42 protein-coding genes and 1 riboswitch (1 of these 43 running past the window's edge) are annotated in these 57,671 nt (G+C 42.4%); of the genes, 20 read left to right on the top strand and 22 right to left on the bottom strand.

The annotated features are described in order from the left end of the window. Window positions 1-429 precede the first annotated feature (429 nt). From RE317_RS15360 to RE317_RS15395, 8 genes are all read left to right on the top strand, one after another. Window positions 430-2,373, top strand: a complete 1,944-nt coding sequence (locus RE317_RS15360) for an ABC-F family ATP-binding cassette domain-containing protein (protein ID WP_008667957.1) — start codon at window positions 430-432, stop codon at window positions 2,371-2,373. Window positions 2,374-2,398: 25 nt separating this feature from the next. After that, the gene (locus RE317_RS15365; protein WP_008782371.1) at window positions 2,399-4,435 is read left to right on the top strand and encodes a M13 family metallopeptidase; all 2,037 of its coding nucleotides are present in this window, start codon (window positions 2,399-2,401) and stop codon (window positions 4,433-4,435) included. Between the two features lie 29 nt (window positions 4,436-4,464). Beyond that, on the top strand, window positions 4,465-4,968 hold the full coding sequence (locus RE317_RS15370) for a DUF6769 family protein (protein WP_005848874.1): 504 nt from the start codon (window positions 4,465-4,467) through the stop codon (window positions 4,966-4,968). A 94-nt stretch (window positions 4,969-5,062) separates the two neighbouring features. Then, window positions 5,063-6,322, top strand: a complete 1,260-nt coding sequence (locus RE317_RS15375) for an efflux RND transporter periplasmic adaptor subunit (protein ID WP_005842605.1) — start codon at window positions 5,063-5,065, stop codon at window positions 6,320-6,322. Between the two features lie 11 nt (window positions 6,323-6,333). After that, window positions 6,334-9,417, top strand: coding sequence for an efflux RND transporter permease subunit (locus RE317_RS15380; protein WP_008667961.1), 3,084 nt, complete (start codon window positions 6,334-6,336; stop codon window positions 9,415-9,417). A gap of 10 nt (window positions 9,418-9,427) precedes the next feature. After that, window positions 9,428-10,597, top strand: coding sequence for a TolC family protein (locus RE317_RS15385; RefSeq protein ID WP_005940860.1), 1,170 nt, complete (start codon window positions 9,428-9,430; stop codon window positions 10,595-10,597). Between the two features lie 140 nt (window positions 10,598-10,737). Next, window positions 10,738-11,433, top strand: coding sequence for a type 1 glutamine amidotransferase domain-containing protein (locus RE317_RS15390; RefSeq protein ID WP_008667973.1), 696 nt, complete (start codon window positions 10,738-10,740; stop codon window positions 11,431-11,433). 21 nt (window positions 11,434-11,454) lie between these two features. Next, on the top strand, window positions 11,455-12,183 hold the full coding sequence (locus RE317_RS15395; RefSeq protein ID WP_005848864.1) for a nitroreductase family protein: 729 nt from the start codon (window positions 11,455-11,457) through the stop codon (window positions 12,181-12,183). 367 nt (window positions 12,184-12,550) lie between these two features. Here RE317_RS15395 and RE317_RS15400 read toward each other — a convergent pair whose 3' ends face one another. Beyond that, window positions 12,551-14,113: a Gfo/Idh/MocA family protein gene (locus RE317_RS15400; RefSeq protein ID WP_117889625.1), complete on the bottom strand. Its 1,563-nt coding sequence runs from the start codon at window positions 14,111-14,113 to the stop codon at window positions 12,551-12,553. A 382-nt stretch (window positions 14,114-14,495) separates the two neighbouring features. Here RE317_RS15400 and metA point away from each other — a divergent pair, with 382 nt between their 5' ends. The 3 genes from metA to RE317_RS15415 are packed head-to-tail and all read left to right on the top strand — an operon-like array spanning window position 14,496 to window position 18,188. Beyond that, complete coding sequence (gene metA, locus RE317_RS15405; protein WP_005842582.1) at window positions 14,496-15,413, top strand: homoserine O-succinyltransferase; 918 nt, start codon at window positions 14,496-14,498, stop codon at window positions 15,411-15,413. Further along, the gene (locus RE317_RS15410) at window positions 15,410-17,239 is read left to right on the top strand and encodes a U32 family peptidase (protein WP_008667980.1); all 1,830 of its coding nucleotides are present in this window, start codon (window positions 15,410-15,412) and stop codon (window positions 17,237-17,239) included. Before metA ends, RE317_RS15410 begins: the two co-directional genes overlap by 4 nt. Then, window positions 17,226-18,188, top strand: coding sequence for a zinc ribbon domain-containing protein (locus tag RE317_RS15415; protein ID WP_008667982.1), 963 nt, complete (start codon window positions 17,226-17,228; stop codon window positions 18,186-18,188). The genes RE317_RS15410 and RE317_RS15415 overlap by 14 nt, the downstream gene beginning before the upstream one ends. Before the next feature lie 240 nt (window positions 18,189-18,428). On the opposite strand, the gene RE317_RS15420 is transcribed toward RE317_RS15415, so the two are convergent. The 5 genes from RE317_RS15420 to radA all read right to left on the bottom strand — a co-directional run bounded on the left by RE317_RS15420 (window position 18,429) and on the right by radA (window position 25,479). Continuing rightward, window positions 18,429-20,855, bottom strand: a complete 2,427-nt coding sequence (locus RE317_RS15420) for a TonB-dependent receptor (RefSeq protein ID WP_008667984.1) — start codon at window positions 20,853-20,855, stop codon at window positions 18,429-18,431. A gap of 169 nt (window positions 20,856-21,024) precedes the next feature. Then, window positions 21,025-21,645: a response regulator transcription factor gene (locus tag RE317_RS15425; RefSeq protein ID WP_005848856.1), complete on the bottom strand. Its 621-nt coding sequence runs from the start codon at window positions 21,643-21,645 to the stop codon at window positions 21,025-21,027. A gap of 127 nt (window positions 21,646-21,772) precedes the next feature. Continuing rightward, window positions 21,773-23,416, bottom strand: a complete 1,644-nt coding sequence (locus RE317_RS15430) for an NAD(P)/FAD-dependent oxidoreductase (protein ID WP_008667985.1) — start codon at window positions 23,414-23,416, stop codon at window positions 21,773-21,775. Window positions 23,417-23,421: 5 nt separating this feature from the next. Next, window positions 23,422-24,072, bottom strand: a complete 651-nt coding sequence (locus RE317_RS15435; protein WP_005842576.1) for a DUF1847 domain-containing protein — start codon at window positions 24,070-24,072, stop codon at window positions 23,422-23,424. A 39-nt stretch (window positions 24,073-24,111) separates the two neighbouring features. Further along, on the bottom strand, window positions 24,112-25,479 hold the full coding sequence (gene radA, locus RE317_RS15440) for a DNA repair protein RadA (RefSeq protein ID WP_005842575.1): 1,368 nt from the start codon (window positions 25,477-25,479) through the stop codon (window positions 24,112-24,114). A gap of 527 nt (window positions 25,480-26,006) precedes the next feature. Here radA and thrA point away from each other — a divergent pair. The 3 genes from thrA to thrC all read left to right on the top strand — a co-directional run bounded on the left by thrA (window position 26,007) and on the right by thrC (window position 31,047). Beyond that, complete coding sequence (gene thrA / locus RE317_RS15445) at window positions 26,007-28,439, top strand: bifunctional aspartate kinase/homoserine dehydrogenase I (RefSeq protein ID WP_005848849.1); 2,433 nt, start codon at window positions 26,007-26,009, stop codon at window positions 28,437-28,439. 4 nt (window positions 28,440-28,443) lie between these two features. Next, complete coding sequence (locus RE317_RS15450) at window positions 28,444-29,655, top strand: cofactor-independent phosphoglycerate mutase (RefSeq protein WP_117873408.1); 1,212 nt, start codon at window positions 28,444-28,446, stop codon at window positions 29,653-29,655. A gap of 90 nt (window positions 29,656-29,745) precedes the next feature. Continuing rightward, the gene (thrC, locus tag RE317_RS15455) at window positions 29,746-31,047 is read left to right on the top strand and encodes a threonine synthase (protein ID WP_117699746.1); all 1,302 of its coding nucleotides are present in this window, start codon (window positions 29,746-29,748) and stop codon (window positions 31,045-31,047) included. Between the two features lie 591 nt (window positions 31,048-31,638). Here the strand turns inward: thrC and RE317_RS15460 are convergent. From RE317_RS15460 to RE317_RS15485, 6 genes are all read right to left on the bottom strand, one after another. Further along, window positions 31,639-32,646, bottom strand: coding sequence for an ABC transporter ATP-binding protein (locus RE317_RS15460; protein ID WP_008667992.1), 1,008 nt, complete (start codon window positions 32,644-32,646; stop codon window positions 31,639-31,641). Next, on the bottom strand, window positions 32,646-33,677 hold the full coding sequence (locus RE317_RS15465) for an iron ABC transporter permease (RefSeq protein WP_008667995.1): 1,032 nt from the start codon (window positions 33,675-33,677) through the stop codon (window positions 32,646-32,648). Before RE317_RS15465 ends, RE317_RS15460 begins: the two co-directional genes overlap by 1 nt. A 115-nt stretch (window positions 33,678-33,792) precedes the next feature. Next, a complete protein-coding gene (locus RE317_RS15470) occupies window positions 33,793-34,920 on the bottom strand; it encodes an ABC transporter substrate-binding protein (RefSeq protein ID WP_008667997.1) in 1,128 nt (375 codons plus the stop codon). A 1-nt stretch (window position 34,921) separates the two neighbouring features. Beyond that, window positions 34,922-35,332 carry a hypothetical protein gene (locus tag RE317_RS15475; RefSeq protein ID WP_008782379.1) on the bottom strand — a complete coding sequence of 137 codons (411 nt, stop codon included), beginning with the start codon at window positions 35,330-35,332 and terminating at the stop codon, window positions 34,922-34,924. 151 nt (window positions 35,333-35,483) lie between these two features. Continuing rightward, window positions 35,484-36,626 carry a YncE family protein gene (locus RE317_RS15480; protein WP_008668001.1) on the bottom strand — a complete coding sequence of 381 codons (1,143 nt, stop codon included), beginning with the start codon at window positions 36,624-36,626 and terminating at the stop codon, window positions 35,484-35,486. A 13-nt stretch (window positions 36,627-36,639) separates the two neighbouring features. After that, window positions 36,640-38,661 carry a TonB-dependent siderophore receptor gene (locus RE317_RS15485; protein WP_005848834.1) on the bottom strand — a complete coding sequence of 674 codons (2,022 nt, stop codon included), beginning with the start codon at window positions 38,659-38,661 and terminating at the stop codon, window positions 36,640-36,642. A gap of 65 nt (window positions 38,662-38,726) precedes the next feature. Next, a riboswitch (cobalamin riboswitch) is annotated at window positions 38,727-38,954 on the bottom strand. A 262-nt stretch (window positions 38,955-39,216) separates the two neighbouring features. Here RE317_RS15485 and RE317_RS15490 point away from each other — a divergent pair. Next, window positions 39,217-40,188: an alpha/beta hydrolase gene (locus RE317_RS15490; RefSeq protein WP_008668004.1), complete on the top strand. Its 972-nt coding sequence runs from the start codon at window positions 39,217-39,219 to the stop codon at window positions 40,186-40,188. A gap of 1 nt (window position 40,189) precedes the next feature. Continuing rightward, window positions 40,190-40,363, top strand: coding sequence for a hypothetical protein (locus tag RE317_RS15495; protein WP_005848831.1), 174 nt, complete (start codon window positions 40,190-40,192; stop codon window positions 40,361-40,363). Between the two features lie 62 nt (window positions 40,364-40,425). Here RE317_RS15495 and RE317_RS15500 read toward each other — a convergent pair whose 3' ends face one another. After that, entirely contained in the window at window positions 40,426-41,199 is a 774-nt protein-coding gene (locus RE317_RS15500) for a prephenate dehydrogenase/arogenate dehydrogenase family protein (protein ID WP_005842565.1), read from the bottom strand. 502 nt (window positions 41,200-41,701) lie between these two features. Here RE317_RS15500 and RE317_RS15505 point away from each other — a divergent pair. Beyond that, a complete protein-coding gene (locus RE317_RS15505) occupies window positions 41,702-42,448 on the top strand; it encodes a FadR/GntR family transcriptional regulator (RefSeq protein WP_005848829.1) in 747 nt (248 codons plus the stop codon). A 5-nt stretch (window positions 42,449-42,453) separates the two neighbouring features. Continuing rightward, window positions 42,454-44,163: a sialidase family protein gene (locus RE317_RS15510; RefSeq protein WP_008668009.1), complete on the top strand. Its 1,710-nt coding sequence runs from the start codon at window positions 42,454-42,456 to the stop codon at window positions 44,161-44,163. Window positions 44,164-44,377: 214 nt separating this feature from the next. Here the strand turns inward: RE317_RS15510 and RE317_RS15515 are convergent, their stop codons facing one another. The 4 genes from RE317_RS15515 to RE317_RS15530 form a co-directional block, all read right to left on the bottom strand. Beyond that, a complete protein-coding gene (locus RE317_RS15515; RefSeq protein WP_005842564.1) occupies window positions 44,378-45,445 on the bottom strand; it encodes a bifunctional 3-deoxy-7-phosphoheptulonate synthase/chorismate mutase type II in 1,068 nt (355 codons plus the stop codon). A gap of 19 nt (window positions 45,446-45,464) precedes the next feature. Next, window positions 45,465-46,649, bottom strand: coding sequence for a pyridoxal phosphate-dependent aminotransferase (locus RE317_RS15520; protein ID WP_008668011.1), 1,185 nt, complete (start codon window positions 46,647-46,649; stop codon window positions 45,465-45,467). Continuing rightward, on the bottom strand, window positions 46,624-47,466 hold the full coding sequence (locus tag RE317_RS15525) for a prephenate dehydratase (RefSeq protein ID WP_005842562.1): 843 nt from the start codon (window positions 47,464-47,466) through the stop codon (window positions 46,624-46,626). The genes RE317_RS15520 and RE317_RS15525 overlap by 26 nt, the downstream gene beginning before the upstream one ends. A 257-nt stretch (window positions 47,467-47,723) precedes the next feature. Further along, complete coding sequence (locus tag RE317_RS15530; protein WP_005842561.1) at window positions 47,724-48,080, bottom strand: helix-turn-helix domain-containing protein; 357 nt, start codon at window positions 48,078-48,080, stop codon at window positions 47,724-47,726. 189 nt (window positions 48,081-48,269) lie between these two features. Between RE317_RS15530 and RE317_RS15535 the strand changes: the two genes are divergently transcribed. After that, on the top strand, window positions 48,270-48,800 hold the full coding sequence (locus RE317_RS15535; protein WP_005848826.1) for a DJ-1/PfpI family protein: 531 nt from the start codon (window positions 48,270-48,272) through the stop codon (window positions 48,798-48,800). Between the two features lie 68 nt (window positions 48,801-48,868). Continuing rightward, window positions 48,869-50,044 carry a MalY/PatB family protein gene (locus RE317_RS15540; RefSeq protein WP_005848825.1) on the top strand — a complete coding sequence of 392 codons (1,176 nt, stop codon included), beginning with the start codon at window positions 48,869-48,871 and terminating at the stop codon, window positions 50,042-50,044. Here the strand turns inward: RE317_RS15540 and RE317_RS15545 are convergent, their stop codons facing one another. The 5 genes from RE317_RS15545 to recJ form a co-directional block, all read right to left on the bottom strand. After that, on the bottom strand, window positions 50,045-51,046 hold the full coding sequence (locus RE317_RS15545; RefSeq protein ID WP_005848824.1) for an AI-2E family transporter: 1,002 nt from the start codon (window positions 51,044-51,046) through the stop codon (window positions 50,045-50,047). Between the two features lie 59 nt (window positions 51,047-51,105). Next, window positions 51,106-52,056: a lipopolysaccharide assembly protein LapB gene (locus tag RE317_RS15550; RefSeq protein WP_005842556.1), complete on the bottom strand. Its 951-nt coding sequence runs from the start codon at window positions 52,054-52,056 to the stop codon at window positions 51,106-51,108. A gap of 14 nt (window positions 52,057-52,070) precedes the next feature. Beyond that, on the bottom strand, window positions 52,071-54,284 hold the full coding sequence (locus RE317_RS15555; RefSeq protein WP_008782381.1) for a beta-N-acetylglucosaminidase: 2,214 nt from the start codon (window positions 54,282-54,284) through the stop codon (window positions 52,071-52,073). A 46-nt stretch (window positions 54,285-54,330) separates the two neighbouring features. After that, on the bottom strand, window positions 54,331-56,226 hold the full coding sequence (locus tag RE317_RS15560) for an ATP-dependent DNA helicase RecQ (RefSeq protein ID WP_005848822.1): 1,896 nt from the start codon (window positions 56,224-56,226) through the stop codon (window positions 54,331-54,333). A 117-nt stretch (window positions 56,227-56,343) separates the two neighbouring features. Beyond that, window positions 56,344-57,671: the 3' portion of a single-stranded-DNA-specific exonuclease RecJ gene (gene recJ, locus RE317_RS15565; RefSeq protein ID WP_011965432.1), read on the bottom strand. Its footprint extends 394 nt past the window's final position; 1,328 of the gene's 1,722 nt are visible here — the last part of the coding sequence; its start codon lies off the right edge, out of view — the gene reads right to left on this strand; it ends in the stop codon at window positions 56,344-56,346.

Below are 57,671 nucleotides of genomic sequence, written 5' to 3' on the forward strand. Positions count from 1 at the left end.
TTATGCCTAAAGATACAAAATCTTTAGGTAATAACAAAGCCCCAGCTTGTGAAAGTCGGGGCTTTGTGCGTAAAAAAAGAAGGTGTACAATTTTTGACACACCTTCATTTTTTGTATTACAGATAAATTTTGCTTGGTTGAGCTAAGTCAATATTTAAGTATGAGGAAAATGTAGACATAAAAAAAGGAGCAACGCCTTGCTCCAACCTTTGTTAACCTTAAATCTAATACTATGAAAAACACGTTGCAAAGGTACGTGTTTTAGTGGATTTTGCAAATAAAACAACTAAAAAAATATGTTTTCTAACACGTTTTAATACTTTTGTCCTATTTGTTAAGGATGAGGACTTTTTTTATTTACTTGTATTTTGTCTTTTTTACATATAAAACCGTATATTTGTTGCCACTTTTGCAAAAGGATAAAAACGAATGGTTTCAGTAGATAATTTGAAAGTAGAGTTTGGAGTAACGCCTCTGTTTGAGGATGTGTCATACGTTATCAATAAGAGAGATCGTATTGCGCTGGTCGGGAAGAATGGGGCCGGTAAGTCTACTATGCTTAAGATATTGGCAGGAATACAGGCGCCTACTTCAGGTAGTGTTTCTGTTCCGCGTGATGTGACGATAGGCTATCTGCCTCAAGTCATGATTCTGAGTGATAAACATACTGTGATGGAAGAGGCGGAGATGGCTTTTGAACATATCTTTGACTTGCAGGCTAGTATTGAGAGAATGAATCAGGAGTTGGCGGATAGAACAGATTATGATTCAGAAAACTATCATAAACTGATTGAGAAATTCACCCATGACAATGAACGCTTTTTGATGATGGGAGGTACCAATTATACAGCTGAGATAGAACGTACATTGATGGGGTTGGGATTTAGCCGGGAGGATTTTAACCGTCCTACATCTGAGTTCAGTGGTGGATGGCGTATGCGTATAGAGTTGGCCAAGTTGCTGTTGCGACGGCCCGATGTGTTGCTGTTGGACGAGCCTACCAATCATCTGGATATAGAAAGCATTCAATGGTTGGAAAACTTTTTGAAGACAAGTGCGGGAGCCGTTGTATTGGTGAGCCACGACCGTGCATTTATTAATAATGTGACCAATCGTACGATTGAAATATCTTGCGGGCATATCTATGATTATAAAGTGGCTTACGATGAGTTTGTGGTATTGCGCAAAGAACGTCGTGAGCAGCAATTGCGTGCATACGAGAACCAGCAGAAGCAAATTCAGGATACGGAAGATTTCATAGAGCGTTTCCGTTATAAGGCTACCAAGGCTGTACAGGTGCAGAGCCGTATCAAGCAATTGGAAAAAATAGTTCCTATTGAAATTGATGATGAAGATAATTCAGCCTTGCGGTTGAAGTTTCCGCCTGCCATGCGTTCCGGCAATTATCCGGTCATTTGTGACGGGGTGAAGAAAGCATATGGCAGTCATATCGTTTTTCACGATGTGACTTTGACTATTAATCGAGGTGAGAAGGTGGCTTTTGTCGGAAAGAATGGGGAAGGTAAGTCCACTTTGGTGAAATGTATAATGGACGAAATCCCATACGAAGGTAAACTGACCATCGGGCACAACGTACAGATTGGTTATTTTGCTCAGAATCAGGCTCAGATGTTGGATGAAAATCTGAGTGTCTTTGATACGATTGATTATGTGGCAAAAGGGGATATTCGTTTGAAGATTCGTGATATTCTGGGAGCATTCATGTTTGGAGGTGAGGCTTCTGATAAAAAAGTAAAGGTACTGTCGGGTGGGGAGCGGAGTCGTCTTGCCATGATAAAACTTTTGTTAGAACCGGTGAATTTCCTTATTTTGGACGAACCTACCAACCATCTGGATATGCGCTCAAAGGATGTATTGAAAGAAGCTATCAAGGAATTTGATGGAACGGTGATTGTTGTTTCTCATGACCGTGAGTTCTTGGATGGACTGGTGACCAAAGTTTATGAATTCGGAGGTGGAGTAGTAAAAGAACACATTGGCGGCATTTATGATTTTTTACAGAAAAAGAAAATAGAGAGTCTGAATGAGTTGCAGCTTTCGGCTTCTCCTACTGTGTCTGCCACTAAAAAGGAAGAACCCGAAACGGTTAGTGAGAACAAATTATCTTATGAGGCGCAAAAGGAATTGAATAAGAAAATTCGCAAATTGGAGAAACGAGTTGCGGATTGTGAACAGAAAATAGAAAAGCTGGAAACTGAGATTGGCGAGGTGGAAGCTGATATGGCTACTCCCGAAGGTGCATCGGATATGGCTTTGTATGAAAAGCATCAGAAACTGAAAAAGGACTTGGATCAGACGGTAGAAGAATGGGAGACCGTTTCTATGGAATTAGAAGAGATGCAGGGAAGTTAAAGTATGTATCATATATATAGAACAAATGAAAGCAAAACATTATTTACCAATGGCTGTATTGGCTCTGGCAGTAGCTGCCGGATGCGACAGTAAAAAGGAAGCCGTCATGACTTCGGGTATAGACTTGACAAATTTGGACACTACGGCTGTTCAAGGAGCTGATTTTTATCAGTATGCTTGTGGCGGATGGATGAAGAAACACCCTCTGACCAATGAATATTCCCGTTTTGGCTCATTCGATATGCTTGCTGAAAATAATCGGGAACAACTGAAAGGATTGATTGTGGAAATTGCTGCCGGGCAGAATGCGCAAGGTACAATAGGTCAGAAAATAGGGGATATCTATAATTTGGCTATGGATAGTGTGAAACTGAATGCGGATGGAGTAACTCCTATTCAAGCTGATTTGGAAAAGATTGCTTCAGTGAAGGATAAATCGGAAATAGTTCCTTTGATGGCGGAACTGGCTCATAGCGGTGTATTCCCTTATTTCAGTTTCTATGTGGGTGCCGATATCATGGACAGTAAGAGCAATTTGTTTCAATTGTATCAAGGGGGTATCAGTCTGGGTGAAAAAGAATATTATCTGGACAATGATGATGTGACTGTCAATATCCGTAATAAGTATAAGGAACATATTGTAAAGATGTTCCAATTGGCTGGTTTTGATGAGGCTGCCGCTAAAAAGAAAATGGAGGCTGTAATGGATATCGAAACCCGTATTGCAAAAGCTTCTTTTAGTGCGGTGGAACAGCGTAACCCTGCGGCCAATTATCATAAAATGTCTTTGGATGAATTAAAGAAAGAGATTCCGGGCATTGACTGGGATGCTTTCTTGAATGGTATAGGCGTGAAAGGGGTGACTGAACTGAGTGTTTCTCAAGTGGAGCCGATTAAAGAGGTTGAGAAAATTATCAATAGCTTGCCGGTTGAAAATCAGATCGCTTATATGCAATGGAGTCTGATAGACAGGGCTGCCGGTTACTTGAGTGATGATTTGGTGGCACAAAATTTTGATTTTTATGGAAAAACACTATCCGGCAAACAGGCTAACCAACCTCGTTGGAAGCGTGCTGTAAGTACTGTAAATGGAGTACTGGGTGAAGCGGTAGGTCAGATGTATGTGGAGAAATATTTTCCGGCAGCCGCAAAAGAACGTATGGTGCAGTTGGTAAAGAATCTGCAGACCGCATTGGGAGAACGTATTCGGAATTTGGAATGGATGGGTGACAGCACAAAGATTAAAGCTATTGAGAAGTTGAATTCTTTTTATGTAAAGGTAGGCTATCCTGATAAGTGGAGGGATTATACCGGTTTGAATATTGAAAAAGATTCTTATTGGGCCAATGTGAAGCGTGCTACAGAATTCGAACTGGATTATATGTTATCCAAGGCAGGAAAGCCGGTTGACAGAGATGAATGGGGAATGACTCCGCAGACTGTCAATGCATATTATAATCCGACCACGAATGAGATTTGTTTTCCGGCGGGTATTCTTCAATATCCGTTTTTTGATATGAATGCTGATGATGCATTTAATTATGGAGCTATTGGCGTGGTTATCGGTCATGAAATGACTCATGGATTCGATGATCAGGGACGTCAGTTTGATAAGGATGGTAATTTGAAAGATTGGTGGACAGCCGAAGATGCCAAACGTTTTGAAGAACGTGCTCAGGTAATGGTGAATTTCTTTGATAGCATCCAGGTTTTGCCGGGACTCAATGCCAACGGTTCTTTGACTTTAGGTGAGAATATAGCCGATCATGGTGGTTTGCAGGTTTCTTTCCAGGCGTTCAAGAATGCGACAAAAGATGCTCCCCTGCCGGTAAAAGACGGATTTACTCCGGAACAGCGCTTCTTCTTGTCATACGCCGGAGTGTGGGCTGGCAATATCCGCGACGAGCAGATTCGTTTGCAAACCAAGTCTGATCCACATTCATTGGGCAGATGGCGTGTGAACGGAGCACTCCCTCAAATAGGTGCATGGTATGATGCTTTTGGCATTAAAGAGGGGGATCCTATGTATTTGGCTCCTGAAAAACGTGTTTCTATTTGGTAAGCTTTGTATGTAAAAGATAATAAGAAAGCATGGTAATTGCTGAGAATTCGGCATTTACCATGCTTTCTTTTTGGAATTTACATGATAAACACCTATTTTTGTGCCCGATGAAACGGAGACGATACATAGCATGGGTATTGATGTTGGTCAGCATTATCATGTTGACAGCATCTGTTCTGCCTCATCATCATCACCGGGAAATTCTTTGTTTGCAGCATGATATGACTTTGTGCGGCTGTCAATGTTCCGTGCAGCATCAGCAGCATAATAATAGTTCTGATGAGAATCATACATGTAATGCCGGATGTGTGACCAAGTTTAAAAGTGTAACTCCGGATCGGGCCCAAGACAGTGTTTCTCCTGATTATTCGTTTTGTTTGCTGTTATATACGGTGACGGATGTATTGGCGCTTTCATTGCGGTTGACAGAACACAACACATTACCTTATAATTACTATTTAGAAAAACTGCATTCTACGTGTCTTCCCCACGTAAAGGGGTTGCGTGCTCCTCCTTGCGATGTTCTTGCTTAACAGATAGAAAGTTTATCTTTTTATCCGCAACTTTGTTGCATTTTCTTTACACTAATTTTGCATTTAATAAAAAGTAAGAACAAATAATATCATCATGAAGAAACTTATCTTTATGGGAGTCTTGGGCTTGTTCCTCTTAGGCTCTTGCAACAGTAAATCGGGTCATGATCACGAAGGACACGATCATGGAACGGAGGAAGCACATAATCACGACCACGAAGGGCATGACCATAATCACGAAGGGCATGACCATGAAAAAGAAAACCACGACCATGAGAATGAAGGTCACGAAGGGCATAATCATGAAGCGGAAGCTTCTGCAGCCGGACATTCCGATGAGATAATTCTGGCTCCAGAAAAAGCGAAAGCAGCCGGGGTAGAATCGGAAATAATCCGGCCTGAATCATTCCGTCAGGTGATAACGACCAGCGGTCAGGTGCAGGCAGCACAAGGCGATGAAAGCGTAGTAGTCGCCAATGTAGCCGGTGTGGTTTCTTTCCGCCATCCGGTAACGGACGGTATGAGTGTGAGCAAGGGGGCTCCCATTCTGAATATCTCTGCTGAGAATATGCCGGACGGAGACCCTGTAAAACGTACCCGTATCGCATATGAAACCGCCAAAAAAGAATATGAACGTGCCGCCAAGTTGGTAAAAAGTCAGATAATATCGCAGAAAGATTTCAATGCCATTAAGGAGAGTTATGAAAATGCATTATTGGCATACGAGGCTATTTCAAAGAACCAGACCAAGACAGGTGTGTCCGTCACAGCTCCTTTAGGTGGTTATATCAAGAATTGTCTGGTGCAGGAAGGTGACTATGTGTCGGTAGGCCAGCCTTTGGTGAGTATCACTCAGAACCGTCGTCTGTTCCTTCGTGCAGATGTTTCCGAGAAATATTATGGTTATCTGCATAGCATCCAGTCGGCAAACTTCAAGACTCCATACGATAATAAGGTATATGAGCTGGGTGAGTTGAAAGGGCGTCTGCTTTCTTATGGTAAAGCATCCGGTGGTACTTCTTTTTATGTGCCTGTAACTTTCGAATTTGATAATCGGGGAGATGTGATTCCCGGTTCGTATGTGGAGGTGTATCTGCTCTCGTCGGAAATGCCCGATGTGCTGGCCTTGCCTGTTACGGCACTGACCGAAGAACAAGGTTTGTACTTTGTTTATCTGCAACTGGATGAGGAAGGATATAAGAAACAGGAGGTAACTTTGGGAGCGAGCAACGGAAAGAAAGTGCAGATTCTGACCGGTTTGAAAGCCGGTGACCGTGTGGTAACAAAGGGAGCTTATCAGGTGAAATTAGCGTCGGCCAGCAATGCGATTCCGGCTCATAGTCATGAACATTAATCAGCCGTCCTATGCTAAATAAGATTATACATTTTTCCCTTCAGAACCGTATATTGGTTCTGGTGGCGTCGGTTTTGCTGCTTATCGGCGGTACTTACACGGCTTTTCATACGGAAGTCGATGTGTTCCCCGATTTGAATGCGCCGACTGTAGTGATTATGACCGAAGCGAATGGTATGGCAGCCGAAGAGGTGGAACAATTGGTAACCTTTCCTGTAGAAACTGCCGTGAACGGTGCGACCCATGTGCGCCGGGTGCGTTCATCTTCCACCAATGGCTTTTCCGTTGTGTGGGTGGAATTTGAATGGGATACCGATATCTATCTGGCCCGTCAGATTGTCAGTGAGAAATTGTCCTTGGTCAGCGAGGAGCTGCCCGAGAATGTAGGTAAACCTACCATGGGACCTCAGTCTTCTATTTTAGGTGAGTTGCTGATTATCGGTCTGACTTCGGATACTACTTCCATGCTCGATCTCCGTACACTGGCAGACTGGACTATCCGTCCGCGCCTGCTCTCTACGGGAGGTGTGGCACAGGTTGCCGTGCTGGGAGGTGATATCAAGGAATATCAGGTGTTGCTTGACCCTGCCCGCATGAAACATTACAATGTTACGTTGGCAGAGGTGATGAACGTTACCCGTAACATGAATCAGAATGCCAATGGCGGAGTGATTTATGAATATGGAAACGAATATATTGTTCGCGGGGTGCTTTCCAGCCATGATGTGGCTCAGTTGTCACGTTCCGTCATCAAGACGGTGGAAGGGGTGCCCGTTACATTGGAGGATATTGCCGATGTGAAGATTGGTTCGCAGGAACCCAAACTGGGTACTGCTTCGGAGAGAGGAAAACCTGCCGTACTGCTGACCGTTACCAAACAACCCAAGACCGGGACTATTGAACTGACAGAGCAGTTGGAAGCCGCATTGAAGGATTTGCAGAAGAATCTTCCGGCTGATGTACACGTTTCTACAGATATTTTCCGTCAGAGCCGTTTTATTGAAAGCTCTATCGGCAATGTGAAGGATTCGTTGTATGAAGGTGCTGTTTTTGTGGTGATTGTTCTCTTCCTGTTCCTTGCCAATGTACGTACCACGGTTATTTCATTGGTAACCCTTCCGTTGTCATTGATTGTTTCTATATTGACTCTTCACTATATGGGACTCACCATCAATACCATGAGTTTGGGTGGTATGGCCATTGCCATTGGTTCGTTGGTGGATGATGCCATTGTGGATGTGGAAAATGTATGGAAGCACTTGCGTGAGAATCGCTTGTTGCCCGAAGGGGAACGTAAGAGCGTGATTGAAGTCGTGTTCAATGCTTCGAAGGAAGTGCGTATGCCTATCTTGAACTCTACCTTGATTATTGTAGTCAGCTTTGTTCCTTTGTTTTTCCTGACAGGAATGGAAGGGCGTATGCTGGTTCCGTTGGGCATTGCCTTTATTGTGGCGTTGTTTGCTTCTACGGTAGTGGCTTTGACACTGACTCCGGTACTGTGCAGCTATCTGTTAGGTAATAATAAAGGCAAAGGATTGCCCAAAGAGGCATTTGTGGCCGTATGGATGAAAAAGCATTACCGCAATGCCTTGTTATGGTCCTTGAATCATAAATCCGCAGTATTGGGTTTTACGGGTGGACTGTTTGCGGTGGCATTGGTTATGTTTTTTACATTAGGACGCAGTTTCCTGCCATCTTTCAATGAAGGTTCGTTCACCATTAATATCAGTTCATTGCCGGGAATTTCTTTGGCAGAATCGGATAAAATGGGACACCGTGCAGAAGAGTTGCTGATGTCTATTCCCGAAATACAGACTGTAGCCCGTAAAACGGGACGTGCCGAACTGGATGAGCATGCATTAGGGGTTAACGTGAGTGAAATTGAGGCCCCGTTTGAATTGAAAGACCGTTCCCGCCAGGAACTGGTAGCCGATGTGCGTGCCAAGTTATCTACCATTACCGGTGCGAATATCGAAATAGGCCAACCTATCAGCCACCGTATCGATGCCATGCTTTCGGGTACCAAGGCCAACATTGCCATCAAACTGTTTGGTAATGATTTGAACAAGATGTTTGCCATCGGTAATCAGATAAAGGATGCCATCAGCAGTGTGGAGGGTATTGCCGACTTGAATGTGGAACAACAAATCGAACGTCCGCAGCTCAAGATTGTTCCCAAACGCGAGATGCTTGCCAAATTCGGTATTTCTTTACCGGAGTTTGCCGAGTTTGTATCAGTGAACATGGCGGGTGAAGTCGTTTCACAGGTATATGAAGAAGGCAAAGCGTTTAATCTTATTGTCCGTACCAAGGATGAGGTGCGTGATGAGATGGAGAAGGTGCGCAACCTGATGATTGATACCGGTGACGGTCAGAAAATCCCTGTCAACTATGTAGCCGATGTGGTTTCTGCCATGGGACCGAATACCATCAGCCGTGAGAACGTGAAGCGTAAGATTGTGATTTCGGCCAATACCAGCGGTCGTGATTTGCGCAGCGTGGTGAATGATATACAGGAACGGATTGATGCGCAAATCAAGCTTCCCGAAGGATATCATGTGGAATATGGCGGTCAGTTTGAAAGCGAGCAGGCGGCCAGCCGTACGCTGATGCTCACTTCGTTTATGAGTATCGTGGTTATCTTCCTGTTGCTTTATACCCAGTTTAAGAATGCAGCCCAAAGTGGAGTCATTTTGTTGAATTTGCCTTTGGCGTTGATTGGTGGGGTATTTGCATTGATGATAACAACGGGTGAGATAAGCATTCCGGCTATTATCGGCTTTATCTCGTTGTTTGGCATTGCTACCCGTAATGGTATGTTGTTGATAAGTCATTACAATATGTTGCGCGAAGAAGGTATGGAGTTGAAAGAAAGCATTCTCCACGGTTCGTTAGACCGTTTGAACCCTATCCTGATGACTGCGTTGTCTTCCGCGCTGGCTTTGATACCTTTGGCATTCCGTGGCGATTTGCCGGGTAATGAAATACAAAGCCCGATGGCGAAAGTTATTCTTGGAGGTCTTTTGACATCGACTTTCCTGAACGCTTTCATTATTCCGATTGTTTATGAACTGATGAACCGAAAGAAGAAATAATAGAAATAATATGAAACGAATCTTAGTTATAATAGCCCTCTGCTCTCCCTTGCTGATGCAGGCCCAGAGTATTGAGCACATTTTGAAAAGCATCGAGCAGAACAATAAAGAGCTCAAGGCACAGAAACATGCCGCCGATGCGACCAAGATGGAAAACCGGACAAACAACAACTTGCCTGATCCTACGGTGAGTTACAGCTCTTTTTACAGTAATGGTGCCGAAGGTGGTCACGGTACGGAATTCGTTGCTTCGCAAGGTTTTGATTTTCCTACTCAGTATATTGCCCGCAACCGGCAGGCTACTTTGCAGAACGAAGCGGTGGACAAGCAACAACAGGCTGCCCGCCGGGATATTCTGCTGAATGCGAAGAATCTCTGTCTGGACCTTATTCTGTTGAATCAGGAAAAGACATTGATGGATATCCGTATGAAAAATGCAGATGAATTACAGGCACTTTATGAAAAACGTCTGACTACCGGTGATGCGAATATACTGGAAGTCAACAAAATCAAGATGGAGCGTATGAACGTGCAGACGGAAGTTGCCCAAAACAGCGCAGCTCACCGCACTGCCTTGCAGTCTCTGCTTGCCATGAACGGTAACATGCCTTTGGAGTTTGCTGAAACCACGTATCCTGCCATACAGGAAATCAATGATTACAATGTTATGAGGGATGAAGTGATGGCGTCAGACCTTGACTTGCAGGCCGCCGCCGCTACTGCCCGTGCCGCCGAGAAGCAGGTTTCGGTAGACCGCCAAGGATGGTTGCCGAAGCTGGAAGCCGGCTTTCGCCGTAACACGGATGATGCGGTTTCGATGAATGGTTTTGTGGTAGGGGGCTCCTTGCCTTTGTTTCAGAATCGTAAAAAGGTAAAGATAGCCAAGGCACAGGCTATCAGCGCTCAGCTTATGCAAGAAAGTGCTAAAGACCGGGTCGAGGCTTCCCTGATGTCTCTTTTCAATGAGATGCAGCAGTTGAAGGATGCCATGAATGCGTATGATGTCCCTTTGATGTACCGTTCGCTGGATTTATTGAAACAGGCATTGACCGAAGGACAAATTTCATTGATTGAATATTTTGTGGAAACGGAAAGTATTTATAAGAATCTTCAGGCGTATATGCAGATTGAGAATCAATACCAGAAGGTGATGGCGAATATTTACAAGAATAACCTATAAAATGTTAGGACTCGGTAAAATCTGTCATTTGATTATTATAAGGATGAAGAAATAATCCAAATAATATTAATGATTTGTCTGTTTGGAATACAATAGGATAGGGGTTATGTTATATAGGCATGACCCCTAAAACTATAAATATGGATAACTTGAAATTACTGGCAATAGTAACCGGAGAAGGCGAATTTGTGAATAAGAATTTAAGAACCGGATTATGGCTGAGCGAACTCACCCATATTTATCACGGCGCCAAAAAGCAAGGAATAGAAATTACCGTTGCCAGTCCCAAAGGAGGCGATACTCCTATCGATCCGGAGAGTTTGAATCCCTTACTCATGGATGAGATAACTAAAACCTGTTGGGAAGATTCCATATTTAAGAATGTATTGCAGCATACTAAAAGTTTGGATGAAGTCTCCGAATTTCAGTTTGATTGCGTTTATTTGGCGGGAGGACATGGTTCCATGTATGATTTTCCGGATAATATTGTCCTGCAAGCCATCTTAAAAAAGCAATATGAAAATGAAAAGAAGGTGGCAGCCATTTGTCACGGTGTTTGTGGATTGTTGAATGTGACGTTGGCTTCCGGCGAATATCTGGTTAAAGATAAGAAGCTTACAGGATTCAGCCGGGCTGAAGAAATTCTGGCAAGAAAGGAAAGGGTCGTGCCTTTCGATTTGGAAACCGAACTGAAAGACAGAGGTGCCCGCTACGAGAAAGCATTGATTCCGATGACTTCAAAAGTCGTTATTGACGGTAATCTGTTCACCGGAGAGAATCCGTTCAGTTCCAAGAAAATGGCAGAAGTCATCCTGCAATGTTTCAGTAAGAAATAAAGTTATTAATTTGATTAGGAAATGAATTTAGAAGAGGTATTGAACTTCCGCCGGTCTGTGCGGAGGTATGATAAAAATAAACCGATAGACCCGGAAAAGGTGAAACATTGTCTTGAACTGGCTACGCTGGCTCCCAATAGTTCCAATATGCAATTGTGGGAATTTTATCAAATAACGAATCCCGGACTGATGGCGAAAGTTTCAGAAGCTTGTTTAGGGCAGTCGGCTGCTTCTACGGCTTCGGAAATTGTTGTTTTTGTTACTCGTCAGGATTTGTATAAAAAGCGTGCTAAATTTGTGCTTGACTTTGAAGAAGGAAATATCAGGCGCAATAGTCCGAAAGAGCGTCAGGAAAAACGTATTAGGGACAGGAAGCTGTATTATGGTAAACTGATGCCTTTCATTTATGCAAGGTTTTTCGGGCTTCTAGGGCTTTTCAGGGTGATATTGGCGAGAACCATCAGCCTGTTCCGCCCTATGATGCTGGAAGTTTCGGAATGCGATATGCGTGTGACGGTAAATAAATCCTGTGCCCTTGCTGCCCAAACCTTTATGATTGCCATGGCAAACGAAGGCTATGACACTTGTCCGCTGGAAGGTTTTGACAGCAGGCGGATGAAGAAACTATTGAAGCTGCCCCATGGGGCAGGCATCAATATGGTTATACCTTGCGGCATACGGGATGGGAACAAAGGCATTTGGGGAGAACGGGGCAGGGTTCCTTTCGATGAAATCTATCATAGGATATAAGAGAACAGGGTATTCCTGGCGGGTGATGAAGGTGTATTCCCTTAGATATTCCATCAGCATGCCGAATCGCTCTTCCTGAGTGTGCTTGGAAGAAGACGTCTTGAAACCGTATGTGGGGTCTGCGTGTTCCAGTTCCTTTTCACCCTTTCTGTATACTTCTTTGACAAAATGGCGTGTCGGATTGAATTTGACACTGTCGAAGTGCTTTGGCCGGAAATTATAAGAATGCCGGTTACATCCTTTTTTTGATTCTCGATAAAATCCGGAAACGGTTGTTGTTCGGACGGCATAAAAAATGTGCCTGAAGAATTGGGCTGCCTTTTATGACAGAGTGACTTCCGGCACATTTTTTCTTGTTTATTCCTGTTTATTTCTTTTTCTTCTTAGCTTCTTTCGCCCATTCTTTAGCTCCCTGCTCTTTCAGTTTCGCGGTGAAAGCCTTTGCTTTTTCCATGCTTGCGTTTTCGTCTTCGGGTGAAGCGTATGCATGTTTGTAACCTTTGGTCACGTTCCATTCACCTCGTGTGAAGTCCGGGAAGGCTACTGCCGCACAGCCGTTATCCATAGAGATAGCTCCCAGTTCGGCCAAACAGCACCATTCGGCCAGGTCATATACATCCATGTCCAAAGGCAGTCCGTTTTGCAGGCAATATACCAGACGGCTGTCCATGATGAAGTCCATACCGCCATGGCCGCCGACTTCTTTTGCCATTTCACCATATTTCTTTAAAATAGGATGCTGGTATTTCTCAACAAGTGCTTCCATTTCTGCCTGAGGTAAGAATCCGTGAGAGTTCAAATCGTCTACTTTGGGTTGCACACCCGATGCGGTCAGTTGTGCTGCATCCAAAGCATATCCTTCAACGGGATATTTATTGGCAAACCCTTTGCTTCCTGTCAGTTGGTACAGGCGGTTGTAAGGTTGGGGAGTCATTACATTATGTTGGATTTCAATAACTTTTCCATTTGCTGTGCGAAGCAGGGTGGTGGTATGGTCTCCGTTACGGAATTCTTTACATTCTTCGCCGGTTCTCTTCTCCACTAAATCTTTACCAACAACAGATTTGGTGTCCATAGCTACTAAAGTGGTTATACGGTCACCACGATGGATATCCAATGCTTGTGCTACAGGACCTAGGCCGTGAGTGGCATATACATCACCCCGGTGTTTCATGTTATAATCCAAACGCCATCCCAGTTTGTCTTCTTTGCCGTTTTTCCAATAATGATCCCAGAACGGGCTTAAATTGTGAATGTAGGCTCCTTGGGCACGGATTACTTCGCCAAATACACCTTGTTGTGCCATATTCAGTGTATTCATTTCAAACCAGTCATAGCAACAGTTCTCAAGAATCATGCAATGCTTGCGGGTTTTTTCACTCAGGTTGATTAAGTCCCAGCATTCTTGCAGGTTAATGGCCGAGGGAACTTCAATAGCTACATTTTTACCGTTTTCCAATGCGCATTTTGCTACCGGGAAATGATGCAACCAGTCTGCGGCGATATAAACTAAATCTATGTCTGTACGTTTACATAATTCTTCATATCCCTTTTCTCCGGAATAAATGGCAGCTTTCGGCATAGATGCTTTCTTTAGGATATCCTGACATTTTTCTGCACGGGATGCTTCATAATCACAAAGGGCTACAATTTGTGTACCGGGAATATAAGTGAAGCGCTCTACGGCTCCGGGGCCTCGCATTCCCAATCCGACAAATCCTACGCGGACTACCTCCATTTTAGGGGTGGTTAAGCCTAATACGCTTTTCTGGCCGGTCGGACGTTCAGGAGTATCAATCACAATGGTTCCTTTGTCCCATGTCCAGGAATCTCCTGAACTTACGGTTTGTGCTGTCGTGGTTTGTGGTAAGCACATGCATAGGGTTGTACCCATACATAAGCTTATCATCAATGATTTAAAGGTTCTCATACTTTTTGAATTTAAAGATTAAAATTTAAAAATATAGGTTGTTTCTTGAGTCAACCACTTGAAACTTAATTATATTTCATGTTAATAATAAGAATATTTTTTATTTTTGCGCTCAAAGATAATTAATCTTTTTTGATTATGGATATAAGTTCGTCCTCTTTTTTCTAAGAAAAAGGTGAGTTAATAAATAATATGAAAGAAGGGAAAAAGTGGAATCAAGACAGAAGTTGTGAAGGTATGAGTGAAAATCTAAAAATAATCAAGGTTTGTTGATCGAAAACGATCAGGGAAAGGAAATAATTTAGTTCAAAAGATCGTTTAATAAGGAGAATTGGCGGGATTTTTTTAATTTTGCACTTACAACTAATTAACAGATAAGAAAATGCCGTTAAATTTACCCGATAAACTACCTGCTATTGAATTGCTGAAGGAGGAAAATATCTTCGTCATAGACAATTCACGTGCCAGTGCACAGGATATTCGTCCGTTAAAAATCGTGATATTGAATTTGATGCCGTTGAAGATAACGACAGAAACGGATTTGGTACGTTTGCTTTCCAACACTCCCTTGCAGTTGGAAATATCATTTATGAAGTTGAAAAGCCATACATCGAAAAATACGCCGGTAGAACATATGAAAGCATTCTATCATGACTTTGATTTGATGCGCGACGAGAAATATGACGGGATGATTATTACGGGAGCTCCGGTAGAGCAGATGCCGTATGAGGATGTGAATTATTGGGATGAGATTACTACTATTTTTGATTGGGCGCGTACTCATGTTACCTCAACTCTTTATATTTGTTGGGCGGCTCAAGCCGGGCTTTATCATTTCTATGGAGTTCCCAAATATCCGCTGAAACAAAAAATGTTTGGTATTTTCCGTCATCATATCAATGTACAGGGATTGCCCATATTCCGTGGTTTTGATGATGAGTTTTTTGTACCACATAGCCGTCATACCGAAATACACCGTGAGGATATTCTGAAAGTAAAAGAGTTGGCTTTAATAGCTGAGTCTGATGAGTCTGGGGTTTATATGGCTATGGCTCGTAATGGGCGTGAATTCTTTATTACCGGGCATTCGGAGTATTCTCCTTATACGCTTGATACGGAATATAAGCGTGATTTGGCGAAAGGGTTGCCTATTGAAATGCCTGTAAATTATTATAAGGACGATAATCCGGACAATGCCCCGGTGGTGCGTTGGCGCGGACATGCCAATTTGTTGTTTTCTAATTGGTTGAACTATTATGTATATCAGGAAACCCCGTTTGATATAAATCAGATACGATGATCAGACAACGAAAAATAGAATTATTAGCTCCTGCTAAAAATCTGGAGTGCGGTATTGCAGCTGTTGATCACGGTGCTGATGCCATTTATATTGGTGCTCCCCGTTTCGGAGCACGTGCGGCTGCGGGGAATTCATTGGAGGATATCGCTGAGTTGGTGCGGTACGCTCATGTGTATAATGTTCGTATCTATGTGACGGTGAATACGATTCTGAAGGATGAGGAACTGAAGGATACGGAAAAAATGATTTGGGATTTATACCGTGCCGGAGTGGATGCTTTGATCGTGCAGGATATGGGATTGTTGGAATTGAATCTGCCACCTATACCGTTACATGCCAGCACACAGATGGATAATCGTACTCCTCAAAAAGTAAGATTCCTGGCTGAGGCAGGTTTCCGTCAGGTGGTATTGGCTCGTGAACTTTCTCTTGTTGAAATAGGAAATATCCATCATGCTTGTCCTGATGTGCCTTTGGAGGTATTTGTACATGGTGCTTTGTGTGTAAGCTATAGTGGACAATGTTATGTTAGTCAGGCTTGTTTCGGACGTAGTGCCAATCGGGGAGAATGTGCCCAGTTCTGTCGCCTTGCTTTTGATATGGTAGATGCGGACGGTAAATCTATAGTAAGGAATAAGCATTTATTGTCTCTGAAAGATTTGAATCAGAGCGAAGAGTTGGAGCAATTGCTGGATGCCGGAGCTTCTTCCCTGAAAATAGAGGGACGTTTGAAGGATGTATCTTACGTTAAAAATGTAACAGCTTATTATCGCCAGAAGCTGGATACTGTTTTCAAACGTCGTAAAGAGTATATCCGTGCTTCATCGGGAAAAGTGAAATTAGAGTTCAAACCTCAATTGGATAAGAGTTTCAGTCGTGGTTTTACTAATTATTTTCTTTTTGACAGGAATAAGGATATTTTTTCTTTTGATACTCCCAAGTCTTTAGGGGAGGAGATGGGGACAGTGAAGGAAATTCGTGGTAATTATCTTACCGTAGCCGGAATCAAGTCTTTTAATAATGGAGATGGCGTCTGTTTTTTGGATGAGACTGGTAAGTTGCAGGGATTTCGCATAAACCGGGTGGAGAATAATAAGTTATTTCCTCAAGAGATGCCTCGGATAAAGCCCCGTACGATACTTTATCGTAATTTTGATCAGGAATTTGAGAGGTTGATGTCGCGTAAATCAGCTGAAAGGAAAATTGCTGTCATTTTAAAATTGGCTGAAAATAATCGGGGCTTTACTCTGTCTCTGACCGATGAAGATGATCACAGTGTCAGTGTGGTGCTGGAAAGGGAGAAGGAACGTGCCCGTACTCCGCAGGAAGATAACTTGCGTACACAACTTGGAAAGTTAGGAAATACTCCATTTGAAGCGTCAGATATAGTGATTGACTGGTCGGACAATTGGTTTATTCCGGCTTCTATGCTTGCCGAACTTCGCCGTAAGGGAATAGAGAAACTGCTGGAAGTGCGCCGTATTAACTATCGGCAGGAAATTTACAAGTTGCCTCGAACGCATCATGCTTTTCCTGTGAATGAATTGACTTATTTGGGAAATGTGATGAATGCTGATGCTATTTCCTTCTATAGGAATCATGGCGTGCAGCGTATTGCTCCGGCTTATGAAAAGGCTCCGGCAGAAGAAGCGGTATTGATGTTTTGCAAGCATTGTTTGCGTTATAGTATGGGATGGTGTCCCTCTTGGCATAAAGTGCGTTCTCCTTATAGGGAACCTTATTATTTGGTTAGCTCGGATAACAGACGTTTCCGCTTAGAGTTTGATTGTAAGAATTGTCAGATGAAAGTCTATGCTGAAAAGTAAGTACATCGGATTACTGTTTTTGGTGTTGGCTATTTTAATGGCTTGCCAATATCCTTCACCTGTTACTCCGAGTGGGGATATGCCGCAAAAGAAAAGGGATTCTGTCAATTATTTGATAGAACGGCATTATACATTAAACAGTAATTTTGAGGTTACTTCAGATTCGCTTATGTTACAGCAACTGCCATTGGTTGATGTGCTTCCTGTTTTTAAAGGAGAACGGCTGGTGGTAGCGGAGTTTATGATACAAGCTGCTGATAGTGTGGATTCTGTATGGGTAAAGGTAGCACGGGACCAGGAAACAATGGGATGGATACATGAAAAGGAATTGTTGGAGAAAGTAGTTCCTGTGGATTCAGTGTCACAGTTTATTCATTTTTTCAGTAATTCTCATACCATCGCTTTCTTTGTCATATTAGGCTTTTTCGGTATTTGGTATATTCATAGGGCTATTCGTCGCCAGAAGCTGCAATTAATCTGGTTGAATGATATTGATAGCGTTTTTCCTACAGTTCTTTCTTGGTTGGTAGCTACAGCAGCTACGCTTTATGCCAGTATTCAGCATTTTGTTCCGGGAACTTGGGAGCAGTTTTATTATAATCCTTCTTTGAATCCTTTTAGCTTACCTTTTATTCTTTCTCTTTTCATGTTTAATATTTGGGGGATTATTCTTGTGGGGTTGGCTACTTTGGATGATTTGTTTCATCAGACACATATTGAAGCTGCATGTTTTTATTTGTTGGGATTGATGTCCTGCTGTATCTTTTTATATTTGTTTTTTACATTTACTACGTATTACTATTTGGGTTATCCATGTTTATTGGTATATGCTGTATGGTCATTTAATCGTATAAAGCATGCTTCCCGGTATAAATTCAGTTGTGGAAATTGTGGGGCGAAGATAAAGAATAAAGGAGTGTGTCCTCATTGCGGCGCTGTCAATGAATAATTTTATTGTTTGTTTCTTTTGACAAAGGCTCAAGCAGTTTTCTATTGTAAACAGCATTTTCTCTATGTACATACACTAAAACAAATAGGTTTGTTCTAGAAGCTATGGGTATCATTTACAGCAATAATAAAGTTCTTGCTTTTCTTGGTGTGACAGAATAAAAAATAAACTTGATTTGGTAAATGTGGAAACAGAAAGGGAGTTCGTGATGAACCCCCCTTTCTGTTTTTGCAAGAATGGTTAGAAGTGATAACGTATATCCACTCCCAGTTGTAAAGGCCTGCTTTTTTGTTCGAATCCTCTATGCATGGTTTCAAAATAGAAGGTTGTATAATCCTTGTTGGTTAAATTACGTCCCCATACATCTATCTGTAAAGCTTTTGTCTGCAAAGAAATGCGCCCGTTCAGTGTTCCGTAAAAACTTTGTGAGACATTGTTTTTTTCAGTCCAATAAATTTTTCCTGCTCCGGTATAGCTCATGCCTAAAGTCAGGCTTTGCATCCAATTGCTTTTATCGAAAAAGAAACTATAATTTGCGCCTGCATTCATGGTATGGCGGGGAACAAATGGTACATAATTGCCGCTATAATCAATTTGCTCTTCTGATGATGTAGTACCTCCGTCATATTTTTTGAATGTGGAATGAGTATATCCATAACTTACATTCATATTCAGGTTTTTGTTGATGGATGCCAGAAAGCTGGCCTCTATTCCATAACTTTCGCTACTACCGGCATTGACCATCATTCGTCCCAAGCCACTATTGACAAATTTGGCGATTTGTTGGTCGTGGGTATCCATGTAGAATGCGGCAAGGTCGGTCTTCAGTTTGCCGTTGAACAAACTGAGATGTGATCCCACTTCGTAATTCCAGCTGTACTCGGGCTTGTAGACAGTTGTTTCTTGTACGTTCAATTCTTTTCCGTAGTTGGGCATGTGTTGCTTGATCATTCCTTCTATCATACCTGCCATAGATTCTGGTGCCTTGTCTAGTATGGCTTCAATCATTTTTTGTTGCATGTCATTTTGTATCAGTTCTGAAAACATCTGTACGTTATAACCTCCGGAACGATATCCTCTGGTTATGCTTACATACATATTGTTTGCAGGGCTGAAATCGTATTTAAAAGCTAGCTTGGGAAGTAGCTGTACATAGTCGTTTTTTTCTTTTCCTTCCAATAGCGGTGCGGCATTCAAATTCCTGAATGGAATATTAAGGGGAGGCATTGCCATTTTAAGAAAGAAATCGAAATCAATATTACTATCCGAGAAATAATTCATAGACATTTTTTCATATTCCAAGCGCAAACCTGCTGTTACTGAAAGGCCTTTCACAAACAGGTCGTTGAATGTAGATTGGTGGTACAGTGCGGTGCTGAATACCGGTGTGTCAAAACTTCCACTTACGCGGATACGGTTGTTCAAAACGTCCAGACTCATTTCAGGGGTACGGCGGGGATCGTCTAAATGAATTTTCTTGAAAGTATTGTTGATGTTTCCTTCGATCATATCGGTCACTCCGTCCTCCATGAAGTTTACCGGACCGGTGGTATGTAGCCATTGATAAAAACCACTAACCCCTGTAACCCATTGCCAGCGCTTGTTGTTTTTGCTTTTAAAAGTAATTTCTTCACTGATGGTATTCAGACGCTGCTTCTGCTCAATGGTATAAATGCTGACAGGCAGGAAATCCTGGTCCATAAACATACGGTCGTTTAAATTCTGGAATCCTGTAACAGCGCTTAAGATAAACTTTTGCGCCTGGTATTCAATATTCAAACCGGTATTGAACAGTCCACGGCGATAAGTACAATCCTGATCGTATGAAATCTTCCCTATGTAGTTTTTATATTTTTCATTCTCTTTGTCGTATCCGTCTATAGCTCCTGTATAGTAATAAGGGTATCCCCCTTCGTCATTATAATCATAGCCTATGGTGAAGTCTAGTTTTAAGTTTTCTGAAGGCAGCCAGATAGCATGTATTCGTCCGCCTCCCGCTTCCATATTATCTACTTTTTTCCCATTGAGCGAATTGCGGAAGAATCCGTCTGATCCCTCATAATAACCACCGGCGGAGAAAGCGAAACAGTCACTCCAACGGTGGTAGTGGGTTAATGAAGCACTGCGGTAGTTACTTTTTGTTCCATAACTCAGTTTTACGTCTGTTCCCTGATAGGAGAATGGAGAGCGGGTATGTACCTTGATTAGTCCCCCCATGGTATTGCGTCCGTACAAGGTTCCTTGTGGACCGCGAAGAATATCAATACGTTCTATATCATAAAAATTGAAATCAAATGCAGATTTGTCAATGTAAGGGATATTGTCCACATACAAACCTACCGCAGGAGTATTGATACGCGATCCGATTCCCCGGATGTAAATGGCTGAGGTGAGTCTTGAACCATAGTCGGGCATAAAGAAATTGGGTACCAGTGAACTCACGTTCTTTAAAGTGGTGATTTGGTTTGCTTGCATATCTTTTTGGGAGAGTAAAGATACGGCTGTAGGAAGTTCCCTTAATTTTCCGGTTTCTTTAGGTGAAGCGATAACTACCACCTCTTCTATATCAATGACTTTTGTAGTGTCCTTAGGCAGCGTGTTGATATCTTCAGCAAAAGTTGTTGCAGCCAGCAGGCAGGATGTAATGAATAAAATGTTTTTTCTCATATTTATTGTTTGGTTTTATTTGATACATCACGGATAACCAGAGTTGCTACAAGTTTCTACCAGGCGGAAAATTTATATATTCCACTCTGTATAATCCATGATGGAGAATGATTCCGGCTGCAAAGTAACGGTAAACCTGATATGTGTGCAATCCTAATAAATGAGGATTTTATATTCTGTCTGCTTCAATGTAGCCATTCATCACAGCATAAACGGTAAGACCGGAAACAGACTTGATGCCCAGTTTTTCAGTAATGTTCTTGCGGTGGGAGATAACGGTGGTCAGGCTGATATTAAGTTTGTCGGCTATCTCTTTGTTGATAAGTCCTTTGGTGATAAGTATCAATACTTCTATTTCCCGGACAGACAATTCATGTTCCGTTTTTTCTATGTGCATTGCTTTATCTGCTGCTTGTTTTCTTGCCTGATGTCCATATTGGCGCAATTGATGGATGTCTTTTATCAAAGAACCTTCATCTTGGTAGATATTCAGCTTGGGAACACCGGATAATTGAGGCTGGTTGTCACCTCCTGCTAATACAATTGTTTTTGGTTTACGAAGTAAAAAGAAGGAAGTATGTTCAAAATAGATTTGGGCAGAGATAAAATAATGGGCATACATGTCCGGTGTGTCATCCGTCAGCTCACCAAAGGAATGGAATACACGGATAGTAGCCATTGGAATGATATCTTCCAAAATGTTTTTTAACCCCAGGCAAGTGAGGGTATTTGGGTCTACTATGGCTATTTCGGGATGATGCATGATGTTTTCTTTGGTGCAAAGATACATATCTTTTATAAAAAACAGATTCATAAAGACAAAGAAATCTTCTTTTAGGCAACATCACCAATCATTTATTTGTAGGGGCGCATTTGAATGCGCCCGCATATGTGCTGTAAATCATTTTCGGATAGGTTCAATCTGTCCTTACTCCTAAATAAGTGGCTGCTGCTTCAGCACATTTTTCTCCATCGATACCTGCTGAAACAATTCCTCCGGCGTAACCTGCTCCTTCTCCACAAGGAAATAACCCATTGACAGTGACATGTTGCAGTGTCTCATTATCTCGCAGGATCCGTACCGGAGCCGACGTGCGTGTTTCTACACCAATCATCACTGCTTCATTGGTCAGGAAGCCATGGCTGCTCTTTCCGAATTGTTGGAAACCTTTGCTCAAACGGTCGGTAATGAATGCAGGCATCCAAAAATGCAGGGGAGAGGAAACTAATCCCGGACTATACGAACTGTCGGGTAAATCATAGCTTAGTTTTTTGCGGGTGAAGTCCACCATTCGTTGTGAAGGTGCGGTTTGGCGCATATTGCCTTGCTGCCAGCAGGAGGCCTCCAATGCTTCTTGGAAATACATCATGGTTAATGGACAATGGTCGGTAGTCCATTGACCATGATTTTTATTAGTGGCTTTTAATTCTTCACTTTTCGTTTTTAATTCTTCTGTAAAAAGATTATTTTCCGCCAGATCTTCCGGCCTGATTTCTACCACCATGCCGGAGTTGCTCCATTTGGAGCCGCGGTTGCTGGGACTCATGCCGTTTACTACAATCTGATGCGGACCGCTTGCGGCAGGAACAACAAATCCTCCCGGACACATACAAAAACTATAGACACCACGTCCTTCTACTTGTGTCACAAAGCTATATTCAGCGGCAGGCAGATACTTTCCACGTCCGTTTTTATTATGATATTGTATTTGGTCAATCAGCATGGACGGGTGTTCCAAACGTACTCCTACTGCAATTCCTTTGGTTTCCATCTCTATACCATTGTCATACAACCACTGATACACATCCCGTGCGGAATGTCCGGTAGCCAGAATAACAGGTCCTTTGAAAGTCTTTCCGGTATTTGTTTCTATACCTGTGATTTTGTTTTTTTCTATAATAAGGGAATCCATTCGTGTTTCGAAATGCACTTCACCACCACATTCTATGATGGTATTCCGCATATTTTCAATCACACGCGGCAACTTGTCTGTACCGATGTGGGGATGGGCATCTGCCAGGATGGAGGTATTGGCGCCATGTTGGCAGAATACATTCAGAATTTTGTTCACATTCCCTCGCTTTTTGCTTCGGGTATAGAGTTTGCCGTCTGAGTAGGCTCCTGCTCCTCCTTCTCCGAAACTGTAGTTGCTTTCAGGGGCAACTTTGTGCTCACGGCTGATACGGGCGATATCTATTTTTCTATCGCGTACATTCTTACCTCGTTCCACTACGACAGGCCGGAGTCCTAACTCTATTAATCGCAAGGCAGCAAAAAGTCCGCCCGGTCCTGCTCCCACGACAATGACTTGTGGTTTCCCATCTACCTTATTATATATAGTACGGGTGAACTCCTCATCTTGTGGCATTTCATTAATATATAGGCGTACTTTCAAATTTACATAGATGGTGCGTTGACGTGCGTCTATGCTCCTTTTTAAGATGCGAAGGGCATGGATGGTACGTATATCCAATCCCTTGTCATGTCCGATGAACTGTTTCAGTGACTGTTCGTTGGCTGCTTGTTCAGGCAAGACTCTTATTTGAAATTCCTGTATCATGGTTCTTATTTGGATTGTTCGCCTTCCGGCATTAATTTTTTACGGTAATAAGAATTGGCGGTATATAGTGCGGCGGCAGGGTTGTGTCCTGTCACACGGTCTTTGGTCACTAAAGTTGTAGTATAGGCATTAGAGTACTTGTAGAATAAACTGTCATGTCCCACACATAGTCCGATAACCACGTTCAACTCTGTATGTGCTTGGTTGAGAAGGCGTGCTTGTAGGATAGGGTTACACATTGCCGCACCGATTTTTTCACATTCTTTGGGGATTCCGATAGAGGATTTGGCTATTCCGGCTACTTTGCAGATTACTGAATATACCTCAAAGCCGTTAGCACGGAGGATGCGGGCAAAAATACGGGCTTCATTCACCAGTCCGATACAATAGGCAATTCCTAGTTTTTTATATCCCATCTTGCGTGCGAAGGTCATGATTTCTTCCACACGGGTTAATCGGCAGTAACCTTCATATTCCACTTCGGCACTGGCTGCCATTATCTTGTTATTGTCGTTATATTGTTTCAACGCCCATTCCAAATCTTCTTGTTCCAAATGGGTAGTCAGACAAAATTCAGGGTAAGTGCGCTCTTTGAACTTGCAGTTCTGTGTGCCGCAGTCTATGCAGGTCGGGGGGTATGATTGTTCTTTTGTCATTTTATATCATTATTCAAATTAAGTTTTCTCTTATTTATCTCATCCAAACAAAGCCCGGAACGCTTCTTCTACCTTCCTTACCGGAATGATTTCTATCTTTAATTTTGATGTATCCATTCCTTGCAAATTATGTTTCGGTATAAGAATTTGTTTGAAACCTAACTTCTCTGCTTCTCCGATGCGTTGCTCAATACGGTTTACAGGTCGGATCTCACCACTCAGTCCTACTTCACCCGCCATGCAGGTGTCACGTTCTATTTCCGTATCCATATTGCTGGATAGAATGGCACTGATGACAGACAGGTCGATGGCCGGATCATTCACTTTCAATCCACCTGCGATATTCAAAAAGACATCTTTTTGTGCCAGTTTGAATCCTACCCGTTTTTCAAGTACTGCCAGAAGCATGTTCATACGTCGTAAATCAAATCCGGTGGCAGAACGTTGCGGATTCCCATATACTGCCGAACTGACTAAAGCCTGTGTTTCAATCAAGAAAGGGCGGACTCCTTCTATGGCAGAGGCGATAGCAACCCCGCTCATCCCGTCATGGTCTTGGCTAAGCAACAGTTCGGACGGGTTGCTCACTTGGCGCAAACCGTTTTGGCGCATTTCATAAATGCCCAGTTCGGCGGTGCTTCCGAAACGGTTCTTGATGCTGCGGAGAATGCGGTACATATAATGTTGGTCACCTTCAAATTGCAATACGGTGTCTACAATATGTTCCAGTACCTTGGGGCCGGCAATGCTTCCTTCTTTATTGATATGGCCGATCAGAATGACCGGCGTATTTGTTTCTTTGGCAAATTTTAAAATAGAAGCGGAACATTCACGTACCTGTACCAAACTGCCGGGAGAAGAGTCTATCGTTTCGGTTGAGATGGTTTGAATAGAGTCGATAATCACTAAATCGGGTCGTGTATTCTTGATATGGACGTAAATCTGCTCCAACGAAGTTTCACAGACTATCAGGCAGTCGGAAGAATTATGCGGGATACGGTCTGCACGCAGTTTTAATTGCCGGGCACTCTCTTCTCCCGATATATACAATACTTTTTTGTCAGGCAGATGAAGTACGGTTTGCAGCACCAAAGTGGATTTGCCTATCCCCGGTTCACCGCCCAGTAGAACGAGTGATCCCGGTACTAAACCGCCTCCCAATACCCGGTTCAGTTCTTCGTCGTGCATATCAATTCGAGGCTCGTCCCCTCCGGTAATGTCATTCAGTGTGACAGGCTTGCTTTTTACGGATTCCAGGCCGGATACCGGTCTTTTGTTTGCAGGTTCCTTGCGTATAATTTCTTCTACGTATGTGTTCCATGCACCGCAAGACGGACATTTCCCTACCCATTTGGGTGAATCCTGCCCACAGTTGGTGCATACATATACAGTCTTTTCCTTTGCCATATTCTTACGGGATAATTAAAACAGCGCAACTTGAGGCTGAATTTGTACAAAGGTAAGGAAATAGTTCTGCATATCAACATGGGCAGGATAAAAAAGTTTTGTCTTATTTCTGCTTTAATAAAAAGCATTCTTATATTTTATCGCAAAAAAATGGGAAATTGTGATAGATTGTAGGAAATTGTTTTTATATTTGCATCGTTCAAATAAAAAACAGAAGAAGAACAATAATAAAATGACGATATACTATCTCCATACAACCACCACATTAGGGATGGGGCACATGACAACTACAATGTCCACATCCACAACAATGACCCCTCGGGGTTAAGGATAGTATATGTGTTTCTACGTGATACACGCTTACGGACGTAAGCAAAACAAGCTTTTAATTTTATTTTTTTAGTGTAAACAGATACAGTTTCTTTTCGTTGTCATGCTGGGTGAAACGAAAGTAGATTCTTTACCGGACTTGAAATGGCTCGGAGGACAGAATGGCAAAAGAAGCTGGAATAAAAATAGATAATTGCATGAAAGTTATGAAATTCGGCGGGACATCCGTAGGTTCCGTGAACAGCATTTTAAGCGTCAAACAGATAGTAGAGGCAGTTGAAGAGCCCGTAATTGTAGTTGTGTCGGCATTGGGCGGTATAACTGACAAGTTAATCAATACTTCGCAGATGGCTGCCAATGGGGATTCCGCATACGAGAAAGAATACCGTGAAATTGTGAATCGTCACATTGAAATGGTATATACCGTAATTCCGGCAGGTAATGAGCGTACTGTTTTATTGGATAAGGTCAATGAATTGTTGAGTGAACTGAAGGATATTTTTCAGGGAATTTATCTGATAAAGGACTTGTCGTCTAAAACGTCGGCTACTATTGTAAGTTATGGTGAGCGCTTGTCGTCTATTATTGTAGCTTCGTTGATAAAGGGGGCTGTATGGTATGACTCCCGCAACTTCATTAAGACTGAAAAAAAACATGCCAAACATATTCTGGATTCCGAACTGACCACTCGCTTGGTTAAAGAAACTTTCCAGAAATTACCGGAAGTGGCATTGGTTCCCGGATTTATCTCTACTGATAAGAACAGTGGTGAAGTGACCAATTTGGGACGTGGCGGTTCAGATTATACCGCTTCTGTCATAGCTGCGGCACTGAATGCGGATAGCTTGGAAATATGGACGGATGTGGATGGTTTCATGACGGCAGACCCGCGTGTAATCAGTACGGCCTATACCATTAATGAGTTGAGCTATGTGGAAGCGATGGAGCTTTGTAACTTTGGAGCGAAGGTGGTTTATCCGCCGACTATTTATCCGGTATGTCATAAGAATATTCCTATTCTGATTAAGAATACATTCAATCCTCAAGGCGAGGGAACTATCATAAAGCAGGAAGTGAATTCCGGTTCTAAAGCCATTAAAGGTATCTCATCCATCAATGATACGAGTTTGATTACGGTTACCGGTCTGGGAATGGTGGGAGTGATCGGAGTGAATTTCCGGATTTTTAAAGCATTGGCACAAAACGGCATCAGCGTGTTTATGGTATCGCAGGCATCTTCCGAGAACAGTACTTCTATCGGTGTGCGTAATCAAGATGCGGCGCTGGCTTGTGAAGTGCTGAATGAGGAATTCTCCAAAGAAATAGAAATGGGGGAAATCAGTCCGGTTGTTGCCGAAATGAATTTGGCTACCATTGCCATTGTCGGTGAGAACATGAAACATACACCGGGCATCGCCGGTAAGCTGTTCGGGACTTTAGGCCGTAACGGCATTAGTGTGATTGCTTGTGCGCAAGGTGCTTCGGAAACCAATATCTCTTTCGTGGTAGAATCCAAGTCACTGCGCAAATCATTGAATGTGATTCATGATTCGTTCTTCCTGTCCGAATATCAGGTGCTGAACCTTTTTATCTGCGGTACAGGTACGGTAGGAGGCAGTTTGATAGAGCAAATCCGTTGTCAGCAACAAAAGTTGATGCAGGAACGCGGTTTGAAGCTGAAAGTGGTAGGTATAGCCGATGGACATCATGCGTTGTTTACCCGTGCAGGCGTAGACTTGTCACATTATAAGGAAGAGTTGGCAGAGAAAGGAATGCCTTCGTCCACTCAGGTGTTGCATGACGAGATTATAGGTATGAATATATTCAACTCTGTGTTTGTGGATTGTACAGCCAGTGCAGAAGTTGCATCCTTATATAAAGATTTTCTGATGAATAATATTTCGGTGGTAGCGGCCAACAAAATTGCTGCTTCTTCCGAATACTCCGTTTATAGCGAACTGAAACAAATAGCCCGCCGTCGCGGTGTAAAATTCTTGTTTGAAACCAATGTAGGTGCAGGGCTACCCATTATCAACACAATCAATGACTTGATAAACAGCGGAGACAAGATATTGAAAATAGAGGCGGTATTGAGCGGTACGCTGAATTACATCTTTAACAAAATCAGCGCGGACATTCCTTTCAGCAAGACCATCAAAATGGCACAGGAAGAGCGCTACTCGGAACCCGATCCGCGTATTGACCTGAGTGGCAAGGATGTGATTCGTAAACTGGTTATTCTGGCTCGTGAAGCCGGATATAAATTGGAACAGGAAGATGTGGAAAAACATCTTTTTGTACCGAATGATTTCTTTGAAGGCCCGTTGGAGGAGTTCTGGAAGAAAGTACCTTCCCTGGATGCGGATTTTGAATCACGCCGTCAAAAGCTGGAGGATGAAAACAAACGCTGGCGTTTTGTAGCCAAACTGGAAGATGGGAAAGGCAGTGTGTCTTTGCAGGAAGTGGACAGCAAACATCCATTCTATGGTCTGGAAGGCAGCAACAACATTATTCTGCTTACAACCGAGCGATATAAAGAGTATCCGATGATGATACAAGGATATGGGGCCGGTGCCAGTGTGACTGCCGCCGGAGTATTTGCCGATATCATGAGCATCGCTAATATTTAGGCTTATGAAACATATTATTATTTTAGGCGACGGTATGGCCGACTGGCCTGCCGAATCACTGGGAAACAAAACATTGCTGCAATACTCCAGTACACCTTATATGGATAAGTTGGCCGCTATGGGACGTACCGGGAGGTTGGTTACAGTTGCTCCCGGATTTCATCCGGGTAGTGAAGTGGCGAATATGTCTGTTATGGGCTATAATTTACCGAAGGTGTACGAAGGCCGTGGACCGTTGGAAGCAGCAAGCATCGGGGTGGAGTTGCAACCGGGCGATATGGCTATGCGTTGTAACATTATCTGCATCGAAGATGAGAAGATAAAAAATCACTCCGCCGGACATATCACTACCGAAGAAGCTGATGTGCTGGTTAGATATTTGGAAGAAAAATTGGGTTCTGACCGGATTCATTTCTATACCGGTGTACAATATCGCCATTTGTTGGTGATAAAAGGGGGAAATAAACAATTGGACTGCACCCCGCCCCATGATGTGCCTTTGCAGCCTTTCCGTCCGCTCATGGTGAAGGCGGAAGTACCGGAGGCGCAGGAAACAGCCGGATTGATAAATAATCTTATCCTGGCTTCCCAGGAATTGTTGGCAGATCATCCGGTTAATCAAAAACGTATAGCCGAAGGCAAAGATCCTGCTAATAGTATCTGGCCTTGGAGTCCGGGGTATCGCCCGCAGATGAAACCTCTCTCCGGGAAGTATCCGGCCATAAAGAAAGGGGCTGTTATTTCAGCGGTGGACTTAATCAATGGCATAGGACATTATGCAGGATTACGCCGTATTGCTGTAGAGGGGGCTACCGGTTTATATAATACGAATTATGAGAATAAGGTGGCTGCAGCATTGGAAGCATTGAAGACGGACGACTTTGTGTATCTGCATATTGAGGCCAGTGATGAGGCCGGTCACGAAGGAGATTTTAAGTTGAAGCAGTTTACTATTGAAAATCTGGACAAACGTGTTGTAGGACCTGTTTATGAAGCAGTGAAGGATTGGGATGAGCCTGTGGCTATCGCCGTGCTTCCGGATCATCCTACGCCTTGCGAACTCCGTACCCATACGGCCGAACCTGTGCCTTTCCTTATCTATTATCCCGGTATAGAACCGGACTGTGTGCAGACCTTTGATGAAGTGGCATGTGTGGAAGGCAGTTATGGAATATTGAAAGAAGATGAGTTTATGAATGAATTTATGAAAAAATAATGTGGCAGTTTGCTAATTTGCCCCAATGGCAACCCTCCATGCAAAGCCCTTGGCACATTAGCACATTGACGCATTGAAAAATTGTTTACTATGAAATATTACAGTACGAATCACCAGGCTTCCGATGCTTCTCTGGAAGAAGCTGTAGTGAAGGGGCTGGCTTCTGACAAAGGTTTGTATATGCCCAAGGCCATCAAGCCATTGCCGCAAGAGTTTTATGATCAGATTGAGAATCTGTCGTTTCAGGAAATTGCTTATCGCGTGGCCGATGCTTTCTTCGGTGAGGATGTTCCTGCTGAAACACTGAAGCAGATCGTTTATGATACATTGAGTTTTGATGTTCCTGCCGTAAAGGTAAAGGATAATATTTACTCTTTGGAACTGTTTCATGGTCCCACATTGGCATTTAAAGATGTAGGTGGACGTTTCATGGCCCGTTTGTTGGGCTACTTCATTAAAAAAGAAGGGCAAAAGCAGGTGAATGTACTGGTTGCGACTTCGGGGGATACCGGTAGTGCTGTAGCCAATGGCTTCCTCGGAGTGGAAGGTATTCATGTGTATGTGCTTTATCCGAAAGGAAAAGTCAGTGAAATTCAGGAAAAGCAGTTCACTACTCTGGGGCGGAATATCACAGCGTTAGAAGTGGACGGTACTTTTGATGACTGTCAGGCATTGGTTAAGAATGCGTTTATGGATGCTGATTTGAATGCGCACATGAAGTTGACTTCTGCCAACTCCATCAATGTGGCTCGTTTCCTGCCACAGGCATTTTATTACTTCTATGCCTACGCACAGTTAAAGAAAGAAGGAAAAGCGGATCATCTGGTAGTGTGCGTACCTAGCGGAAACTTTGGTAATATCACCGCCGGACTATTTGGTAAACGCATGGGCTTGCCTGTCAAGCGTTTTATTGCAGCCAATAACCGGAATGATATTTTCTACCAATACTTACAGACCGGAAAATACAATCCTCGCCCTTCCATAGCTACTATTGCCAATGCAATGGATGTGGGAGATCCAAGTAATTTTGCCCGTGTACTGGCATTGTACGGTAACAGTCATGCTGCCATAACAGCGGATATCTCTGGTGCGACTTATACGGATGAACAGATTCGTGAAACGGTGGGTGAGGTATATTGGGAAACCGATTACTTGCTCGATCCGCATGGAGCCTGCGGTTATCGTGCTTTATCCGAAGGATTGTCCGCCAGCGAAACGGGTATTTTCCTGGAAACGGCACATCCGGCTAAATTCCTGGAAACTGTGGAAGGCATCATTGGAGACAAAGTGGAGATTCCCGCCAAACTGCAAGCGTTTATGAAAGGAACCAAACAAAGTGTTCCGATGGAAAAAGACTTTGAAAGTTTCAAAGGCTATTTGATGAAAGAATAGCTTTTAGAAATAGATATCTGATAAGAAAAGAGAGGGGCAAAAGTCCAAAGTAACTATCCAATGGTTTACCGTAGGGGCGGATTGAATAGTTACTTTGGGCTTGTTTACATAAAGAACAAAAAAGTTCCGTCACAGCAACGTGCTCATTACTAGTTACTTTCTGTGTAAAAGAATCTCAAACCTCCTTCAATCGGTATGCTTCCGGCTATCGAATCCTGTTACGTATGTAACAAAGTTTGTTCCTACCGTATTTTTCACTCCGTTTCATTTTCACTCCGTTTCATTTGATATTTCACTTGGGTGAAGCAACTGTTTCACTTAGGCGAAAACGGCTGTTCATCTAAGTGAAATCGCCTCTTCACTTGGGTGAAGCAACAAATGCAGATGGGCAAAAATAAGCCTTATGACGCTCTCCTGCAAGGAAGTAACCGCAACTATGGCACAGGAATTAGAACAACCGATATACGTCAAGCCGAATTTGATAGCGGAGAATGGAAAACCGTTTTAGGGGAATTTAGAATGTTTTTTCACATTATATTGTTGATTTACAGAGAGATACTGCGCATGATCCGGAATGGTTGATGCGTGTCTTTATTTTATTTCTTCCAGCAACTTCCCGAACGAAGTGAATGTCCGTTGTTTCCCGCCCCAGGTGAGGTACAAGGCATCGGGAGTGATGACTTGTAGATGGGGCAGACCGGCAGGAACGTTTTGGGTTTGCAGACAAGTATATCCGTGACGGTTCAGTGCGTTGATAGTCCAGTGCAATAAGGTTTCGTCTGTCGCTTCCACCGTTATTTCCTGCTTTCCATTCACGGTTGGATAGTAGATGCCATGATCATAATCGAACCGGATATTATTGTGTGAGAACAGCGTGTCCATCCGATGGTTCAGAATCATATCTTCCGTCACTCCGCATTGCAGTCCTGTTTCTTTGGACAGCAGCCAAAGCTTGTCCGACAGTACCAGGGCTTGTTCTATGTCATGGGTGGATAGCAGGATGGCCTTGTTTTGCTCCACCGCCAGCTGATGCAGCAAAGTCATGATTTCTATGCGGCTCACCACGTCTAGAAAAGCGGTCGGCTCATCCAAGATGATAAGCGGACATTCCTGAACCAATGCTTTGGCTATCATTACCTTTTGCCGTTCTCCGTCCGAAAGTTCGGCGGTGTAGCTTTCGGCTTTGTGGGCAATGCCTACGGCATCCAATGCCTCTTTGATAATGAGATGGTCTTTGGGATGGAGCCGTCCGAAGAAGCCTGTATGCGGCTGGCGTCCCAAAGCTACCAGTTCATACACGGTCAGCCCTCCGGCTTGTGTCTTGTCTGTCAGGACTACACCGATGGTGCGCGAACGTTCCTTTTCCGAATACTGCTGCAAAGGCTTGCCCAGCAATTGCAAATCTCCTGCCAGTGAAGGTTGCGAAGCGGACAGGGTGCGGAGCAAAGTTGATTTTCCGGCCCCGTTTGCTCCAAGCAGACTGGTCAGTTCTCCCGGATAGAGTCCGAAAGAAAGGTGTTCGTGCACTTTCTTTTCTCCTTTGTGGGTACGATAACCTATGCACAGGTCTGTGGCGGTGATGACAGCTTGCTTTTCCATCAGTTGAAGTACTGGATTTTACGTTGGTTCACAATGACATAAATAATAATGGGCGCACCAATGACCGGAGTGACGGCATTCAGCGGAATGATACCTGCTTCGCCCGGCAGAATGCAGATGAAGTTGCAGAGCAGGGCAATGGCTCCTCCCGTCAGCATGGTGACAGGTAGCAGAGAATTATGGTTGGAGGTTCCCAGCATGAGGCGGGCAATGTGCGGCACGGCCAGTCCGATAAAGGAAATCGGGCCGCAGAAAGCGGTGGTCGTCGCTGTCAGTAATCCGGTGGCGACAAGCAGCAGGTTACGTGTACGGCGGATGTTGATTCCCAGGTTTTCGGCATAGCGTGTTCCCAGCAGCAGGGCATTCAGAGGCTTTATCAGCAGTATGGTAATCAGCAGTCCCGCCGCTGTGACCAAGGAGAAAAAGGGAAGCTGCTGCAAAGATACTCCTCCAAAGTTTCCCATTCCCCAAATCATGTAGGAATGCACCCCTTCTGCCGTGGAGAAAAAGTTGAGCAGGGAGATGGCAGATGAAGTGATATACCCTATCATGATACCTATAATGAGCAGCATGATGCTGTTTTTTATCAAAGTGGAGAAGAACAGGATGATTCCCATCACCAGCATGGAGCCTATGAATGCTCCGATAATGACGGACAGGAATCCGGATAAAGTGAATACTCCGGCAGTAATCGTACCTGCGCCTGCCAGCATGACCAAGGCAACTCCCAAACTGGCTCCCGAACTGATGCCCAGTATGGAAGGGTCGGCCAAAGGATTATTGAATGTGGTTTGCAACATCAGTCCCGATGCTGCGAGTGCCATTCCGCAAAGGAGGGCGGTAATGGCTTGCGGCAGGCGGGATTCCCAGACTATGAAACTCCAACTTGCCTTTTCTACTTCATTGCCTGTAAGGATATGCCACACCGCCTCGGCAGGGATGTTTACCGAGCCGAACAACAGGTTGGCTCCTGTCAATGCAAGGATGATGAGGAGCAGTATGATACCGTATTTTGTTCCTTTGTTATTCATTGATACTGTTTGGGGTTACGCCCACTGTAGGGAGTGTGTCAAAACTAACCTGGCCTATCCCATCGTCAGCTGTAGGGGCAGCATTATCCACGTTTTGACATAACCCTACGGTGATTTACTCCGCTAATTTAGTGAAATATTTTAATTCATACCCTTCTAAAAGCGTAGGATGGAATATTTTTATCAAATCTTTCAGTAATCGGTCGGGATGGAAAGGGGAATCTTCGTAAAAGTCTACCTTCCCTGTGTTGCATCCATAAATGTTGCGTTCCTTGAATGCACGGAAACCGGTGTATGGAGCATAGTCCTGCTCCAATTCCTTATAAGTCTTGTCAATGGCCTGATTATATTTGATGAGCCAGAAGTCTGCATTCTGACCTTTGTCAAACACGGTTTCGAAGGCTAGGGGAACAGAACCGCTATGCTCGTCATCGGCAAACACATAATTGGCCCCGGCATCCGCATAGATGCGTGCAGAGGTGCTTTTACCTCCTGGAACATACCATGCCGAACCATTTTTCAGTTCGCTGATAACGCTCGGTGCGTATGAAAGGGGAGCAACCAATGCTTTCAGCTCATTATAGTTTTTTTCCACCTCGGCAAACAAGCTGTCCGCTTTTTGTGCCTCACCGAACAGAAGGCCGTAGAAACGCATCCATTCGGCACGTCCCAATGCCGAAGTTTCCATGTAGTCTGCACATTCGATAATGGGGATGTTGAGTTTCTCCACCCGTCCGTATCCGCCACTGTTCTCGAAAGGGGAGAGCATAATGGCATCGGGGTGCAGGTCGATTATCTTTTCTATATCCGGGTTCATTCCATTCCCTACATCGGTGATGCTTCCTGTGCGGCAGCCATCCTGCACTTCTTGCAGTTTGATATACTTCAAATCGCAGACTCCTCCAATACTTTTCAAAGCACCAATCTGGTTGAGCAATCCGCAATGTACGGATGAGTAAACAACGGCCTTGCTCAATGGCGTGCGGACAAGTGTCCCTTCCGGCAAGTCGGCAGGCAGGGACTTTTCTTTGTCAACCAAGACGTAGGTATGCAGTATCCGGGTCGTATCCCAAGGATTGCGCAGGCGGGCAATGGTATAGTCTTCGGTTGCAGACAGATTGAGGTTTTCTGCATAACGCAAAGGGATTGCTTTTTCTGCTTCTATTACAGAAGCAGTCTTGCTTCTTCCGCCGCAGGAGGAAAGAAGGGCAAGCAAGAAGGTGAATAGGATTACTTGTTTCATGTTATTTTTTATAATATCCGCCGGTTTTATGGGAACCTTTGTATTCTATTAATTCTTTATCTTTCAGTGATCGTAAATAACGCTCTGTCGTAGCAGCTCCTTTTTGGATATATTCTGCAATTTCATATCCTTTTGCACCGGGTCTCTTTTCCAAGAAGGTGAGGATAAGGCTCTCAAGTTCGTTTATTCCCTCATTTATTCCCTCATCTTCGTTTACTCCCTCATCAGCGATTCTGTCTATTATTGAAATGAACTGCATTCCTGCCGGCTCATTAATGAATTTTATATTCGGCTCTTCTTGAAGTGCACGTATAATCCCCGAGCCCAGCCCGCGATAAGGCATCGTTTTAGCACAGAAATTGGCAATGAAAGGATTGCGTACTACGGCGCTTCCCAGTTTGATGCTTTCCACCGTCAGCCCATCGGGAAGGCATCCCGGGCTGATAATCTCTACACGGTTATCAAAAATGAGGAAAGTTTTATGAGATTATTTAATTTATGAAGGAAATAATTGTAGTTTTGCTTCCTTCATCAAAAGTGAAGAGAAGCAAAACCATATTTTATTATTTCAGTAAGAAGGTTAATCCGCATGGACCTACCCCTACATCGTATTTGTTTGTAAATTTGCCGTTTGCCGAATATTCGTTTACATAGCCATCAGTGGTATAACTTGGCCATCCTCCAACCATATTGTAAGAACTGATATAAATATTTCCGGTAAATGGATTGACTGCGATGCCACAAGGGCTATCAACAGGTTGATTTATTAAATTTTTTGTTTCATTTCCTGTTTTTGTATCTATACTGAAATAAGTATTTTCCGTTGCGCCATAAGGAGCATTGATAAGGTAAAGGGTATTATCTTTTACAGTCATTAATGTTGCTTCCGTTACATCTGTAACAATATTCATATTGTCAATTTTTTGTACTTTAGCTGATATGTCATTATAATTACCCATTGCTAAGACATATACGTTTCCTTCCGTAGTAGAACAAATTTTAGTGGGATTTAGTCCTACGGGTATTCTTTTTGCTTCTGTAAATGTCTTTAGGCCTATTTTAGAAACACTTTTTCCATTTGCATAATCTGCACCATAATTCATTCCGTCTGAGTTAGCAACATACAGGTAGCCGTTGGCCACTGTCATCTCTTCTGGATTTGGACCAACTTTTAATGTAGCATCAATAGTTAGGCTAAGAGTGTCGATACGAGAAACATATCCATCATACATAGAAACATATACTTTTCCATTAGCAGCTATAATATCACGTGGACCTTCCCCTTGAGTGGATGTCGGAACAATCTGTTTGATGGATTTAGCTGTATTTTTGTCTACTATTTCTATAATATTTGAACCATATATGGCAATATACATTTTCGAACCATATACTATTGCATCTTGAGGGGTACCTCCCAAACTTCTTTTGTTTATGTCAAAAAATACATTGTTGCTTGCTGTTCCTTTTTCAAAGTTAATAAAAGAAAGTGTTCCATTAACATTGTTGCTAAGATTACCTGCATTAATAACGTACAAGCCTGTTGCCTCGGTTGGCGAAGTTGCTTCAGGAGTCGTGTCGGGTTGTGAAGAAGGGTCTTCTTCCGGATCTCTAGGAACTTCGATCTCATTGTCATCATCGTTACAAGCACAGAACAGCGGGGCTATACTAAATAAGGCTGCTGCAAAAAATAAATGTTTGAATTTCATACTTATATAATTTTTAAAAATGAATACTGCAAGTTAGTTTATAGCTTCTACCCGGCATCGGGTAGCTTTTCACTATGTCATATTGTTTATTTCCCAAATTAATAATATCTCCCCGAAGATTGTATGTAAACTTCTTTATCTTGAAGCTGCGGTATAATGAAAGGCCGTATTCTATATATCCATCCATTTCATTACTTGGACGATTTTCGGATGCAATATACCGTTTGCTCACACCCGTAGCATGAAGAGAAGCATTTATGAAAGGATTTTCCAAGGCTAAAGAAGCACCTGCGCTATGACGTGGGGTATATGCAATCTGATGTTTGTAATATACGACTTCCGGGTCTGTTTTATCTACTGCATATTGATAGGTATAGTTTCCGGTCAATAGTAAGGAATAATGTTTTGCCAGTTGGAAAGTGGTGTTTATATTGGCATCTACTCCCCAAATTTCTACTTTGCCTAAATTTACCATATTCCAGATAAACATATTATAGGGCATTGCCACAATTTTATCTTTTACCTTATTATAATACCCATCCAATGTCAGACTGATTGCTGGTAGCCAGCTTGTAAAGTTGTTCTGGTAAGTGATACCTATATTATATTGTTGAGCCTTTTCGGGACGAAGGTCACGGCTACCCATCCGGTCAAAGTAGTTTTCAGAAAAAGTAGCCACTCTGAATATGTCTTTATAGGAAGCCCGAAGGTATAGCTGTCCGTCTGTACAAGGTTTCCATGAAAAAGAGAAGGAAGGGGATAATTTTCGCCGGTTCTCAGCTCCGTTTCCTTCTTTTGCACCATTAAGATATATCGATCCGAGTAGTATGGCAACAGCTGTTATGTTATCAGTTTGATATCGGAGAGTTGCTGTTTGTAATATAGAATGCCGGTAAGGGCTTGTATTGTTAGGAGTATTGGCATTTAGGTTATTATATATGTAATCTGCCGCATAAACCATGCTCCAGTGACTAGTCGGAGTATATAGTAATGCTCCTGATGTATAGTATTCTCGTTGGAAATAACGGTCGTTTAATTCTCCTCCGGGGTATTTTCCTCCTTCATCGTGGTAATGAGATTGGCTCCAGTTAAATTTCCCATTGATTAACAAAGAAAGATTATTTTCCCAATAAGTACGGTAATGTACTTGTGAAAAGAAATTTCGTTCGCGTAACTTCTCACGGCTTTTCGCGTTGTAAAGAATGACTGCACCGGGTAATTGCTGATTTGTATCGTAATAATAAATCTTTCCGTTCAGTGTGCTTCTGTTATTAGGGCTGATGTAAAGATTCAGTTCTCCTCTGTAGGTTTGAATGTTGTTGTTATAGCGTTTTTCTTTGGAAACATAATCTCCGTTGACTAAAGTGAAAGGATATAGGTTATCTGCCCTCATAAATTCACCAGTGGTAGATGCTGAAATCTTTTCGTTAAACTTTTGTTCGTAGCGGATAAGGGGATTAATCATCCCGAAAGAACCTGTCTTTATCTGTCCCGTCAAGTGATTTTTTTTGTTTGAAAAATCCGGGGATATGCTTTGTAATTTTAAGGCGGCAGCAGAAGCAACTGTACGTGCCGGTACAAAAATATCTTCATTGTCCCCAATGGTCAGTGAAATTTGTTGAATATTGTCAATAGAGAAACGAGACAAGTCTATTTGTCCGCTTTGACAATCACTGAGTGTAACCCCGTCATAAACTACGGCTGTATGTTTGGCTCCTAAACTCCGGACGGAGATAGTTTTCATTCCTCCTGCACCCCCATAATCCTTTATGTTGACTCCTGAAAAGCGACGTAAAGCATCAGCAATATCCGTAATGCCTTGTTGTTGCAATTGCTTCTTGTTGAGTTGTTGGAAGGGACTGCTACTTTTAACCTGTTGCTTGGTACGTTCAGCTGTAACCGTAACTTCATCTATTTTATGCACTTTTCCGGTGATGGAATCTCCTTTCTCCTGTGCCTGTATTTCAAGCGGCAATAGGAGAAAGCTGCAAAGCAGACAAAGCCATAGCTTATAAGCCTGGTTATTTCCTTTCATTTAAAAAAAACATATTAATGAATAAATACCGCATTCTTACCGCTGCTCTTTCCTCGAAAGCGACGGTCGATGACTTTACGTTTTGCAGGTCTTCTGACTTACTCCTGTTTACTTGCCTTCCCACCTTATTATATATACAGGCAGTGGCGTGAGTGGATAAGTAAACCTATCCCCTTATAGGGGTAGATGGAGTTCACAGCAGCGGGACTGTTCAGGACTTGCACCTGATTCCCTTTTCATCCGCTTCCTCGCATCAGTCGGAGGTACGCGGAACAAAACATGGCAAAGATAGTTTGTTTGGATGAATAAGAAAAGGGAAATGATAAAAAATCCTTTTTTTAATTAGTTACAGATTTATTTTCTCCCAGCAAAAGTAGGCGTGTATAACGGTTCTTTTTTTAGTGACAAAACGACTTGATTCTATCTATGTTGAAGATAAAATAGAATAGTATTGAATAAAATAAAACTGATGCTTAACAACATTCAAATATTGATTCGCTTTATTCAATACAATCACTATATTTGTTAAATGGATAATCTTAAAATACGTAATAGATGAAACACTTGAATTTTATTTTAGTCGGTTTATTTTTCCTGTGCGGTCTTTGTTGTCGGGCACAAGTGCTTCCTTTGGAAGAAAATGTGGTGCTGAACACCAAGGAAGGACAAATCAAAGGAAAACTGCTTTTGCCCGGTGGGGTGAAAACCTGTCCGGTGGTGCTTATTATAGCCGGCTCCGGACCTACGGATATGGATGGTAATTCAGCCATTGGCAATTTGAGGAATAATTCGTTGAAGTTTCTGGCGGAAGGCTTGGCGGCAAACGGCATCGCTTCCTTGCGCTTTGACAAGCGGGGGATAGGAACCAGTGCGTCGGCAGGTAAGGAGGAAGCGAAACTTCGTTTTGAAGATTATGTGAATGATGTGACGGGCTGGATTGATTACCTGGCGAAAGAGAAACGTTTTACGACAATCACGGTGGCAGGACATAGCGAAGGGGCGCTGATTGGAATGCTGGCCTGTCAGAACCGGCCGAAGGTGAAAGGCTATATCTCGGTTGCCGGTGCGGGGCGTCCTGCCTACGAGATTATAGAGGCGCAAGTGGCTGCTCAACAGAATCCGGAAGCGGTGCGGAAGGAGGTGGCATCCATTAACGGGTCCTTGAAAAACGGCAAGGAAGTGAGTGACGTGCCGGCTTATCTGCAATCATTGTATCGGGCTTCTGTCCAACCTTATTTGATTTCCTGGTTCAAGTATAATCCCCGGACGGTGATTGCTTCCGTCAAAGTGCCGGTCCTCATTGTTCAGGGTAAAAATGATATTCAGGTTTCGGTGGAGGATGCCGAACTTCTGAAAAAGGGTTGCCCGGCTGCCGAACTGCTTTTGATTGATAAGATGAACCATGTGCTGAAAGATTGTGAATCAAAGGACGTACAGCAGCAGATGCTTACTTACGGGAATCCTTCTCTGCCGGTGAACAGTACTTTGATAGCTTCTGTCAGTACATTTGTGAAAAAACTGAAATGATATGGGAGAAATAAAGAAACGTTTGCCGTTGAAATGCCCTGCGTGTGATGCACCGTTGAGGGAGATTCATTTCGGTCCGGCACCCAATCCTGTCTGGTTGGTGTTATGCGGTAGAGCATCTGATGGTGTGGCTGTTGTGTCGTATGTTGATAAGCCATCTTTATGGATAAAATAAAAAAGAGGATGCCAAAAGTCTTGTTGAAGCTTTGACATCCTCTTCTATGTTATACTGATGCGTTATTTAATCTTTTCTCGAATCTTGCTAAGATAGGCACGCATCCCCGCAGCATCTTTCTTGTTGATGATATCCAACAGCTCATTTAATTCTGTACGGATACCTTCTACCTGTGCAGGGGTGCGGGGATTGAATAAAATTTCCTGCAACAGGTAGTCGTCTTCGTTCAATACTCCTTTGGCTATCTTCATGTGGCGTTTGAAAGTAGTACCGGGAGCGTCCTGATGCTTCATCACTGCCGCAAAAACGAAAGTGGAAACAAAAGGGATGGATAGCGAATAGGCCACTGTCTCATCGTGCTCTTCAAAGGTATATTCAAAAATGTTCAGACCAAGGTTTTGGTATAAGTCCTTGAAGAAGATTTTACCCAGATGGTCGCCTTCGCTGATGATGATGGCATTTTCGGTGCTCAGTTTGTCAAGGTTGGCAAATGTGGGACCGAACATGGGGTGGGTAGATACATAACGGAATCCGCATTGGTCATAAAACTCTTTCAGTCCGGTCTTTACCGAGGCAATATCGCTGATGATGCAATCCTTGGGGAGAGCGGGCAATACTTGGTGAAAAGCATCCAGCGTATATTTCACGGTTGCCGCATTGATAACCAGTTCGGGCTTGAATTCTTCAATCTCTTCGAGTGTGGTATATCGGTAGGTGTTGTAAACGAAACGAAGGCGTTTCGGGTCTACATCAAATACAGCGGTTTCGTGCTGGAAGCTCAATACATCGGTAAAGAAGGAGCCCATTTTACCGGCCCCTAAAATTAGAATTCTCATAATCTTTCTATGTTTATTTATTAATGTCCTAAATTTATAGTGTTACAAAAAAATCCCGCATCCATTTTAGGAGCGGGATCCAACGTATCTTTTTCAATTTCAGTATTTATTATCTGTTATTTCATACATACAAATTCCCACTCTACTTTCTTGCCGAAGTAAAAGTAATAATAAGAATAATATGTATAAGTAAACAAATTCATAAGCCTGATTTCTTTTTGTTCTAAATTTGAGGGCAAAAGTAATACTTTTATTTAAGGTGCAAATCAAAAAAAAGATTTTTTTGTATTTTCTTGATGAGAAATCCTCCATGTCTTATGATTTAGAAGAATCCTCATAGACTTTTCATTTGTTAAAATGTAATAATATTGCTCTCCTTTGCTTAAACATGGTTAAAGGTGAATGAACTGGTAACTGTCTTTCTTGTACTTAAAGCTTAAAATATATTTATTTGTCAGACAAATAAGATAAATTGAATTCGCTAACTTTAAATATCAGTCAGATGTATAATTTGAAACTTCATAATCAGGCTGTAACTTTAGTTGACCAGGTTGAGGACAGCTTGCTGAATTATTTTCGTGAGCATGATTTGCGTATAGGAGATTCTATTCCCAATGAGTTGGATTTGGCGGCTGCTCTAGGGGTGGCACGTAGTGTGTTACGTGAAGCTTTGAGCCGTTTAAAAATGATGGGGATGATAGAAACACGTACCCGGAAAGGGATGATTCTGACAGAACCTTCTATTTTAGGTGGAATGAAGCGGGTGGTTGACCCTCGTATTTTGAGCGAGGATTCATTATTTGATATACTTGGCTTTAGGATAGCTTTGGAAATAGGTATATGTAGTGATCTGTTTCGGAATATTACACCTGAAGATATTGTGGAATTAGAAGAAATAGTGCGTTTGGGTATTGTGTTTGAAAATAATGAGTATGCGCCTATAAGTGAATTTACTTTTCATGCTAAACTTTATGAGATTACCGGAAATAAGACTATCCGGGAATTTCAGGAGATCATTCATCCGGTGATGGTATTTGTAAAGGATAAATTCAAAAGGTTTCTTGAGCCTATCAATGTCGAAATGAAGAAAAACGGCGATTTGGTCACTCATGCCGACCTTTTGGAATATATAAAGAAGAATGATGAAGCGGGGTATCGTGACGCATTGGAACGTCATTTTGCGGTTTATAAGATTTTTATGTCGGAACGGGAAAAGTTGAAGGAATCCCATGATATGGATTCAGTCTAATTGATATGAAGGAGAGAAGAACAGCACTTTATGATAGAAGTTCTTTTAATCGGGATATAATGGAAATATATAAAGTCATGAAGTATCGTATTTATTTTTTTTTGATTGTATTTGTTTTTATGATTGGTGGTCTGTGGGCATCGCCTGTGAAAGTTATTGTAAGACAGCCTGTTTTACCTGTATTAACACTGAAAGAAGCGAATCCTGTACTGAGATTGGAGTTTGTCAAACAGGCTTCGGGTGATTGTGCTGTCCGGGAAATTGTTTGCTCTTTGAAAGGGAGTACAGACTTAACGGATATTGAACATATCAGGCTTTATGCTTCGGCTGCGGATGGAACATTGTCTGTTGAACATCCGTTAACGCTTCCCATGCAAGTTTCTGAAAAAGTTTCTTTCAAGGAACCTTTGGTCTTGAAAGACGATACGACCCTTGTCTGGGTGACGTTGAAATTGAAGGACCGGGTCAATCTTTCTCACCGTGTCCGATTGGCTTGCTCTTCGGTAAAAACAGTGAAGGGAAAAGGAGAAGTTTTGCTGGATGGCTCTTTGGTGGATTTGCGTCTTGGTGTGGCTGTACGTCAGTTTGGACAAGATGGAGTGAATACTTCCCGTATTCCGGGCATCGCTACTTCAAAGAACGGAACATTACTGGCTGTTTACGATGCACGTTATGATACTTCGCGCGACTTGCAAGGTAATATTGATATTGCTTTGAATCGTAGTTTTGACGGTGGTGAAACTTGGCAGCCTATGCAGGTTGTCCTGGACATGAAGACTTGGGGTGGCTTGCCTGAAAAATATAATGGAGTAAGTGATGCTTGCATTTTGGTGGATGAAAAGACTGGAGATATCTATGTGGCAGGACTGTGGATGCATGGTGTTTTAGATGGAAAAACGGGGAAATGGGTAGAAGGTATGACCCAGGATAGTACGCGTTGGATTCATCAATGGCATGCGAAAGGTTCTCAACCGGGACTGGAGGTGAAAGAAACATCTCAATTCTTAATTACTAAAAGTACCGATGAAGGACGGACATGGAGTGAACCGATAAATATAACCCGGAATACAAAGCGTCCGGAATGGTGGCTTTATGCACCGGCACCGGGGCATGGAATTACATTGAAAGACGGAACTTTGGTCTTTCCTACCCAAGGACGGGATAAGGATGGAATGCCTTTTTCGAATATAACCTGGAGTAGGGATGGAGGGAAAACGTGGACAGCCGGTAAGCCTGCCTATCATAATACGACAGAATGTATGGCTGTGCAGCTGCAAGATGGAAATATCATGCTTAATATGCGTGATAATCGGAATTATGGTAATAAGGAGATAAATGGACGTAGAATTTGTGTAACTGCTGATTTGGGTGAAACATGGGTAGAACATTCCACTTCCCGTAATGCATTGGTTGAACCTACTTGTATGGCAAGTATCCATAAACATCTTTATAGAAGAAACGGTATGGAGAAGTCTATTCTTTTATTTTGTAATCCTGAATCATATAATAGTCGGGATCACATGACATTGAAGGTCAGTCTGGATGACGGAAAAACATGGCCGGAGGAAAGAAAAATTCTGCTTGATGAATATGGCGGTTTCGGATATTCTTGTATTACTTCTGTTGACGGGGAAACTATTGGGATATTGTATGAAAGCAGCCAAGCACAGATGGTTTTTCAGCAAGTAAAAATAAAAGAGTTAATCGGAGATTAAAGAATAAATAAACTTCTGTTTCTTATCTCCGGAAAAGGTGATATGGAATACTGCAAAAGTAAATTTGCTTATCATTTTATCATTCTGAACAATAGTGAAGAATCTGTTAGCAGCATACTTTATGTATGTATATTCTTCGCAAAGTTCAGAATGATAAAAATGAAATGATAGCATTTCAGAGTCTTGATATACTCTTTTGTATTTATTTATTTATTTATTTATTAATGATTTCCATTTGTTGCCTTACGCTTTCTTCGTGGATGGCTTCGAATACTTTTTTAATGAATTCTGAATCCATGCCGCACAATGAACCTTGTGCACCGCGCTTGTCCAGAATCTCATTGTAACGACCTGTCTGTAGAATGGTCATATCATGTTCTTTCTTGAATGTACCGATTTCACGGCAGACACGCATACGTTTTGCCAATACTTCGATAATCTCATTGTCGCAATCATCGATTTGGTTACGCAGTTCACCCAGGTTTTCAGTTGTTTGGGTTTCTTTGCGGATGACCAGCAGATTTAGGATGTAGTCCAGCACATCGGGAGTGACTTGTTGGGCGGCATCGCTCCATGCACAGTCGGGATTGCAGTGTGATTCTACGATTAAGCCGTCAAAACCTAAGTCCATCGCCTGCTGGCAGAGGGGAGCTACCAACTCGCGCTTGCCACCGATATGGCTGGGGTCACAGAAAATAGGCAGTTCGGGAATGCGGCGGCGCAATTCGATAGGGATATGCCATTGGGGTAGGTTACGGTAAATCTTTTTATCATAAGAAGAGAATCCGCGATGGATAGCACCCAGTTGCTTCAAACCTGCATTGTTGATGCGCTCGAAAGCTCCAATCCACAATTCAAGGTCAGGGTTGACAGGGTTTTTAATCAATATAGGAATATCCACACCTTTCAGTGCATCGGCAATTTCCTGCACGGCAAACGGATTGGCAGTGGTGCGTGCGCCAATCCAAAGCACATCAATACCTGCCTTTAAACATTCGTAAACGTGTTTGGCAGTAGCTACTTCGGTGGCAACATACATACCGGTTTCCTGTTTCACACGTTTCAGCCATGCCAGGCCATCTACACCGATGCCTTCGAAACCTCCCGGTTTGGTACGCGGTTTCCAGATGCCGGCACGGAAAATCTTAATGCCTTTATTGGCCAGCATAGTGGCGGTATCCATTACTTGTTCTTCGGTTTCGGCACTACATGGGCCGGCGATAATCATCGGGCGTTTCTTTTCAATTCCCGGAAGTTCGATGGGTTTTAAATCTAATTCCATAATCTGATATTTTGTTTTGTTACATTATCTTTTTAATTCTTTCCAGTGCTTCTGCCAGCTTTTCTTCTTTGGCACAGAGGGAAATACGGATATAGCGTTTGCCGTTGCTGCCGAAGATAAAGCCCGGAGTAATGAACACACGTGCTTCGTGCAAAACTTTTTCGGTCAGTTCTTCTACATCATTGTAAGATTCGGGAATGCGTCCCCAAAGGAACATACCTACCTGATTGGGATCAAAGCTACAACCGAGTACTTTCATAATCTCTTCTGCCAGTTGGCGGCGACGGCTATATACATTGACGTTCGCTTCTTCGTGCCATTCCACACTGTTGTTGTAAGCTTGTGCGGCGGCCAGTTGCATGGGGCGGAAAGTTCCTGAGTCAATATTACTCTTTATTTTCAATATCCATTGTATAAACTGCGCATTGGTGGCGAGCATTCCCACACGCCAGCCGGGCATGTTGTGGCTCTTGCTCATAGAGTTGAACTCGATGCAGCATTCTTTGGCTCCGGGCACATTAAGAATACTCAGTGGTTTCTTGTTCAGGATAAAGCTGTATGGGTTGTCGTTTACAATCACAATATTATGGCGGCGTGCAAAGTTTACCAGCTTTTCATACAGTTCCATCGTGGCGTTCGCTCCGGTCGGCATATTGGGATAGTTGGTCCACATAATCTTGACGCGGCTCAAGTCCATCTTCTCCAGTTCATCAAAATCGGGTTGCCAATGGTTGTCTTCGCGCAGGTTGTAGTTCACAATCTCACTGCCCAATATTTTATTTAAAGAGGTGTAGGTAGGATACCCCGGATTGGGAACCAATACCTGATCACCCGGATTGACCAATGCCAGCGTCACATGCAGGATACCTTCTTTGGAACCGATGAGCGGCTGGATTTCGGTTGCCGGATCAAGCTCTACATGATACCAACGCTTGTACCAGTCGGCCATGGCTTTGCGTAATTCAGGAATGCCGACAGTAGGTTGGTATCCGTGCGCATCAGGACGCTTTGCCTGTTCGCACAACACATTGACGGTTTCTTCCGAAGGAGGCATGTCAGGGCTTCCGATACCCAAACTGATTACATTTTTACCTTCGGCATTCATTTGTGCCACTTCTTTCAGTTTACGGCTGAAGTAGTATTCGCTAACATTCGCCAGACGGTCTGCCGGCTGAATATTATATGGTTGATGTTCCTTCTGCATATTCTCCTAATATTTTAAGTTCTTTTGTCAATGGTGAAACGGCGTCGATAGACTGCTTGTATCTTAAATAATCATTGAAAATTACGTCTACATAGAACAGATATTCCCATTCGCGGCCTATAATCGGTAATGATTGAATCTTGGTCAGATTTATTTTATAGAAAGAAAAGATAGAGAGCACTTGCGACAGGCTTCCTTCGTTGTGGGGGAGGGAGAAGACGATGTTGGCCTTGTTTACTTTCGAACGTTCACGTAAGTCATCGGCTTTCCATGGGTCGGCCACTACAAGGAAACGCGTGAAGTTGTGTTTGTTTGTTTCGATGCCTTCTTCCAATACTTTCATTCCGTACAAATCGGCGGCGTATCTGGAGCAGATAGCGGCGTGTCCTTTCAGATTTTCCCGTTTGATGGCTTCCGCACTTCCTGCCGTATCTTCCGTTTCTACTATTTTCAGTTTGGGATGTTGTATCAGGAATTCACGGCATTGTGCCAAGGCAACAGGGTGGGAGTTGACTTCTGTCAGTGTTTCCCAATTGTCGTCCGGCAAGCACATGAAGCTGTGTTTGATGCGTAGTTTGTGTTCGCCGACAATGGTCATGCCGCTTTCGCGCAGTAACTCATAGTTGTGCAGCAAACTGCCTGCAATGGTGTTCTCGATAGCGAGCATACCAATTACATTGCTATCCTGCTTTATGTTCGCAAAGACTTCTTCGAACGTGGAACAGCAGATTAGTTCGATCTCTTCTCCGGGGAAGAACTTGTGGGCGGCAATGTCGTGATACGAGCCCGGTACACCTTGTATTGCTATCTTTTTCATTCGTATATATATTATAAAAAAATCCCGCTTCTGCCGGAAGCGGGATTTCGTTGTTATTATCGCATTGTTTTAATCATTGTTTAACGTACACATACAAACTCCCGCTTCACTTTGTTGCTAAAGTAAAAGTAATAAAAGAAGAAAAAGTATGTATTGTATAATGCTTTCATTTTGTTCTTATTGTTATTGAATACGCTGCAAAAGTAATATATTTCTAGTAAAAACAAATAAATAAGAAGCTTTTTTTCAATTTTTTTTTAGGCAGTGCCTGTTTGGCTCCTGCTTTCCATAATTCCCGGCATCTGTTGTAAAGCCCAATCTACTAATCCTTCTATATGTGGTATTAAGCTTTTCCCTCTTTCTGTCAGTTCATATTCTACTCGCGGCGGAACTTCGGCATACACCTTCCGGCTCACTAGTCCGTCAGTTTCCAGTGTGCGCAGAGTTACAGTCAGCATACGTTGTGAGATATCGGCTATTGTTTTATGAATGTCGCAGAATCGCATGGTTCCGTTAGCATTTAATGTGATAAGAACCAGCATAGACCATTTATCACCAAGCCTGCACAATACATTCCGTACAGGGCAATTATTATCCGGATGAAAATTTTTCATTTTTTAATATTCTCTATTTGCTTGCCGTTCAACAATGGTTACCTCTATGTAAGTTCCTTATCTACAGGTGCCTTCTTGTTTTTGGGAAGAAGGATACTTACATTTGCATTACAAAAGTAATAAACTTACTAAAGAGAACTATTGTTCTACTAGATAAATTTATTGTTTCACTTATAATAAGTTAAGATTATGGCAAAGAAAGTAGCTGTTTTAGCGGTAAATCCGGTGAACGGATTCGGTTTGTTCCAGTATTTGGAAGCGTTTTTTGAAAATGGTATATCCTATAAGGTGTATGCAGTGGCGGAAACAAAGGAAATTAAAACAAACTCGGGCATTGAATTGGTGGCCGATGATGTGATTGCAAATCTTATAGGGCATGAAGATGATTTTGATGCTTTGGTTTTTGCCTGTGGGGATGCGGTTCCCGTATTTGCTCAAAATGCGGATAAGTCTTATAATGTGGACTTGATGTCGGTCTTGAAGGCATTTGCCGGGAAGGGAAAGATCCTGATAGGTCATTGTGCTGCAGGTCTGTTGTTTGATTTTGCTGGAATTACAGAGGGAAAGAGATTAGCTGTGCATCCTTTGGCAAAACCGGCTGTAAGTAAAGGGATGGCTACTGATGAGAGATCGGTTGTTGATGGTAATTTTTATACAGCACAAAGTGAAAATTTTGTTTGGACAATGATGCCTCAGGTAATTGAAGCCTTGAAAAAATAAGGGAATATTAATGTCGCCCAATGTAGAAATTTCCTATATTTGGGCGACAATTCCTAAAAATAGAAACAATGAAATACAATTTTGATAAAGTGATAGATCGCAGCGGTACGTCTGCTGAGAAAGTAGAAGGGCTGAAACATATTTGGGGACGTACGGATTTGATTCCTTTATGGGTGGCTGATATGGATTTTGCCACAGCTCCTTTTGTAACAGATGCTATTCGTAAACGTTGCGAAAATGAAGTTTTAGGGTATACCGGCAAACCAGATAGCTATTATAATGCGATTATAAACTGGGTAAAACAGCGTTATGATTTGATCGTGACCAAGGAAGTGATAAATTTTGTTCCCGGCATTGTACCGGGCATCGGTATGGCTATGAATTGTTTTACTCAGAAAGGGGATAAGGTAATGATTCAACCTCCTGTTTATCATCCTTTTGCATGGGTTACGACTCGTAATGAGCGTACTTTGGTCATAAATCCGTTGAAATGGGAGAACGGGATGTACCGTATGGATTTGGATGCTTTTCGTGAACAAATTAAAGGTTGTAAGCTCTTTATTTTATGTAATCCTCATAATCCGGGTGGCGTTGTGTGGACTGAAGCAGAGTTACGAGCGATAGCTGATATCTGTTATGATGAGAAAGTATTGGTCTTCTCGGATGAAATTCATGCGGATTTGACTTTACCTCCTCATACGCATCGTCCTTTTGCTACTGTCAGTGAAAAGGCTCGAATGAACTCCGTTACTTTTATGTCTCCTAGCAAGGCTTTTAATATGCCGGGACTATCTGCCTCACATGCTCTTATTTTTAATGAAGATTTGCGTAAACGCTTCCGTATCTATATGGATGCCGGTGAGTTGGATATGGGACATGTCTTTGCTTTTCTTTCTGTTGAGGCTGCTTATAGTCATGGTACGGAATGGCTTGACCAATGTTTGGCGTATATACAAGGAAATATAGATTTTGTCGACGAATTTTTGAAAAAACATGCACCTAAAATCAAGGCCATTCGTCCGGAGGCTTCTTATTTAGTTTGGTTGGATTGCCGTGAACTGGAGTTGAGCCAGAAAGATTTGAATGAATTCTTTGTAGATAAAGCGCATTTGGCATTGAATGACGGGGAAATGTTTGGTAAGGAAGGCATTGGCTTTATGCGTTTAAACGTGGCAAGTCCGCGTTGTATCATTGAAAAGGCGATGAAACAACTGGCGGATGCTTATCAACTATATATAAAGTGATTATTTTAAGTATTGCGTCTTAAAGATATTCACGCATAAAATGAAGATGGATAACAATAACGGTCCGAATATGACACCCATGAATCCGAATAAGGAAAGTCCGATGACCACTCCAAAAATGGTGATGAGTGGATGGGTGTCTGCCATCTTCTTTTGCAGAATAAAACGAATTAGATTGTCAATGTTTGTTACAATTAATCCACAATAAAGAAGTAGTCCGACGGCATGTGTCCAATCTCCTGAAAGAGCAAGATAGGCGGCTAGCGGGAACCATACCAATGCCGTTCCTACAATAGGAATGACGGTGGCAAAGCAGGTCAGGAAGCCAAACAATAGCGCGCTGGGTACATCAAACAAATAGTAGCCTAATGTAGCTATTCCTCCTTGAATGACTGCCAGTAAGGGAATACCTATTGCATTACTCCTGACAATCATATTAATTTCTTTCAGTACATTTTTTTTGTTTGTATCGCTGAAGGGAAGTAACTCATAGATGTATTTTTCCATTTGAATTCCGCCAATCAGCATGAAGTAGAGAATAAAGACCAATACGAAAGCATTAACGGCAAAGCTACTGATACTTCCCATCAGAAACTGTCCGATGGCAGGAAGAATGGAGGCTATGGATGAAATGTTTTCTGCGCTTAGTAAGTCATATCCCGTCTTGGTATGAAGCCAATCGGCAAGATTGGTTACCGTATGGATAAAACCTGTTGTATCTACGTTTACCGTCTGTAATTTATTGATCAGTAACCATACAGCCAATGATAAAGGTACAAGAAAGCACATGATGGCTTCTATCAAGAGTAAAATGGCTGTAATACTTTTTTTGAAATGTTTTTCTTGGGTAAGATAAAACATTTGTTTTCTTACCATGATGTAAATGGTGCATGCTCCTAAAATACCTCCCATGAAAGGAGACATTTTTATAAATAAAATAAGTCCTAATCCCAGTATAATGGTGATAAGGGAATATTTCCAATACTGTTCTTTTACGCTCATGTGTTTTTTGCTTATTTTGTATATAAATAAACAATAAAACGAATTGAAATGTTCCGCTTTTAAAACGGAACATTCTTAGTCATGTTTTCATAATTATTGTATTGACCGCTAATATTCATTTCATTTTCAGGAGCCAGTTCTATTGCTTTCTTCATATCTTCCACAGATCCGTCTTTGTCTCCTTTAAGTAATTTGATACGTCCTCGTTCATGATATGCTTTGGCAAAGTTGGGATTGATTTCAATGGCTTCATCATATACAGCCAATGCTTTGTCAAAATCTTTGTTTACCAGATATAGTTCTCCTGACAGGATATAGGCCTTTTCATTGAACGGATTGAGTGACAATACTTGATTAAAACATTCTTGTGCTTGTTCCGGTTCATTGGTGGCGGCTAGAATTTCTCCTTTCAAAAGCAAGGCTTGTTCGTCGTCGGGATTGAGGCTGAGCAACTTTTGTATATCTTCGGCAGCATCTTTTGCTTGTTTCATTTTCCAAAGTACTTCAGCGCGTAGCTGGTATGCTTCGGTATAATCTTCTTTCAATACGATAGCTTTAGTCAGCATAGCGATGGCGGTGATATCATCTTTCATGCCGATAGCTGCTTTTGCTGTCAAATAGAAAGATAGGGGGTTCTTATTATCTAAAACCAAAGCTTTTTGGCAGGCATCCTTCATATTTTCGTAATCTTCCTGCATATAGCAGATGCCAGCTAGTGAAAGGAAGGTGTTTACTTGTTCAGGATCTTTTGTAGCCATGCGGTCTAGTGTGATACGGGCATCATCTAGTCGGTTTGCCTGTGTATAAGCAGTGGCTAGCAGGCTGAGTGTTTCCAATTCATCGTTGATGGCAACTGCTTCTTCAAAACATTTAATGGCATAAGGTAGTTTACCCATACGTTGGGCGCGGATGCCGTCGTATTTTAAAATCTCGAAGTTCTTTTTATCATTTTTCTCTTTTTCGGTTTCGGGGGTGTTGTTTCCGCCGAATAAGGATTTAAATAAGCCCATAATTTATAGTTGTTTTATTTGTCTATTGTTATAATAAATCGTCTGAGGTAAATTTCTTGTTCCTGATGCTGCATGTTGGTAAAACGTACTGCCTTTATTGGTTTCTGTTGTAAACTGGCAGTCAGTCGGTTGTTTTTTTGTGTAAAGTTTACTTTACTCCAGTCTTTTCCATTTGCAGATATCTCAAGACTTCCCCAAGTTGCGATTTCCGGTTTCCCGAAATCTATCTCTATATTTTCTCCGGGATAAACTTGATCCAGTTCGATAGTCAATGAACCATTACCGGGCCATCTGATAACTTCCAGCGCCGGAGAAATCTGAATGCGGTTTATCTTTACCTGTAAAGGTAAGTTCTTTATCTGACTGATATCGCTTATTAGTTTATGCGGCATATAGTCGGTTTCAGCATTCAGCAGTGTGCTATATTTTTGGTTATAGCATTGCGTGACGGTGGCGAAAGTTTGATCAATCAATGGCTTGATTACTCTTCCTGCTGTCTTTATACCCGGTTGGTAAGGGTTTTGGTTGTATGTCTGGTCAATTTGAAACATTTGTTGTTGCAAGGCTTTCACGTGCTTGTATTTACGCATAAATAAAGATTGGTCATTTTTGTCGTATGCTTTGACCATTGCCAGTACTTCATTTCCGGTTTCACCCAATAGTTTGAACTGATAAAGCCAAGGCATGATTTCTACTATAATCGGATTTTTATCAGCATGGGCGACTAAAATATCACTTGATTCAACCATCTGGCTGAAGGTTTCTTGTAGAATAGAGAAGTCTTTTTCAGTGTAAGTTTTATTTTTTATGTAACTTTCAGTAAAGCTCTGCGCTGTGGGTTGGAGATTTACAGATTCCTCTCGGCGATATTTATGTCCGTTGGGGCCCAAGTCCGAATTATGGGCGGCAAAGAATTCCAGTTCAGTGGCAGCATCGGGCAAAATGTTCATAATAGCGTCTTTCCAAGTTTTTTCACTGTTATATTTTGTTGGATTCCAAGCGTATGAGGCTACACTATAAATGGCTATTTTAGAAGCCTCGGCATGTTCCATCGGATTAGTTACAAAGCCAGACATCTGATTGGCTATTTGAGTATCGTTTCCATATACTGGTCCCATGAGCAGATGATCTCTAACGTAATCGGAAACAGGAAAGTTCCACCATATATATGCCGGACGTTTAATCCGTTCGTTTATCCATTGAATACCATCTTGGGTAATATCGGAAATAACCCGGTCTCCTGTCCACATAATTTGTATGGATGGATTCAGTTTGTCTCCTAAAGTAGTAAGATATCCTTTAGCAGGGTCGGACCAACTTTTATTGTATTCTGTGGGGCACATGATAAGGGGAGTTACATCCGGTTTTACTTTTACAAAATGTTCATCTATGTAATTCAGCAGTTCTGCTTGTTTCACAGGGTTGGTACCTTCTCCTGAAATATCATCAAAGAAGACGGCAAAAGAACGGACACCGAGATGATACATCTTTTCAAATTTTGCCAATAATAATTCACGGTCTTCCTTATTCCATTTGATGTCTTGTCCCGGATGGATAGCCCAAACAAAATCGACTTCGTTTTCTTGAGCTACTTTTACTAATTCCTGTAATTGTTTTGCTTCTTTTTCGGGGTAAGGCAGACGCCAGTTGGGAGAACTATGGTAAGGGTCATCTTTAGGGCCGTATATATAGGTGTTCATTTTGTTTTCACCATAAAATTGAAGTTGGCGAAGACGGGCATTATGGCTCCAGGGGGTCCCGTAAAATCCTTCTACGACACCACGGTAGCGTATGGCCGGATAGTCTTGTATCTCTATTACCGGTAATTGGTTATCTTTGAGCAATTGTTTTAAGGTTTGCAAGGCATAGTAGGTTCCACGTTCATCGTTTCCTGCCAGAATTATTTCCTTATTATTGATGGATAGATAATAACCTTCCTTTTGGTTGGGGATCTGACGAGTAAACTTGCGGATGGACTTGTCTCCTTTTTCTCCTATATAAATGCGCAAACCGGTATTGGCCGGGTGTTTTCCACCTAATAAATCTTTTAATTCTTGTACGGCATATGGATTGGCTTCAGTTTCTCCCAAGAGTTGGTAAGTTTCAGGTAAATTGATTTGTCCGTCTTGTTTGGAAACTTGTTGAGGGATGGGCTGTACTTCTATGTTTTGGGCAAAGATAGTACAACCGGTAAAAAGACAAATGATTGCCAAATGCATTTTTTTCATGTTCTGTTGGGGTAAAAGGTTAATAAATCAATGGCAAAGATACGATTTATACAGAAAGAATTCCATCTTTTAATTGTATTATTTCTTCGGAAAGTAGGTAGGAGAGTACCTTTTCCGCTTTTTCACGATTGCTATTCAATTGGTTCAGTAGTTCTGAAGCAGGCATGGCGCCTGCCTGCAATAGCTGTTTGATTTGTTGTTCCAATTCTTGAAATTCTCCCTGTTTTATTCCTGAATGATGTTTGTTAAGACATACATCACATTGTCCGCAGTTGTGTTCGTTCTTTTCTCCGAAATATCTGAGTAGCATTCGGCTACGACATTTATCATCGGCTGTGGCATATTCTATCATAGCCTTGATTCGGGTGGTATAGCTTTTTTTCCGGTCTTCGTATATTTCCCGGGTTAGGGCAAGGCGATTCTTTTCTTGCCGTTCACGGGTATATATAATATAAGGTGTCTTTTTCCGTGGAATGTAATGTATGATATGTCTACGAGTCAGCGCCAGTAGAATTTCATAGATTCGTTGGCGGGTTAATCCGGAGCGGATTACTAAGGAATCTTCGTTAATATAGGCATAATCAGTAAATAGTCCTGTATAAGAACGCAAGATGATGTTTATCAGTTTCTCTGTATCTGTATCATTCTCGTGTAGTTTATAGAGTTCGTCGCGTTTCATCGTGAAAAGAATACGTGAAGCATTATCTTGCTCGTCTGTATATTCTAAATATCCGGCACGGGTCAGAATCTTTAAAGCGCTGTCGGCTTGTACGGGGAAATGTTTGAAGTTACGACAGAATTCATCCAAGTTAAAAGCAAAGGTGCAACCCATACCGTCTCCCATGGCCATTTGAAAATAGTAGTTGATATCTTCGTACACTTTTCGGATATAATCCTTGTCGGGAAATGTATCACTGATACGTTTGTTGAGGGTGGTTTTATCACTTTGGGCGTATAGCAGGACAGCATATGCTTTCTGCCCGTCGCGCCCTGCTCGTCCGGCTTCTTGAAAATAGGCTTCAGGAGAATCAGGCATATCTATGTGGATAACGATACGTACATCTGGTTTGTCGATACCCATTCCGAAGGCGTTGGTTGCTACCATAGTACGGCTTTCTCCGGTGAGCCAGCTTTTTTGACGTTGATCTTTTACATCATTATTCAAACCGGCATGATAGAAAGTGGCAGTTATGCCGTTATTGACCAGTAGTTCGGCAATTTCACGTGTACGTTTCCGGTTGCGGGTATAGACAATGGCGCAGCCGGGCACACTATTTAAAATATGTAATAGCTCTTCCTGTTTATTTTCTGTAGGACGTACAATGTAAGCCAAGTTTTTTCTTTCGAAACTCATTCGGAAAACCTGACTGTCTTTTTTAAAGTTTAGCTTTGTTTGAATGTCTGTTACTACTTCCGGAGTGGCAGTTGCTGTCAGTGCCAATACAGGTATGTCGGGAAGGAGTTCGCGAATTTCTGCAATTTTCAGATAAGCAGGGCGGAAATCATATCCCCATTGAGAGATACAGTGTGACTCATCTACCGTGATCATGCTTACCTTCATGTTCCGTAGTTTGCTACGGAATATTTCAGTATCCAGCCTTTCCGGAGAAATATAAAGGAATTTATAGTCGCCGAAGATACAGTTTTCCAATGCAACAATGATCTCTTCGCGTGTCATGCCTGAATAAACTGCCAAAGCTTTGATACCTCGGTCGCGTAAATTGCGTACTTGGTCCTTCATCAGGGCAATAAGAGGTGTAATAACCAAACATAATCCGGGTTGTGCTAAAGCTGGTACTTGGAAGGTAATGGATTTGCCGCCACCGGTAGGCATCAATCCTAGCGTGTCGTGACCGTTGCCTATACTTTCAATGATTTCTTTCTGTATGCCCCGAAAGTCATCATATCCCCAATATTGTTTTAGAATTTCTTTATAGGTCATTGGACGGGAAATAAGAAAATTATGTCAAAACTCCAATGACTTATCATCTTATTATTCTGATAAGTGTCTGATAACGTCATTAAAGTTTTGACATATTTCAAAGATAAATCTTTATCATTATTCCTCACTGGGTTTTATATCTTCTATTTGCAATTGTACTTCACCACGTTTGTGCGTATTCTCTTCAATGGTATAACAAATATCAAAAGAACGTTTGGTCTTGATATAGCGTGCTTGTGAACTTTGTCCGAAAGCGATGCCATTCATCACATTGTTTGATTTATTGTCTACCAATTCCAACTTGATGTGTTCCTGATCACGCCCTACTACTTTGCTGGTTCCATAATCATATACATTATGTGTACAAAAGATTGGTTTGTGGTTGTCCGGTCCGAAGGGATTGAACTTTTTCAGGTCTGCATGGAACTTCGGAGTGATATCCCGGAAGTCAATTTCTGCATCAATATCAATTACAGCACTGGTCTGTTCCGGCAAAATATGTTCTGTGACATAGGTTTCAAAACGACGGGTGAATTCTTCCACATTTTCCACTTTCATGGATAGTCCTGCAGCATAAGTGTGTCCTCCAAAGTTTTCCAACAAGTCACGACAATGTTCGATAGCTTTGTAGACATCGAAACCTGATACGGAACGGGCGGAACCAGTTGCCAGATTATCTGTACGGGTTAATACAACTGCCGGGCGGTAATAAATCTCTGTAAGGCGTGAGGCTACGATACCGATAACACCTTTATGCCACGCTTCATTATAGATGACAATGGAACGCCGGTCTGCTAGTCCTTCCAAGTGGTCTACAATTTGGTTGGCCTCTTCGGTCATGGTCTTATCCAGATCTTTACGGGTTTCATTGTATTGGTTGATTTGGTTGGCTTTCTCCAATGCTGCCGAGAAGTCCTTTTCTATGAGCAGTTCCACCGCCTCTTTTCCGTTCTGTATACGTCCGGATGCGTTGATGCGCGGACCTATCTTGAATACGATATCACCTACGGTAATTTCTTTTTCTGATAATCCGCATACATCGATAATAGCTTTCAGACCTACACTGGGATTGGAATTCAACTGCTTTAAGCCGTGGTGTGTCAGCACTCGGTTCTCTCCCATGATAGGTACGATGTCTGATGCTACGCTGACAGCAACCAAATCTAATAAAGGAGTTAGTTGATGAAATTCAATGCCATTATTCAAAGCGAAAGCCTGCATGAACTTGAAGCCTACACCACATCCCGAAAGATGATCGTAAGGATATGTATTGTCAGCCCGTTTGGCATTCAGAATAGCTACGGCTGGTGGCAATATATCATCAGGCACATGGTGGTCACAGATGATGAAATCGATACCTTTTTCTTTTGCATAAGCAATTTCCTCTACGGCTTTAATACCGCAATCTAACACAATAATGAGTTTTACACCTGTTTCACAGGCAT

The organism is Phocaeicola sp. GP0067 (assembly GCF_031119655.1).
In the GTDB taxonomy this organism is placed as follows: Bacteria; Bacteroidota; Bacteroidia; order Bacteroidales; family Bacteroidaceae; genus Phocaeicola; species Phocaeicola vulgatus.

Coding starts and splice junctions, on each gene's coding strand:
- thrC (WP_117699746.1), top strand. CDS start 29,746: ATGAAATATTACAGTACGAATCACCAGGCTTCCGATGCTTCTCTGGAA.
- RE317_RS15395 (WP_005848864.1), top strand. CDS start 11,455: ATGAATTTAGAAGAGGTATTGAACTTCCGCCGGTCTGTGCGGAGGTAT.
- RE317_RS15520 (WP_008668011.1), bottom strand. CDS start 46,649: ATGCAGAAGGAACATCAACCATATAATATTCAGCCGGCAGACCGTCTG.
- RE317_RS15485 (WP_005848834.1), bottom strand. CDS start 38,661: ATGAAAGGAAATAACCAGGCTTATAAGCTATGGCTTTGTCTGCTTTGC.
- RE317_RS15480 (WP_008668001.1), bottom strand. CDS start 36,626: ATGAAATTCAAACATTTATTTTTTGCAGCAGCCTTATTTAGTATAGCC.
- RE317_RS15545 (WP_005848824.1), bottom strand. CDS start 51,046: ATGAGCGTAAAAGAACAGTATTGGAAATATTCCCTTATCACCATTATA.
- RE317_RS15435 (WP_005842576.1), bottom strand. CDS start 24,072: ATGACAAAAGAACAATCATACCCCCCGACCTGCATAGACTGCGGCACA.
- metA (WP_005842582.1), top strand. CDS start 14,496: ATGCCGTTAAATTTACCCGATAAACTACCTGCTATTGAATTGCTGAAG.
- RE317_RS15400 (WP_117889625.1), bottom strand. CDS start 14,113: ATGAGAACCTTTAAATCATTGATGATAAGCTTATGTATGGGTACAACC.
- RE317_RS15500 (WP_005842565.1), bottom strand. CDS start 41,199: ATGAGAATTCTAATTTTAGGGGCCGGTAAAATGGGCTCCTTCTTTACC.
- RE317_RS15555 (WP_008782381.1), bottom strand. CDS start 54,284: ATGAAAAAAATGCATTTGGCAATCATTTGTCTTTTTACCGGTTGTACT.
- RE317_RS15490 (WP_008668004.1), top strand. CDS start 39,217: ATGAAACACTTGAATTTTATTTTAGTCGGTTTATTTTTCCTGTGCGGT.
- RE317_RS15380 (WP_008667961.1), top strand. CDS start 6,334: ATGCTAAATAAGATTATACATTTTTCCCTTCAGAACCGTATATTGGTT.
- RE317_RS15515 (WP_005842564.1), bottom strand. CDS start 45,445: ATGGAATTAGATTTAAAACCCATCGAACTTCCGGGAATTGAAAAGAAA.
- RE317_RS15535 (WP_005848826.1), top strand. CDS start 48,270: ATGGCAAAGAAAGTAGCTGTTTTAGCGGTAAATCCGGTGAACGGATTC.
- RE317_RS15495 (WP_005848831.1), top strand. CDS start 40,190: ATGGGAGAAATAAAGAAACGTTTGCCGTTGAAATGCCCTGCGTGTGAT.
- RE317_RS15525 (WP_005842562.1), bottom strand. CDS start 47,466: ATGAAAAAGATAGCAATACAAGGTGTACCGGGCTCGTATCACGACATT.
- RE317_RS15540 (WP_005848825.1), top strand. CDS start 48,869: ATGAAATACAATTTTGATAAAGTGATAGATCGCAGCGGTACGTCTGCT.
- RE317_RS15415 (WP_008667982.1), top strand. CDS start 17,226: ATGCTGAAAAGTAAGTACATCGGATTACTGTTTTTGGTGTTGGCTATT.
- RE317_RS15530 (WP_005842561.1), bottom strand. CDS start 48,080: ATGAAAAATTTTCATCCGGATAATAATTGCCCTGTACGGAATGTATTG.
- RE317_RS15450 (WP_117873408.1), top strand. CDS start 28,444: ATGAAACATATTATTATTTTAGGCGACGGTATGGCCGACTGGCCTGCC.
- RE317_RS15410 (WP_008667980.1), top strand. CDS start 15,410: ATGATCAGACAACGAAAAATAGAATTATTAGCTCCTGCTAAAAATCTG.
- RE317_RS15425 (WP_005848856.1), bottom strand. CDS start 21,645: ATGTATCTTTGCACCAAAGAAAACATCATGCATCATCCCGAAATAGCC.
- RE317_RS15365 (WP_008782371.1), top strand. CDS start 2,399: ATGAAAGCAAAACATTATTTACCAATGGCTGTATTGGCTCTGGCAGTA.
- RE317_RS15390 (WP_008667973.1), top strand. CDS start 10,738: ATGGATAACTTGAAATTACTGGCAATAGTAACCGGAGAAGGCGAATTT.
- RE317_RS15560 (WP_005848822.1), bottom strand. CDS start 56,226: ATGACCTATAAAGAAATTCTAAAACAATATTGGGGATATGATGACTTT.
- RE317_RS15505 (WP_005848829.1), top strand. CDS start 41,702: ATGTATAATTTGAAACTTCATAATCAGGCTGTAACTTTAGTTGACCAG.
- RE317_RS15550 (WP_005842556.1), bottom strand. CDS start 52,056: ATGGGCTTATTTAAATCCTTATTCGGCGGAAACAACACCCCCGAAACC.
- RE317_RS15465 (WP_008667995.1), bottom strand. CDS start 33,677: ATGAATAACAAAGGAACAAAATACGGTATCATACTGCTCCTCATCATC.
- RE317_RS15460 (WP_008667992.1), bottom strand. CDS start 32,646: ATGGAAAAGCAAGCTGTCATCACCGCCACAGACCTGTGCATAGGTTAT.
- RE317_RS15370 (WP_005848874.1), top strand. CDS start 4,465: ATGGTAATTGCTGAGAATTCGGCATTTACCATGCTTTCTTTTTGGAAT.
- RE317_RS15470 (WP_008667997.1), bottom strand. CDS start 34,920: ATGAAACAAGTAATCCTATTCACCTTCTTGCTTGCCCTTCTTTCCTCC.
- radA (WP_005842575.1), bottom strand. CDS start 25,479: ATGGCAAAGGAAAAGACTGTATATGTATGCACCAACTGTGGGCAGGAT.
- RE317_RS15385 (WP_005940860.1), top strand. CDS start 9,428: ATGAAACGAATCTTAGTTATAATAGCCCTCTGCTCTCCCTTGCTGATG.
- RE317_RS15420 (WP_008667984.1), bottom strand. CDS start 20,855: ATGAGAAAAAACATTTTATTCATTACATCCTGCCTGCTGGCTGCAACA.
- RE317_RS15360 (WP_008667957.1), top strand. CDS start 430: ATGGTTTCAGTAGATAATTTGAAAGTAGAGTTTGGAGTAACGCCTCTG.
- thrA (WP_005848849.1), top strand. CDS start 26,007: ATGAAAGTTATGAAATTCGGCGGGACATCCGTAGGTTCCGTGAACAGC.
- RE317_RS15430 (WP_008667985.1), bottom strand. CDS start 23,416: ATGATACAGGAATTTCAAATAAGAGTCTTGCCTGAACAAGCAGCCAAC.
- RE317_RS15510 (WP_008668009.1), top strand. CDS start 42,454: ATGAAGGAGAGAAGAACAGCACTTTATGATAGAAGTTCTTTTAATCGG.
- RE317_RS15375 (WP_005842605.1), top strand. CDS start 5,063: ATGAAGAAACTTATCTTTATGGGAGTCTTGGGCTTGTTCCTCTTAGGC.